This window comes from Chromohalobacter sp. HP20-39, from assembly GCF_033052815.1.
Classification (GTDB): Bacteria; Pseudomonadota; Gammaproteobacteria; order Pseudomonadales; family Halomonadaceae; genus Chromohalobacter.
In genome coordinates this window covers 114,711-157,299 of sequence record NZ_JAWHTP010000006.1, presented here as the reverse complement: position 1 = coordinate 157,299, position 42,589 = coordinate 114,711, and the positions used below count along the sequence as shown (strand labels likewise).

39 protein-coding genes (1 of these 39 running past the window's edge) are annotated in these 42,589 nt (G+C 60.4%); 12 read left to right on the top strand and 27 right to left on the bottom strand.

The genetic code is table 11. The features are described 5' to 3' along the window. Positions 1-201 precede the first annotated feature (201 nt). The 4 genes from RVY79_RS22015 to RVY79_RS13390 all read right to left on the bottom strand — a co-directional run bounded on the left by RVY79_RS22015 (position 202) and on the right by RVY79_RS13390 (position 1,314). Positions 202-489, bottom strand: a complete 288-nt coding sequence (locus RVY79_RS22015; protein WP_411161731.1) for a type II toxin-antitoxin system RelE family toxin — start codon at positions 487-489, stop codon at positions 202-204. Continuing rightward, positions 486-782 (bottom strand): hypothetical protein, encoded by a 297-nt coding sequence (locus tag RVY79_RS13400; protein WP_317464779.1) that lies wholly within the window; start codon positions 780-782, stop codon positions 486-488. The genes RVY79_RS22015 and RVY79_RS13400 overlap by 4 nt, the downstream gene beginning before the upstream one ends. Before the next feature lie 120 nt (positions 783-902). Next, a complete protein-coding gene (locus RVY79_RS13395; RefSeq protein ID WP_317464778.1) occupies positions 903-1,196 on the bottom strand; it encodes a BrnA antitoxin family protein in 294 nt (97 codons plus the stop codon). Beyond that, a complete protein-coding gene (locus RVY79_RS13390) occupies positions 1,156-1,314 on the bottom strand; it encodes a BrnT family toxin (RefSeq protein ID WP_317464777.1) in 159 nt (52 codons plus the stop codon). Before RVY79_RS13390 ends, RVY79_RS13395 begins: the two co-directional genes overlap by 41 nt. 99 nt (positions 1,315-1,413) lie before the next feature. Between RVY79_RS13390 and RVY79_RS13385 the strand changes: the two genes are divergently transcribed. From RVY79_RS13385 to RVY79_RS13375, 3 genes are all read left to right on the top strand, one after another. Next, positions 1,414-2,442, top strand: a complete 1,029-nt coding sequence (locus RVY79_RS13385; protein ID WP_317464776.1) for a CNNM domain-containing protein — start codon at positions 1,414-1,416, stop codon at positions 2,440-2,442. Positions 2,443-2,527: 85 nt separating this feature from the next. After that, complete coding sequence (locus RVY79_RS13380) at positions 2,528-2,785, top strand: type II toxin-antitoxin system RelB/DinJ family antitoxin (protein WP_280540201.1); 258 nt, start codon at positions 2,528-2,530, stop codon at positions 2,783-2,785. Then, the gene (locus RVY79_RS13375) at positions 2,785-3,057 is read left to right on the top strand and encodes a type II toxin-antitoxin system YafQ family toxin (RefSeq protein ID WP_317464775.1); all 273 of its coding nucleotides are present in this window, start codon (positions 2,785-2,787) and stop codon (positions 3,055-3,057) included. The genes RVY79_RS13380 and RVY79_RS13375 overlap by 1 nt, the downstream gene beginning before the upstream one ends. Positions 3,058-3,115: 58 nt before the next feature. On the opposite strand, the gene RVY79_RS13370 is transcribed toward RVY79_RS13375, so the two are convergent. Continuing rightward, entirely contained in the window at positions 3,116-4,240 is a 1,125-nt protein-coding gene (locus tag RVY79_RS13370) for a putative sulfate/molybdate transporter (RefSeq protein ID WP_317464774.1), read from the bottom strand. A gap of 482 nt (positions 4,241-4,722) precedes the next feature. On the opposite strand from RVY79_RS13370, the gene RVY79_RS13365 reads away from it, so the two are divergent. Further along, on the top strand, positions 4,723-5,388 hold the full coding sequence (locus RVY79_RS13365) for a hypothetical protein (RefSeq protein ID WP_317464773.1): 666 nt from the start codon (positions 4,723-4,725) through the stop codon (positions 5,386-5,388). An 82-nt stretch (positions 5,389-5,470) separates the two neighbouring features. Here RVY79_RS13365 and RVY79_RS13360 read toward each other — a convergent pair whose 3' ends face one another. The 5 genes from RVY79_RS13360 to RVY79_RS13340 all read right to left on the bottom strand — a co-directional run bounded on the left by RVY79_RS13360 (position 5,471) and on the right by RVY79_RS13340 (position 9,238). Next, on the bottom strand, positions 5,471-5,674 hold the full coding sequence (locus RVY79_RS13360; RefSeq protein ID WP_133694127.1) for a cold-shock protein: 204 nt from the start codon (positions 5,672-5,674) through the stop codon (positions 5,471-5,473). A gap of 169 nt (positions 5,675-5,843) precedes the next feature. Beyond that, positions 5,844-6,134, bottom strand: a complete 291-nt coding sequence (locus RVY79_RS13355) for a hypothetical protein (protein ID WP_317464770.1) — start codon at positions 6,132-6,134, stop codon at positions 5,844-5,846. A 669-nt stretch (positions 6,135-6,803) separates the two neighbouring features. Next, on the bottom strand, positions 6,804-7,181 hold the full coding sequence (locus RVY79_RS13350; protein WP_317464769.1) for a histone-like nucleoid-structuring protein, MvaT/MvaU family: 378 nt from the start codon (positions 7,179-7,181) through the stop codon (positions 6,804-6,806). Positions 7,182-7,272: 91 nt separating this feature from the next. Next, a complete protein-coding gene (locus RVY79_RS13345; protein WP_317464768.1) occupies positions 7,273-8,619 on the bottom strand; it encodes a Na+/H+ antiporter family protein in 1,347 nt (448 codons plus the stop codon). Positions 8,620-9,028: 409 nt separating this feature from the next. Beyond that, positions 9,029-9,238 (bottom strand): hypothetical protein, encoded by a 210-nt coding sequence (locus RVY79_RS13340; RefSeq protein WP_317464767.1) that lies wholly within the window; start codon positions 9,236-9,238, stop codon positions 9,029-9,031. 436 nt (positions 9,239-9,674) lie between these two features. Between RVY79_RS13340 and RVY79_RS13335 the strand changes: the two genes are divergently transcribed. The 5 genes from RVY79_RS13335 (at position 9,675) to RVY79_RS13315 (ending at position 14,719) form a co-directional block, all read left to right on the top strand. Then, positions 9,675-11,003 (top strand): hypothetical protein, encoded by a 1,329-nt coding sequence (locus RVY79_RS13335; RefSeq protein WP_317464766.1) that lies wholly within the window; start codon positions 9,675-9,677, stop codon positions 11,001-11,003. Between the two features lie 369 nt (positions 11,004-11,372). After that, positions 11,373-12,218 carry a GGDEF domain-containing protein gene (locus tag RVY79_RS13330; protein ID WP_317464764.1) on the top strand — a complete coding sequence of 282 codons (846 nt, stop codon included), beginning with the start codon at positions 11,373-11,375 and terminating at the stop codon, positions 12,216-12,218. Positions 12,219-12,410: 192 nt separating this feature from the next. Beyond that, positions 12,411-13,061 carry a hypothetical protein gene (locus tag RVY79_RS13325; RefSeq protein WP_317464763.1) on the top strand — a complete coding sequence of 217 codons (651 nt, stop codon included), beginning with the start codon at positions 12,411-12,413 and terminating at the stop codon, positions 13,059-13,061. Then, positions 13,058-13,798 (top strand): DUF3307 domain-containing protein, encoded by a 741-nt coding sequence (locus RVY79_RS13320; RefSeq protein ID WP_317464761.1) that lies wholly within the window; start codon positions 13,058-13,060, stop codon positions 13,796-13,798. The genes RVY79_RS13325 and RVY79_RS13320 overlap by 4 nt, the downstream gene beginning before the upstream one ends. 24 nt (positions 13,799-13,822) lie before the next feature. After that, complete coding sequence (locus tag RVY79_RS13315; RefSeq protein ID WP_317464760.1) at positions 13,823-14,719, top strand: N-acetylmuramoyl-L-alanine amidase; 897 nt, start codon at positions 13,823-13,825, stop codon at positions 14,717-14,719. Positions 14,720-14,895: 176 nt separating this feature from the next. Here RVY79_RS13315 and RVY79_RS13310 read toward each other — a convergent pair whose 3' ends face one another. Continuing rightward, positions 14,896-15,447, bottom strand: coding sequence for a helix-turn-helix domain-containing protein (locus RVY79_RS13310; protein ID WP_317464759.1), 552 nt, complete (start codon positions 15,445-15,447; stop codon positions 14,896-14,898). Positions 15,448-15,723: 276 nt separating this feature from the next. Here RVY79_RS13310 and RVY79_RS13305 point away from each other — a divergent pair, with 276 nt between their 5' ends. Next, positions 15,724-16,902, top strand: coding sequence for a benzoate/H(+) symporter BenE family transporter (locus RVY79_RS13305; protein WP_317464757.1), 1,179 nt, complete (start codon positions 15,724-15,726; stop codon positions 16,900-16,902). A 20-nt stretch (positions 16,903-16,922) separates the two neighbouring features. On the opposite strand, the gene ppc is transcribed toward RVY79_RS13305, so the two are convergent. The 5 genes from ppc to cysM all read right to left on the bottom strand — a co-directional run bounded on the left by ppc (position 16,923) and on the right by cysM (position 25,110). After that, positions 16,923-19,574 carry a phosphoenolpyruvate carboxylase gene (gene ppc / locus RVY79_RS13300; protein WP_317464756.1) on the bottom strand — a complete coding sequence of 884 codons (2,652 nt, stop codon included), beginning with the start codon at positions 19,572-19,574 and terminating at the stop codon, positions 16,923-16,925. A 135-nt stretch (positions 19,575-19,709) separates the two neighbouring features. Continuing rightward, positions 19,710-20,552 carry a nucleoside triphosphate pyrophosphohydrolase gene (gene mazG / locus RVY79_RS13295; RefSeq protein ID WP_317464755.1) on the bottom strand — a complete coding sequence of 281 codons (843 nt, stop codon included), beginning with the start codon at positions 20,550-20,552 and terminating at the stop codon, positions 19,710-19,712. Next, entirely contained in the window at positions 20,549-22,801 is a 2,253-nt protein-coding gene (gene relA / locus RVY79_RS13290) for a GTP diphosphokinase (protein WP_317464754.1), read from the bottom strand. The genes mazG and relA overlap by 4 nt, the downstream gene beginning before the upstream one ends. Further along, positions 22,785-24,212 (bottom strand): 23S rRNA (uracil(1939)-C(5))-methyltransferase RlmD, encoded by a 1,428-nt coding sequence (gene rlmD / locus RVY79_RS13285; protein ID WP_317464753.1) that lies wholly within the window; start codon positions 24,210-24,212, stop codon positions 22,785-22,787. Before rlmD ends, relA begins: the two co-directional genes overlap by 17 nt. Position 24,213: 1 nt before the next feature. Further along, the gene (gene cysM, locus RVY79_RS13280) at positions 24,214-25,110 is read right to left on the bottom strand and encodes a cysteine synthase CysM (protein ID WP_317464752.1); all 897 of its coding nucleotides are present in this window, start codon (positions 25,108-25,110) and stop codon (positions 24,214-24,216) included. A gap of 147 nt (positions 25,111-25,257) precedes the next feature. Here cysM and RVY79_RS13275 point away from each other — a divergent pair, with 147 nt between their 5' ends. Continuing rightward, positions 25,258-28,008, top strand: a complete 2,751-nt coding sequence (locus RVY79_RS13275) for an ATP-binding protein (protein WP_317464751.1) — start codon at positions 25,258-25,260, stop codon at positions 28,006-28,008. Between the two features lie 33 nt (positions 28,009-28,041). On the opposite strand, the gene pdxJ is transcribed toward RVY79_RS13275, so the two are convergent. The 9 genes from pdxJ to rpoE all read right to left on the bottom strand — a co-directional run bounded on the left by pdxJ (position 28,042) and on the right by rpoE (position 37,484). Next, on the bottom strand, positions 28,042-28,863 hold the full coding sequence (gene pdxJ / locus RVY79_RS13270; RefSeq protein WP_317464749.1) for a pyridoxine 5'-phosphate synthase: 822 nt from the start codon (positions 28,861-28,863) through the stop codon (positions 28,042-28,044). A gap of 36 nt (positions 28,864-28,899) precedes the next feature. Beyond that, positions 28,900-29,604 carry a DNA repair protein RecO gene (gene recO / locus RVY79_RS13265; protein ID WP_317464747.1) on the bottom strand — a complete coding sequence of 235 codons (705 nt, stop codon included), beginning with the start codon at positions 29,602-29,604 and terminating at the stop codon, positions 28,900-28,902. A 30-nt stretch (positions 29,605-29,634) separates the two neighbouring features. Then, positions 29,635-30,534: a GTPase Era gene (gene era / locus RVY79_RS13260; protein WP_317464746.1), complete on the bottom strand. Its 900-nt coding sequence runs from the start codon at positions 30,532-30,534 to the stop codon at positions 29,635-29,637. Beyond that, on the bottom strand, positions 30,531-31,223 hold the full coding sequence (rnc, locus tag RVY79_RS13255) for a ribonuclease III (RefSeq protein WP_317464744.1): 693 nt from the start codon (positions 31,221-31,223) through the stop codon (positions 30,531-30,533). Before rnc ends, era begins: the two co-directional genes overlap by 4 nt. Positions 31,224-31,304: 81 nt before the next feature. Then, a complete protein-coding gene (gene lepB, locus RVY79_RS13250; protein WP_317464742.1) occupies positions 31,305-32,108 on the bottom strand; it encodes a signal peptidase I in 804 nt (267 codons plus the stop codon). Between the two features lie 11 nt (positions 32,109-32,119). Next, on the bottom strand, positions 32,120-33,940 hold the full coding sequence (gene lepA / locus RVY79_RS13245) for a translation elongation factor 4 (RefSeq protein WP_317464740.1): 1,821 nt from the start codon (positions 33,938-33,940) through the stop codon (positions 32,120-32,122). 195 nt (positions 33,941-34,135) lie between these two features. Beyond that, entirely contained in the window at positions 34,136-35,572 is a 1,437-nt protein-coding gene (locus RVY79_RS13240) for a DegQ family serine endoprotease (RefSeq protein ID WP_317464738.1), read from the bottom strand. A 311-nt stretch (positions 35,573-35,883) separates the two neighbouring features. Continuing rightward, positions 35,884-36,654 (bottom strand): sigma-E factor negative regulatory protein, encoded by a 771-nt coding sequence (locus RVY79_RS13235; RefSeq protein ID WP_317464737.1) that lies wholly within the window; start codon positions 36,652-36,654, stop codon positions 35,884-35,886. Positions 36,655-36,878: 224 nt separating this feature from the next. Then, entirely contained in the window at positions 36,879-37,484 is a 606-nt protein-coding gene (gene rpoE, locus RVY79_RS13230; protein WP_317464736.1) for an RNA polymerase sigma factor RpoE, read from the bottom strand. Between the two features lie 387 nt (positions 37,485-37,871). On the opposite strand from rpoE, the gene RVY79_RS13225 reads away from it, so the two are divergent. Then, entirely contained in the window at positions 37,872-38,951 is a 1,080-nt protein-coding gene (locus tag RVY79_RS13225; RefSeq protein ID WP_317464735.1) for a 3-deoxy-7-phosphoheptulonate synthase, read from the top strand. Positions 38,952-39,038: 87 nt separating this feature from the next. Here the strand turns inward: RVY79_RS13225 and dinG are convergent, their stop codons facing one another. Next, complete coding sequence (gene dinG / locus RVY79_RS13220; protein ID WP_317464734.1) at positions 39,039-41,183, bottom strand: ATP-dependent DNA helicase DinG; 2,145 nt, start codon at positions 41,181-41,183, stop codon at positions 39,039-39,041. A 220-nt stretch (positions 41,184-41,403) separates the two neighbouring features. Continuing rightward, on the bottom strand, positions 41,404-42,589 hold the 3' portion of the coding sequence (locus tag RVY79_RS13215) for a DEAD/DEAH box helicase (protein WP_317464733.1). The gene runs 89 nt beyond the window's last position; 1,186 of the gene's 1,275 nt are visible here — the last part of the coding sequence; its start codon lies off the right edge, out of view; the stop codon is at positions 41,404-41,406.

Here is a 42,589-nt window from a genome sequence, read left to right as displayed (position 1 = left end):
ATGAACTGCTGAAGAAGCTCCTTGGCGGCCAGCAAAGGATAACTTCTATAGCTCATCTGATCATCCGGGACCCTACACGTAGTAAGAGGTAATACCTCTAAATACCATAGAGCGCTTCGGCCTGGCTGTCGATGATTCGGGTACCCGGAATATCGGGTTGAGACGATGGCAGATGGGCACGGTTGCTAGGCGGGAAGGATATCAAACCCGCCGGTCAGCGAGTTTATAAACCTCTTCATCTCGTCGCGCGCCCACCGCCACGATCAGCACTTGGATGGCTTCTCCATCCACCTTGTACACGATTCGCGTATTGCCAGTACGGATTCGCCGGCAACCGGTTAGCGTCCCTCGAAGTGGCTTCCCGAGCTTGTCAGGCTCGCCATCGCGTATCCGTGCTTCAATGACATCCAGGATACGCGTTGCAGCGGCCGAGCCGAGTCGCGTCAGGTCTTGCTGTACGTCTGGGTGGTAGATGACACGCCAAGTCACAACTCACTCGACCGATCAAAACGCGCACGCATGTCATCATGGGCGATGGCTTGGTCAGCCTGATAGCTGGCTAGCCGGTCCCGAGCGACTGCCTCGATACGCAGGTCTTCGAGTTCATCGACGAGATCCTGATAGGCCTGGACGTTCATCAACACCGCTGCGGGCTGGTTATCCTTGAAGATCACCAGTCGGTCAGTCTGTCTGGAAGAGATTTCCTTGAGCCGGGAGCTGAAGCTACGCGCCATGGCGGTTGCAGAGACCGCCTCTTCGGGTCGTTCTAGTAGCGTCGCCATAATAGGCCTCCATTAACCGCACAGCTAAACATATTATTATGTGTATAATAATCATACCCAGCCATGGCGGCAAGCTCCACTAGCGATACCCGACGCCGTCACCAAGCTGTCTTACGCCAATCACTGTCGTCTATCCAGCTCGTTGATGTCATGCTCGGCCAGAAACTGGCGAAGGGCTTCATTCATGCGAGTTTGCCAGCCAGGGCCAGATTCCCGGAAGGCGTCGATGACGTCTTGATCATACCGCACCTTCACCGGCATCTTCTTGCGCACCAAAGGCGGTCGCCCACGGCCACGCTTGACCAACTTGTCATCCTCGTATTGATAGGCTCCCTCAAACCAATCATCGTCGAGTTCGGGGGCATCATCGGGATCAATCCAAGTAGTCTTTGAATCGTCTTTTCTCGCGATCATTGGCATACCTCATCGAGATAATGCGGCGCTTATTACCGCGCCACGTCCATACTATCACCACGGCCCGTTCATTTAGCTTGCCAACCGTAAGGTAAGACAGATAGGGCAAGTATTGCATCCTTCTCCCCACCCACCGTCGCAAAACGCCGTACGCATGGATTGACAGCTTTCTTCGGGACTGGATAAATACTCGCTCCATTTTTAACCAAGAGTCTTCATGGTCCTCCTTGCGGCCTTTGCCCTGCTTTCCATCGGGTTTTCATTTCTGTGTTCCATTCTCGAGGCGGCGTTGCTGTCACTCACGCCGAGCTATATCGCGCAGTTGAAGGATGAGCGCCCCAAGCTGCATGCCTCGCTTTCCAAGCTGAAGTCCAACATCGATAGGCCGCTCGCGGCGATCCTGACGCTCAATACCATCGCGCATACCGTGGGCGCGACGGGCGTGGGCGCGCAGGTGGCGGTGGTGTTCGGCGATACCTACGTGGCGATTGCCTCGGCTGTGATGACGCTGGCGATTCTGGTCGTCTCGGAGATCATCCCCAAGACCATCGGCGCAAGCCATTGGCGAGCCATCGCCCCGCTGCTGCCGCCGATTCTGCGGGTGATGATCGTGGTGTTGACGCCGTTCATCTGGCTTTCCGAGCGGATCACCAATCGTATCGGCAGCACGCAGAACGATGTCGATATGCGCGGCGAGATCAAGGCGCTGGCGCGCATCGGCCTGGATGAGAAGGCGCTGGATAGCGACGAGACGCGCGCCATCGTCAATATTCTCAATTTGCATGAGATCAAGGTGAAGAGCGTGATGACGCCGCGCACGGTGTGCGTGGCGGTGACGCCGGATCTCAACGTGGCGGACTTCGATACGCAGTACGGCAAGATGCAGTTCACGCGCTTTCCGGTGATGGACGGCGGCGAGCAGGCGATCGGCTACATCCACAAGGCGGATACTTATCACGCCGAGGATGAGCAGACCATGAAGGTGCTGATGCACCCCATCGAGGCGCTGCACGAAACGGACAACGTGGAGCATGTCTTCACCGCGATGCTCAAGGATCACGGCCATATGCGCGTGGTGTACGACGAGCACGGCACCTGGGTGGGCTTGATCACGCTGGAAGACGTCATCGAGACGATTCTCGGTCAGGATATCGTCGATGAAACGGACAACGTCGAGAACCTGCGTCGGTACGCCAAGCAGCGCTGGGTGAAACGCCTCAAGCGTGATGGCGGCGATACGCCATGATGCAAGCATCAGGTTGATGAATAGCGGCCACCGATTATATCGGCTATACTGTGGCTACCATGTAGCTACAACAGGAGGCAATGCCATGAGCGCTGATACTGTCGTCCGTGCTCGCATCGACAGCGAAACCAAAGAGCGCGCCACTGCGGCTCTGGAAGCGATGGGACTGTCGGTTTCCGATGCCATCCGTTTGTTGATGCTGCGAGTCGCTGACGAAAAACGCCTGCCCTTCGCCGTTCAAGTGCCGAATACGACCACTACAACGGCGATGAATGAGCTAGAAGCCGGGAAGGGAAAACGCTTCGATAGTGCTGACGCTCTATTCGACGATTTGGGTGTCTGATGCTGACACCTGTTCGCTCCAGCCAATTCAAACGGGATGTGAAGCGCGCCGTTAAGCGCGGCAAGGACATAACAAAGCTGAAGAGCCTGCTCGGCCTACTCGTCGCGCAGGCTCCATTGCCTGAGGAATATCAGGATCATCCGCTGCGGGGAAACTGGAATGGCTACCGGGACGCCCACATCGAGCCGGACTGGTTATTGCTGTATTGCGTCGTGGGCGATGAGTTGCATTTGGCACGTACCGGCAGTCATTCCGACCTTTTCCAAGACTAAACCTTCCCCAACGTCGAGAACCTGTGTCGGTACGCCAAGCAGCGCTGGGTGAAACGCCTCAAGCGTGATGGCGGCGACGCCAGCTAATCCGCGCCCATTCGGCAATACCACCTGCGACTAGCCCCCAGAAGGGATCGAGCGCGAAGGTGACCACGGCGGTCGCGGCGATTACCGGCCAGCACGAAGGTTTGCTGTCGAACAGCCGCTTGGTGATAGCCAGTTGCCAAGCGGCAACGAGCAATAAGGCGCCCAGCCCGGCGCCAGGAATACTCGCAAGCAGCCCCAGCCCCCATTGCGGTGGCAAACATGCCACAGCCAGCAACAAACCTCCCAGTAGCAACGGCGCAGTGCCGGTGCGTGCGCCGAAACGGTAATGCGCGGCCAGGCCTCCGGCGCCATGACACATCGGCAAGGCGCCCATCGGGGTGAGGATGAGATTCGCCAGCCCGGAGGAAGCCGACAGACGCGCTGGTGTGACATGCGCGGCGCGTTCACCGAAGTAGTCGCCGGCAACGAGCGTGGTCAAGACGATGGCATTGGTGACGGTCAACGAGAGTTGTGGCAACACCAGCATCGACATGGCACGTTCGACGCTTTGCATATCCGGCCAGCTCGCCAGCGCGGGAAACCACGTAGCGCCGGTGTCGATGAGCGGCGCACTCGCGGCCTGGAAATGCCCCAGTCCCCAGGCCGTCACTAACGCCAGCACCACGGAAGGCCAGCGCGGAAAGCGCATCGTCACCAGCAGCACGCTGAGCGTGGCGATGCCGAGCCAGGCTTGCTCCGCCATCAGCGAGAGACTGGTCAAGGCCAGCAGCGCCCCCAGCCCCAGTTGCAGCCCGGCCAACACGGATTGCGGGATCAGGCGATTGAGCCGCGCGATCCAGCCGGTCAGTCCCAGGATCAACAGCACCACGCCGATCGTCGCCCCGGCGATGGCCAGTTCCAGCGGCGACATGCCCGCCGTCAATATGACGGCCGCCACGGCTTTCATGGGCTGCACGGGGATCGGCAGGCGATAGTAGAACGCCGTGCCCAGATAGAAGACGGCAAACCCCAGCACTACCGGCACGGGCGCTAACCCACCGATGGCGATGCTCCCCAGCATCAGCGGCAGCAAGGTGCCTAGATCGCCCAGCGCGCCGTTGAGTTCGCGCAGATTGAAGGCAAAGGCCGTTTTCATAACATTTGTTATCCCGTCTTCATTTATTACATCAATACACAATCTTCTCGCGTATTCTCACATCTCGCCAACGATACTAAAGATCGGTGTTAATACGTTACGAAATTCCTTTTGCGCTGGATGCATGAAAGCGCTTAGCCTCAACGCACGATAGGAGGAGGCACGTTAGTGGCCAGGTAGGCCTGCCCAATGGCAATGCCAGGGAATCTCCTATCCCCGATTCAAGCACCATGCAACCCGAACGCTTCGAGCCGGCAGATAAGGCGGCTAAAACGATCCCAGTCAGCATTTTTGACCAGCTATCCCGGTTTAGGCGCCCGCAAGGACGCGGTCCGTGGTCAGGATGACCAGCGCCACCTATTCAACAGGTTTAGTGACTGTTTGCTAGACTCGCTACAATCGAACGCTGCCGGCAATACTCGCTGGGTAGCGTTTTTCTTTTCCAATCAATGCCGTTTACCCCCTTATAAGGAGAGCAAGGAATGCTCGAGTGGCTCAATAATAATAGCGGTGCGCTGAGCGCGATCGCGAGTTTTTGCACCCTGGGCGTGTGGCTGTTCTATGCGCAGTTGCTGTATCTGGGGTTTGCGCGCCAGCGGCGGCCGCGCATTCTCATCAACCGCGGTCGCAGCAAGTCGCCGGACGGCATGTGCCTGATCAGCAACATGAGTTCGGAGGCGATCTTCGTCACGAATGTCTTGGGTGTATTGCATACGTCCCAGGGCGAATATACCTGCGATCTAACCGATTACACGCGGACGGACGATAGCGGAGAAGAGAGTAGCGAGGAGCACGCCACGCGCCAGGGCCCACTTGCTTCGGGCGACTATCACCAAGTGTGCTCGTTCAGGGAGATCATCGATCACATCGCGGAGGGCCACGAGCTCGATATCGACCGGAACACGCTGACGCTCGAGGATGAAACGCTGAGGATGCTGGAGATCCGACTGATCGCGATCTATGGCAGCGAGAACCGCCCGCTGGGCGCGTACCGGTGTTTCATGCTGGAGAAGGAAAACCTCGACCCCAATATCAAGCATCAGGACTGCTTGATCGTGCCGACCTCGTTCGATACCTACCGCGTGTCACGGCGCTGGCATCAGAAGCGTATTCGTAATTGGCTGGAGTCGCTGCCGAGCAGCCGTTGATTATCCGCCGCCCCAAACGCAACAGGGCCCGCCGAAGCGGGCCCTGCCAACAAAGCCTTGCGGCTTTAAGCCAGACTGGAAATCAGTCAGCTTTGATGTTGGAAGCCTGGAGGCCTTTCTTGCCCTGAGTGACGTCAAAAGAGACTTTTTGACCGTCCTGCAGAGACTTGAAACCTTCAGCCTGAATTTCAGAGAAGTGGGCAAAGAGGTCGTCACCGCCGTCGTCCGGAGAAATAAAGCCGAAACCTTTAGCGTCGTTGAACCACTTAACTGTACCAGTTGCCATTTTCGATATCCTTCTTGCGCATTGCGCTTTCAATTGCCGGGTATTTACCCGAGTTGCAGTGGGTAAAACAAATTAGCGATACACCAGGCTCTCGAAGACATCGATTACTACTGACGGTATGCCACTTGCTAACCTACTGCGCTTAGCTTGAAACATTGCCGGGGCGCTGTCAAGGCCTTTTCGCCTTGCGCTCCGGGAGCGCCAGTGGCGCGGCCCCGGCCGATTTTTCACTGCCCGTGTGTGACGAGTTCTGCAGCTCGACAATGGTGCGCAACAGCGTCGCGACGCTGTAGCTGGATTGGCTGTATTCATGCATCAGCGCCTGCAGGCGTTCTTCGAACGGCGGCTCTTGTGGCTTGGCTGCTTCATTACTTGCCCCACCGCCATCGAGCTCCTGAAGAGCCGTGGCGAAGGCGTCATCGAGTTCACGAAACTTGCGGAGTTTTTCACGCTCGTCCATTTGGTGCGACGAGGCTTGACGGTTGTTTTTCATGGAAATGTTAAAATCACCACGTGACGGTTCAAAAACGTAATAATGCGGCTCCGGCTGGATTCACGAAGGCGCGCGACGTACGGAGGGCGAGTCATGCTGACGGTAACGCTGGAAAAACGATCTCTTTGAACAGGCGATGTATGAATCGCTGAGCGTTGACTCGACCCGGCATTATAGATGATGCCAAATCCGCGAAGTTCAATCCCTGAAGTTTTAAACGTTCTCACCTAGCGGACAAACGCTAGCGTGTGTGCAGAACGCGATGGCGGCGTTTGCTTGTGCTGCGACAGCCGCCACAGGAAAGACTCGACGGGTCGGGGACGCCCCAGCAAATAGCCTTGGCCCACCGGGCACCCCAGCCCGTGCAGACATCCATCTATGCCTGAGTTTCTATCCCTTCGGCGACAACAGTCAACCCCCGATTCCTGTCATTGTGACGTAGCGAGAAACCTTGTCTTCGCATTCACGGCTCGAGACGTTTGAATTGGGCGTGCCGCTCTTGACGGTTCATTAGCCCGGCCGCGCATTAAAGGGAGATAAAAAAGGCTGATGCTTGACGCATCAGCCTTTCCCGGAGAATACGCTTTGCGTATTCAATGCACTTTCCAGTGGAAAGCGCTTATCTCCCAAGGACGCTTAGTCCTCGACGCGTACCAACCAAGACTCGACGGTATCGTTGCCGTACTGGTCTTTCCACGCCTTGAGCGTCTTTTGGTTACCACCCCGTGTTTCCACCACTTCACCGGTGTTGGGGTTCTTGTAGATCTTGAGCTTACGCTTGCGGCGCCCGCCTGTGTTTGTCTGAGAGGCCGACGCAGGGCGAGAATCCGGCTGCGGATCGAGCATTTCGATAACGGCAGCGGGCGTCTTGTCGTACTCTTTCATCAAGGCTTCGAGCTTTTCCTTGAATTCCAGCTCAGATGTCAGGCGCTGGTCCTGCTCCAACTGCTTCAACTCTTCGCCGAGTTGCTTTAGCAGCTGTTCCTTTTTCATGTACTCGCTCAACAGAGACATTCTTTACCTCTAGGCAGTTGGGATGTGCCTCATATTATCGCCACTTATTCGCTTATTGCCAAGTCCTGTGTTTATTTTTTATTTACGCCATTTAAAGCCACATTGCCGCTAACCATCCGAAGATGATGAGTGGAATGTTGTAATGGAGGAACGTCGGGACAACAGAGTCCCAAATATGATCGTGTTGGCGGTCGACATTGAGCCCCGAGGTCGGTCCCAGCGTCGAATCGGACGCCGGCGAGCCGGCATCGCCCAGTGCAGCGGCGGTGCCCACCAGGGCTACCGTCGCCATGGGCGAGAAACCGAATTGCATGGCCAGTGGGACGTAGATCGCGGCGATGATGGGAATCGTCGAAAACGATGAGCCAATTCCCAGCGTAATGAACAGGCCGACAAGGAGCATGATCAGCGCGGCGAGCCCTTGATTGTCACCGATGATGGCGAATGCGTTTTCGACCAGCGTGTCGATCTCGCCGGTGGCTTGCATGACCGAGGCAAATCCCGCCGCCGTGATCATGATGAAGCCGATCAACGCCATCATGCGCATCCCGCTGGTGAACAAGTCATCGGCTTCACGCCATTTGAAAATGCCGCCCAGTGACAACAACGCAAAGCCGATGAGTCCTCCCACGATCATCGAACCGGTATATAGCTGAATCGACAACGCCGCGATAATGGCCACGACTGCCATCACCATTCCGCGAGTGTGGAGGCTGACCTCGCCGGAGTGATGCGGAACGTTACTGGTCACGATCTCGCTAGTGGCGTAATCGCGTGGCTTGCGGTAAGAGAAGAACACCGCGACCAAGAGCCCCAGCGCCATGCCGGCAACCGGAATGCCCATCGCCAGCGGCACCATGGTGCGCGTCACTTCAAGCCCCACGGCCTCGCCCGCCGAGTTGATGTTGGCCAACAAAATATCGTTGAGGAAGATCGCCCCGAACCCGACCGGTAACAACATATAGGGCGCGGTTAAGCCGAAGGTTAAAACGCAAGCTACCATGCGTCGATCCAGACGCAGGGGATTCATGATCTTGAGCAGCGGCGGAACCAGAATGGGAATAAAGGCAATATGTACGGGAATCAGATTCTGCGAGGAAATCGCTACTAATAATAAGGCCCCGAGCAGGATGTACTTGACCGCCGATTGGCGTTTATATGACGCCTCGTGCCCGAGCAGACGAATCAAACGCTGAGCTAACAAGTCAGGAAGTCCGGAACGTGAAATAGCCACCGCGAACGCGCCCAGCGTTGCATAGGCCAACGCCACCTTGGCACCGCCTCCCACGCCATCATTGAATGCGGCCAGCGTGTCTTCGAGCCCCAGGCCACCTGCCAGACCACCGACCAGGGCCCCCACGATAAGCGCAAATACCACCGATACCCGCGCCAAGGCGAGCCCCACCATGACCAGAACGGCCAAAATAACCGCGTTCATTGCCGTGTTCCCGTTGAGTGTATTGGACGAAAAGCTGGGGATAGTACCAGAAGTGGCCATAAGAACGTCATATTGCTGACGTCTCGTTGTCACAGGAACGCGGTACAACGGGCAATGACAAGCCATAGTTCATCGACTCATCGCTCACGGGACTATCGCTTGTTAGACAAAGGACACTGTCGTTCAGCGGGTTACGGATGCATGTTGGGCGGGGATGCCCAAGGGAATCGGCAAGCGCCGATGCGTCAGGAAGACGCCAAGGGAGTGCGAAATCTTACGCCATGGTCGAGATACTCGGCCATGGCGTTTTTATGATGCCGAAACGTCCGCCACGAATCGCGAAGCGATGGTTGTACGGACGCGTCTTGAACGGCGAACTTTTCTCGCGCGACGAGCTTTCAGCCAGCGCCTAGCAGTTGCCTTTCTTGGCTTGACCCGGTGGGCAGAAATCACCGCCGTGTCCATGTTCATCCTCATAACGATCATCATGATCACGGTGATCGTCACCGACTTCGATAATGGGCTCGGGATCGATACGCGCGGGGGTGTAGCTACACGCCGTCACGCTCAATCCCAAACCGACGAGTCCTACTACCAGCAGTGGCCACGAACGTTGCATCGACTATCTCCTCACACTCTTCCATGGGCGTAACATGCGAATACCTTAGCAGGGCACGCCGTACACCACCATGCTCTGCACGACGCATCCAGCGGCCTTGAGGCGTACACCCTACCGTCTCCGGCACCATTCCATAACAACAAACCCTAGGCATCCCCCTGTTTTTCATAACACCGGTTTATGTATCCGATATCTTTCGGTATGATGCGTCTCATAACGAAAAATGAAGAAAATTCAGGGAACTTTTGAACCGCATCCCACTACATGGTTCATCTCGCATGGATACCACCCTCATTCGCAGGGTGAATGTGTCCTCGTGCACCCCATGAACAAGAGGTCATGGGATGCCCGGTCGATGTTTCCTTGACGTCAGTTCGCAAGGGCGACCCTGCCCATCCGACGACTCACGACCCTAAGCAGGAAACGGAGAAAAAAAGTGGCACAACGATCATTCAAGGCAGCCGGCCTCGCCATGGGCGTTACCGGCACACTGGCTTTTGCTGCACCGGCATTGGCACAACAAGACACCGAAGCCATGCAACGTCAGTTGGATGCCCTGCGCGCGCAAGTCGAGCGCATGGAGCAGCAACTCAACGCCCAGCAGTCGACCGCGACCGCCGACAGCGACCAGGCAAGCTCGCAGACGCGTGATCTCGCCAAGGAAAACCGTTCACTGATCGAGTCGATTCAGGACTCCCAGTTCAGCGGTACGCTCCAGTTGAAAGGCGTTTATAACGATTGGGATGAAGTCGACAAGGACACCGCCGGCGACATGGACTTCGGCAAGTTCACCCTCGGCGTCGACGGCCAGCACGACGACTTCCTATACGCGTTCGAGTATCGCTTCTATGACGGCTACCAGTTCCTCAAGAAGGGCTGGATGGGCTATCAGGCTACTGACAACGACACCGTCAAGGTAGGCCTGGTCCAAACGCCGTTCGGTAACATGGATTACGGCTACCTGGGCTGGTACGGCAACCTGCCTTACCTGGCCGGTTTCAACGACAACCAGAACGCGGGTATCAAGTGGGATCATACCCAGGGCGCCTGGGATACCTCACTGGCCTTCTTCAAGAGCGACCAGTTGGGTGATGGCGACGAGCACTACGGTGCCAATGCTGTCGCTGATCCGAGTAATCCGGTTGGTAATAGCCCCCAAGGCAATTCCGCCGAGAACCAGCTCGCCGCGCGTGTCGCTTACACCTTCGGCCAGGGCACCGACTACACCACCGAGATCAACTTCTCGGCCAAGGGTGGTCAGCTCTACAACAAGCAGACCAACGAAAGCGGCAGCAACTGGCAGGCCGCCGTGGGCTTGAACGGCAGCTACGGCAACTGGTATACGCTGTTGCAGGCCACCGCCTACGAATACGCTGCCGAGAACCCGGCTGAGTCTACTACCGGGGTTTCCGATGACGTTCTTGAGATCGGTGCATTCGGCTTCAGCTATCTGATCCCCGCCAAGGGGCAGACGTATTCCGCCAGTGTGGCGTATAGCATGGATGTCAACTGGGGCGATATCGATAACCTCTACTTCTACAACGACTTCAGCTATATCAGCCCGAACGGCGATTATTCCCCGGTCAATGGTGGCTTCGGCAATGTCGATGACCCCATGCTCAACGATCTGGGCATGAAGGTCACGGCCGGTCCGTATTACGCCTGGTTCAGCGTCATTTCAGGCAAGAACGCGCTGAATTACTTTGGACCGGTGGACGGTGATTGGCACACCAGCTTGCAGACCAACTTCGGCCTCAACTTCTAAGACCTTACTTGACTAGCTGACGTTTTTAGTGCCCCGCTCCCCAGGAGCGGGGCTTTTTTGTATGCACCGGCGATTGCCATGAGCAACTGATCTTTCCATTGAACCGGAAATTTAAAATATAAATCAATACTTCAATAGCTGGCTCAATATAGCCCCACGCCCAGGCGCTCTTTTTCACCTGATGTGAGTCAATTCACAGGAAATTAATTTTATTTTACTTATAAGGCTACTTTATTTACATTGCTTTACTACTTAGACTGAGCACTTCATAAAAAAATGGCATCGATGCTAATGTCGATAATACCGAAACAGGGAAAACATACACTTATCTTCAAAAGGCGATGGGCACGCCTGTGGGTGCCGGCCTTCATGGTCAGCGGCCTGTTCGGCTGGGGAGTCGGGGCGACGCACCTGCCCTGGAGCATACAGCTTCTCGCGCTGCTATCGCTGGTAACACTGATCGCAGGCTGGGTACTCCTGAGAATCGACCGAGACCTTTTGCAACCCATGCGGCGCCTCTCGGAGCATGCTCGTCGGCTTCATGAAGGTGATAATACCCATCTCATGATGACGACCTACCTCACCGAGCGCCACGATGAAATCGGCGAGCTGGCACGCCAATTCCAGCATTTGGTGGAGGATCTCAAGACGCACAATGCCCAGTTGCTGGAACAATCGCTGATCGATCCGCTCACGAAACTGGGCAATCGCCGTATGCTGGAAAACCGTCTGGATGCTGCCCTACCGCTGACGCGCCGCCTCGACTGTACGGTGTCGGTGCTGATGATGGATGTCGACCATTTCAAACCTTACAACGACTACTATGGTCATCCGGCCGGCGATGAATGCCTGGTGCAAATCTCCGGCGTACTACGCGATACCTTCCGCCGCGAAACGGATATCGTCATCCGCCTGGGCGGCGAGGAGTTTCTGGTCTTGCTCATCGATACGCCCAGCCAGGAGGCCTGGCGACTCGCCGATGCCATGCGCGGCATGATCCAGGCCATGAGAATCCCGCATGAGTACTCGTCCGCCGCCGATGTAGTGACCGTCAGCGTGGGCGTGGTCACCAGCCCACCCGGCATCAGCGCGGATATCGACGACATGATTGCGTGCGCCGATGAAGTTCTGTACGCCTGCAAGGCGCAAGGCCGCAACATCACCCAGGCACGCATGCTCTCGTCTACTACCGAGGTGCTTGAGGCGAATGCCTGAAAGCCCCCAGGCAGACAAGACGGCCCGATCATGCCCTGTAGGGTTGGAATGCCTCAAATACTGTATATAATTACAGTTATTGAGGCGACACGCCCCGCCTCTCTTTTCAATCGAATTATTATACGAATAGATGGAATAATAGTATTAATCTACTATTATTGCTATATATCGTAATGAAAGGCGATCGTGGACATGGATGACATACCGCTCGGCGTGCTTACCGGTGACATTGTTGGATCGCGCCGCATCAAGGATGCCGTAGGACTCGATAAGGCGCTCGAGAGCACTCTCGCACTTCTCGAAACGCAATACGCGGCACGCGTGGATCGCTACCGAGGCGACGGTTTTCAAGTCGCCTTGCACTCGCCCGCGCAAGCCATGATGGCTGCCGTGCTGACCCGTGCTGCCTTGATCCGGCACTCCCCTTCTCGCCGCGAGACATGGGACGCCCGTATCGCAGTGGCCGTCGGCGCGGGGGATTTACCCGAAACGGGGCGTTTCGCCTCGGCCAATGGCGAGGTCTATGTGCGTTCCGGCCAGGCCCTGGACGCCTTGAGCGAGGGCGATACGCGCTTTGCACTTTCATTCCCCGAGCCCGATGACACCCTGGCCCTGCTGACCCGTTTCGCCGACGCCGTCATCCAGGGCTGGACCCATAACGCCGCTGAAGTGATGTACTGGCGGCTGCAACACGCCGAAACTCAGAAGGCCTTGGCTGAACGTCTTGGGCGCGCGCAGTCGACTATTCATCAACGCTTGCACGCCGCACGTTGGCCGCTGATCAAGGAATATCTCGTGCATGTCCGCCAGCGTATCACCGCCGTCATGGAGGCCCCACGATGATCGGTTCTCCCTTTACTACGCTACTGCTGTTGCTGATTGCACACCTGGCGGGGGATTTTCTGCTCCAGAGCGCCGCCTGGGTTCGCGACAAGAACGCCCGTCGCCAGCGTTCCCGGGCCCTTTACTTGCATGCCGGCGTGCACGGGGCTTTGGCCTGGCTGGTGCTCATCCGTTCTCAATCCCTTGCCACCGCCGTGCTGGGCGCGGCTTTCATCGCCGTCACGCATCTCGTCATCGACGCCCTCAAGAGCCACGCCCCGGCCGAGCGCGTGCGTTACTTCGTCATCGACCAGGCCCTGCATGTCACCGTGCTCATCATCACCTGGGGATGGCTCGTCGGTGACGGTGCCTGGCTTGGCCATGCCGTCGCGTGGCTATTGCACCCCCGGACTCTGCTGGTGACCTTGGCGTACCTGATCGTCATGCGGCCGTTTTCGATTCTCATTGCCCTGATCATGCAGCGCTGGAGCCATGGCGTGGATAACAGCGGCACGCTCGCCGATGCTGGCGCGCGGATCGGCATGCTCGAGCGGTTTCTGGTACTGACCTTCGTGCTGGCCGATCAGCTCGTGCCTATCGGCTTTTTGCTGGCCGCCAAGTCGGTATTGCGTTTCGGCGATCTGCGTGAGGATCGCGACCGCAAGCTCACTGAGTATGTCCTGCTGGGCACCATGCTGAGCTTCTCGTTGACGCTCACGCTGGGCATACTAATCGCCCATTGGTATGCCGCCCTGTAATACGTCAACTCTGGAGACGCCGCCATGCCGACGCCACGCTTTCTCTCGTACCGAACGCGATGGCGGCTCTCCGTGCCCTACCTTCCTCCAATGACCTGTCTGATCGTCGTCTGCCTGCTCGCGCTGACGGCGTGCAGCGGTACGCCGATGTTGGAATCTCGCGACGGCTACCAGGTCGATCATCGCTACCCTTCCACCGCGCAGAGCAGCCGCGTGCGCCATCTGGTGCTGCATTACACCGACAGCAATGCACGACGCTCGCTCCGCACGCTGACCGGGCCGCACGTGAGCTCACACTACCTAGTGACGCGCGCGGCGCCGCCCACGGTCTATCAACTGGTCGATGAATCGCGACGCGCCTGGCATGCCGGTGCCAGCGCCTGGGGGTCGCGTTCGAATCTCAATGACACCTCCATCGGTATCGAGATCGTCAACCGCGGGCCGCGCGACACGCCCCATGGACGCACCTGGACACCCTATCCCGCGCAACAGATCGACACGCTCATCGCCCTGGCGCGAGACATCATCGAGCGTCACGACATCGACCCCGTGGATGTCGTGGGGCATGCTGACATCGCCCCGCAACGCAAGATCGACCCCGGCCCGCACTTTCCCTGGTATCGGCTTTATCGCGCGGGCATCGGCGCCTGGCCTGACGCCGACCGCGTCGCCGCTTATCAAGCGTATTTCAGACAGCATCCGCCCACACTCGAACAATGGCAGCGTGCGCTGGCGGCTTACGGTTATCCGGTTCGTATCACCGGAACACTCGACCGCCTTACACGCGATACCTTGAGAGCCTTTCAGATGCATTTCCGGCCCGCGCACTACGATGGCCTCCCCGATGCGCAGAGCGCGGCCATTCTCTGGGCATTGCTGGAGAAATATCGGCCCGAGGCCTTAGAGGGCATCCGTAAATAGCACGTCGGTGGTAAGGCCTTTGCGAGGGCGCTGTAAACCCTTCCATGGGCGCTACATTCGTCATCTGACCGCCATGGATGGTGGAAATGCCGAAAAAGTCGGGAACTGTTTTCGGCCTTGACGAATGGCCCTCGCACCGGCTTACCACCGCGTGATGGGGCAGCCCTGGCCTAAACCTACGGGTAATGAATCACGTCGTGAAAGCGCACCGCGCGCTCGCCCCGGTTGCGATAGCCGTGCTCGCGGTCGGCGGCGAAACGGCGCGCCTCGCCGGTGCCAAGCGCGTCCCACGCCCCATCGAGGCCTAAATCCAACGCGCCCTCGAGCACCACGACATGCTCGACCACGCCACGCTCGTGGGGCGATGACTCGCTATACGCGCCCGGTGCCAACTCGATCAGGAACATCTCGAAACGCAGGTCCGGGTCGAAGGCGAAGAGCGGCGTCACCGTCATGCCGGCGGCGGCATCTTCCAATACCGCATGAGCGGCATTGTCCGGCGGGCTGCCCTCGACCGAGGCCTGTTCGAAGAACAGCGAGAACGACACGCGAAAGCCCCCCGCGATTTTCCATAGCGTCGCCACGGTGGGGCTCGACTCACCACGCTCGATTTGCCCCAGCATCGCCTTGCTGACGCCTGTGGCGCGTGATGCCCTATCCAGGCTCCAGCCTTGCGCGGCGCGCAGCATCTTGAGTGTTGCGGCAATGTGCGGTGTCGGTTCCTGCATGCCCGTGGCCTCCGGTAAACCGTCCTTGGAATGACTAGGCACTGTCCGAAAAGTGTCTGCGCTCGACCATGCTGCGTTAAAAATTGGCTCAAAGTACTCATTTACCATTGTAAACTCCGTCTTTTCGCCGATTTTTGCCTTGCCTGATCATCGCTCGTCGACTTTTCAGACAAGGCCTGCACCGTGGATTAATTGTACGCCATCGTCAGCGCTGCTATCGTGCGTTATAACGCACAACATGCCAAAATCAGCCATCCGCCTGGGCAAGGAGCCATCATGCATCAGCCTTTTTTCCTACGCGATCTGTCCGTCTCGGCTATCGTGGCGGGGTTCGTGGCCGTGCTGGTGAGCTATGCCAGCTCGGCGGTGATCGTCTTTCAGGCCGCTGACGCCGCCGGCGCTAGCCCTGCACAAATTGGCGGCTGGCTGAGCACGTTGGGGCTGGGCATGGGCGTCACGTCGCTGGGGTTGTCGCTTTACTATCGCGTGCCGGTGCTGACCGCGTGGTCGACCCCCGGTGCGGCGCTACTGGCGACGAGCCTCGGCGACTACACACTCGCCGAGGCCACCGGGGTGTTCATGTTCTCGGGCGCCCTGGTGCTGTTGTGCGGCGTCACCGGCGTCTTCGCGAGGCTCATGTCTCGCATTCCGCACGCCATTGCTGCCGCCATGCTCGGGGGCGTCCTGCTGCGTTTCGGGCTCGATGCCTTCGCCGCCCTCGACGATGCTTTCATCCTGGTCGGCGCCATGTGTGCCGCTTATCTGGCGGGACGGCGCCATTGGCCGCGCTACGCCATCCTCGGCGTGCTCGCCACGGGCTTGGCCGTGGCAGGCTTTCAGGGCGACATCGACACGGCCCGTGCGACCTTGACACTTGCCATGCCCGAGCCGGTCATGCCGCGCTTTACGCCATCATCGCTCATTGGCGTCGGCATTCCGTTGTTCGTGGTCAGCATGGCCTCACAAAACGCACCCGGCGTGGCGACCTTGCGTGCAGCCGGCTACACACCGCCCATCTCATCACTCATCGCTTTGACCGGGCTCGCGACACTCGTGTTGGCACCGCTAGGGGGGTTCTCGATCTGCCTGGCGGCGATTACTGCCGCCATCTGCATGGGGCCCGAGGCGCATCCCGATCCCAATCGACGCTACATGGCGGCGGCCTGTGCCGGTGCTTTCTATTTGCTCGCGGGGGTCTTCGGCGGGTCCATCGGCACCTTGTTCGATGCCCTACCCTCGGCGTTGATCGTGGCCATCGCCGGCCTGGCGCTATTGACCACCATCGGCGGTAGCCTGCATAACGCCCTGCGCGACGATAGCCAACGCGACGCGGCGCTGGTCACCTTTCTGATCACCGCCTCCGGCGTCTCGTTGCTCGGCGTGGGAGCCGCTTTTTGGGGGCTCATCGGTGGCTTGCTGACGCAAGGGATGCTGGCCCCCTCGCGCCGCACCTGATTTTCCCCCATACAAGACGATTAGCCAGTGTTGCGAAGGCCTGCGGCGATCCCCGCCATGGTCACCATCAACGCCCGCGACAACTCAGGGCTGATCGCCCCGTCAGCATCGCGGTTACGCTGCAAAAGCTCGGCCTGCAAACCATGCAAGGGGTCGATATAAGGATTGCGCACCTCGATGGCCTGGCGAATCAGCGGCGTGTGCTCGAGCAGTTCATCCTGGTCGAGAATATCCAGCAGTGCGGTGTGCAGATGCGCCAGACGCTCGCGCAGCGACTTGCCCAGGGCTTGCAGCGCCGGCTCGTCGACCAGGCGACGCTCGTAATACGCGGCGATGTCCGGGTCGGCCTTGGCCAGCAGCATTTCGAGCATGTCCAGATAGGTGCCGAAGAACGGCCAGCGCGCGCGCATGTCGCGCAGGCGCTCGCGGCCGTCGGGTTCGGCGAGACGCGTGACGAAGGCTTCGCCGCTGCCTAGCCAGGCCGGCAGCATGAGGCGCGTTTGCGTCCAGGCGAAGATCCAGGGAATCGCGCGCAGCGATTCCACGCCGCCCTCCTGACGTCGCTTCGCCGGGCGCGAGCCCAGCGGCAGACGGCCCAGCGCGCTTTCCGGCGTCACCGAGCGGAAATACGGCACGAAGTCAGGGTCTTCGCGCACCACGCCGACGTAGGCGCGATGCGCGATATCGGACAACCGGTCCATTTCCTCGCGCCACACCGGTTCGGGATCGGGCGGCGGCAGCAGCGTGGCTTCGAGTACCGCGCAGGCGTAGATCTCCATGGAACGCAGGGCGATATCCGGCTGACCGAACTTGAAACGGATCATCTCGCCCTGCTCGGTGACGCGCAGGCTCCCGTTCACCGAGCCCGGCGGCTGCGAGAGAATCGCCGCATGCGCCGGGCCGCCGCCACGTCCCACCGTGCCGCCACGTCCGTGGAACAGCGTCAACGCGGCGCCGTGCTCACGGCAGATGCCGACCAGTTGCTCCTGGGCGCGATACTGAGCCCAGGCGGCGGCCAGCTGACCGGCGTCCTTGGCCGAGTCCGAATAGCCGATCATGACTTCCTGACCATCGCCGGCCATGCGCCGATATCCCGGCAATGACAGCAACCGGGCGATGACGTCGCCGGCGCGATTGAGATCGTCGAGCGTCTCGAACAGCGGCGCGATAGGCAGGTGCATGTCGCCGCCGACTTCCTTCATTAAAAGTGCCACCGCCAGCACGTCGGACGGCTGCCCCGCCATGGAGATGACGTAGGTCCCCAACGCCTCGCGGTGCTCGCGGGCGATGACGCGAAAGGTATCGATGACCTCGCGGGTTTCCGCCGAGCAATCCCAGCGCCGGGGAATCAACGGACGTGGCGACTCCAGTTCCTCGAGCAGGAACGCCTGGCGCTGTTCTTCGTCCCACTCGCGGTAGTGGCCCAATCCCAGGCAGTCGCTGAGCTCGTCGAAGACCTGGGCATGACGACTGGATTCCTGACGGATATCCAGCTTGGTGAGCGAGACACCGAACACCGCCACCCGCCGCAGGGTATCCAGCAGGCTACCATTGGCGATGGTGTCCAGACCCACGTCGCACAACGAGCGATAGCAGGACAACAACGGCGCATAGAGCTGATCGCGCGTTTCGATGATCGGCACATCACTGTCGAAGGGATGCCCGTCGAGACGCGCCTTGGCCCAGTCGCGCGTCGCCTCGACCCGTGCCAGCAAGCGCTTGAGCAAGGCCCGATACGGCTCCGGGACACTGCCGACCTCGGCACGCAACGCGCCGTTGGCCTTCCACATCGAGAGCTCCGACTTGAGACGCAACAAATCACGCGCATACAGATCGGCGGCCATCCAACGGCCCAGCAGCAGGACTTCCTCGGTGACCCTCGCGGTCACGTTGGGATTGCCGTCACGGTCACCGCCCATCCACGAGGCGAAACGCAACGGTGCGGCGTCCAGCGGCAAGCGCTCGCCGGCGGAGGCCAGCAGCAGGTCATCCAGCTCACGATGAAAATCAGGTACCGCTTGCCACAACGAATTCTCGATCACCGCGAAGCCCCACTTGGCTTCGTCCACCGGGGTCGGACGTTCGTGGCGAATCTCGTCGGTATGCCAAGCCTGGCCGATCAACTCCTCGAGGCGTCCGCGAGCGCGGTCGGCGATTTCCTCGCGTTCGGTGGCGCCTTCCATGGTGCTCAGGCACTCGTCTATGGCGTCGTACTTGCGAATCAAGGTGCGCCGAATGACCTCGGTAGGATGCGCCGTCAGCACCAGTTCTACGCGCATGGCGGCCAGCGTCTCGACCAGCTTGCGCGGCGCATGGCCGGCGCTTCGAATGCGCCCGAAGAGCTCGCCGAGATCGGGCTGGGTGCCGGGCTTGTAGTCTTCGACGCGACGAAAGCGCGCGCGGTAGTGCTGCTCGGCGATATTGGAGAAGTTGAGGAACTGGTTGAAGGCACGCGTCACCGGCAGCAAGTCCTGCTCGGGCAACGCGCGCAGGTATTCAATCAATTCACGGCGGCCTTCGCTGTCTTCCTGGCGCCCTTGCTTGGCCAGGCTGCGAATGGTCTCGATCTTATCGACGAAGCCATCGCCCAGGTCATCGGCAATGGTGCGCCCAAGGCTATCGCCGAGGATGCGGACGTTATCGCGCAGCGATTCATGCAAGTCGTGACTCATGATGCCCTCCGTGGTGGGTGTGCCGGTCATCGCAGTGACCAACATGGCAAGTTGTTGTCTTTACTATTGTTGTCTTGACTATTGTTGTCTTGACTACGTTACCCGGGCTCGGCAGTGCCCACAACGCAACCGGCCTCAGGACGCTGACTTCTCACGCTGCTTGGCGGCTTGCCAATGGCGCTCCATCTCGTCGAGGCTGGCACGCTCAAGGCCGTCTTCCTGCTCCGACAAGGCTTCTTCGACATATCGGAAGCGGCGCTCAAACTTGCCATTGGCTTCGCGAAGCGCGCGCTCGGGGTCGACGTCGAAGCGCCTGGCCAGGTTGGTCACGGCGAACAGCAAGTCGCCGATTTCCTCGCGCACATGGTCAGCGTCCTGCTGCTCTGCGGCTTCCTCGACTTCCGCCAGCTCCTCGCGAATCTTGTCGAACACGCCCTGGCCATCCGGCCAGTCGAAGCCGACCCGCGCGGCACGCTTGGAAAGCTTGGCGCCACGCGACAGGGCCGGCAGCGTGCGCGGCACGTCATCGAGTACCGAGACCGCCTGGCGCGTCTCGCGCTCTTGCGCCTTCAGGGCTTCCCAGCGCGTCTTGACGCTGGCCGTTTCGACCTCGTCGGCCGAAACGCCGGGCGGGCGGCGGGAATCAAGCGTACCGTCGGGGAAGACATGCGGATGGCGCGCCACCATCTTGGCGGTCAGCACCTCGATGACGTCGTGAAAATCGAAACGCCCTTCCTCGCTGGCGAACTGGCTGTAGTAGACGACCTGAAACAGCAAGTCGCCCAACTCGCCGGGCAGCTCGTCGAAAGCGCGGCGTTCGATGGCATCGGCCACCTCGTAGGCCTCTTCCAGGGTATGCGGGACGATACTGTCCCAGTCCTGCTTGACGTCCCAGGGGCAACCTTGATCGCTGTCCCGCAACACCGCCATCAACGTCAAAAGATCGTCGAGACCGTAACGCGCGGATGCCTCGCTCATGCCGTCTTGCCTCCTCCACTGCGCAGCCGCTTGACATCGATGACGTTGGGCAACTGCTGAATCCGCGAAAAGATGCGCTCCAGGGCCTCGAGGCCGTCGACTTCCAGGGTGATCTTCATACGCGCCAGGTTGTCGTGCTTATCGGTGAGCGTATTGACCGACAGCACGTTGATGCGATCCCCGGTGAGAATGTGTGTGACATCGCGCAATAGCCCCGAGCGGTCCCAGGCTTCGATCTCGACATCCACCGGATACTGGGCGCTGGCGTTGCCCCACTCGACATCGACGATGCGTCTCGGCTCCTCGGCACGCAACTGAAGAATGTTGGGACAGTCCTGACGGTGGATGGTCACGCCGCGCCCCTGGGTGATATAGCCGACGATCTGATCGCCGGGCACCGGGTGGCAGCAATTGGCCATCGAGGTCTTGAGGTTACCGACGCCGAGTACGGTGATGTCGTCCACCGCCGCTTTGGATGAGCGACGTGGCTTGGCCAGCAACCGATCGAGTTGTTCCTGATCGTCGGTATCACCGAAGAGTTGCTGCGCCTGATGCAATACCTGCCCGATGCGCAAATCGCCACCGCCGATGGCGGCATACATGTCGTCGACCGTCTGGTAGTTGACGGCTTGCGCCAGAGCCTCGAAATCAACGCCTTCAATGTCCAGGCGTCTAAATGCCTTCTCGAACACGGCGCGACCATCCTCGATGTTCTGGCTGCGCGCCTGGTACTTGAACCATGCCTGGATCTTGGCCCGCGCTCGCGAGGTCTTGACGAAGCCCAGGTTGGGATTGAGCCAGTCGCGGCTCGGCCCGCCCTTGGTCGCGGTGAGAATCTCGACCTGCTGTCCGGTTTCGAGCTGATAGGTCAGCGGTACGATACGGCCGTCGACCTTGGCGCCCCGACACAGATGGCCGACCTCGGTATGCACGCGGTAGGCGAAGTCGATGGGCGTGGCGACCTTGGGCATGTCGATGACATGGCCATCCGGGGTGAAGACGTAGATACGATCCGGCGCCACGTCGCTTGAGAGTCCCTCGCTCAAGTCGCCCAGCTCGCCGACTTCTTCCTGCCATTCGAGCACCTGGCGCAGCCAGGCGATCTTCTCCTCGTAGCTGCGGCTTTTAGAGTCGACATCGTGGCCCTTGTAGCGCCAGTGGGCACACACGCCAAGCTCGGCTTCCTCGTGCATGGCGAAGGTACGGATCTGAATCTCCAGCACCTTGTTCTCGGGGCCGATCACCGCCGTGTGCAGTGACTGGTAGCCATTGCGCTTGGGGTTGGCGATGTAGTCGTCGAACTCGTTCGGCACGTGATGCCAGCGCGAATGCACGATGCCCAGCACGGTGTAGCAATCGGCGACTTCCGGCACGAGGATGCGCACCGCGCGCACGTCGTAGACCTGCGAGAAGTCGATGTGCTTGCGCTGCATCTTGCGCCAGATCGAATAGATATGCTTGGCGCGGCCGTCGACATCGTATTGATGGATGCCTTGCTGATCGAGCAGGCCCTTGAGGGTCTCCACCACATCATGGATGTAGCGGTTGCGATCAAGGCGCTTCTCGGCCAGTTGCTTGGCGATGGCCTTGTAGTCGCTTTCTTGCAGATAGCGAAACGACAGATCCTCGAGTTCCCACTTGAGCTGCCCGATGCCCAGGCGATGGGCCAGCGGCGCATAGATATCGAAGACCTCGCGCGCCACCCGCAGACGCTTGTCGCGCGGGGCGTCACGCACCATGCGCAGCGCACAGGTACGCTCGGCGATCTTGATCAGGGCGACACGCACGTCGTCGACCATCGCCACCAGCATCTTGCGCAGGTTTTCCTGCTGATTGTGCTGTGACAGTCCTTGACGCGGCGCTTGTAGCTGGCTGATCGCCGCCATGTGCAACACGCCGTCGATCAACGAGGCGACTTCGCCGCCGAAGCGTTTCTCTATGGCTTCCAGCGTGATCAAGCCCTCGCGTACCACGCGGTACAACACCGCCGCTTCGAGAATCGACTGATCGAGCTTGAGTTCGCCGAGAATATCGGCCATTTCCAGGCCGGTGCGGAAGCTCGAAGCCGGTTCGGCCCAGTTGTGGTGGGGTTTCTCGGCATTACAAGCCAGATGCCGAGCCAGTTCGCAGGCCTCGCGCATCTCCTCGACATCGCGCAATGCGATATCATCCTGGAGGCGCTTCAACCATAAGGTGATATCGACCTCACCGGTCTCCGTCAGCGGTTGGTCTTCACGGACCTTGACCATGATCTTCCCTTTCTGCGGACATGGACCGACCACGCGGCGTTTCGCGGGTCAGTAATAGCATCGATTCCAAATGCGCGGTATGCGGAAACATATCGGCCAGTGCGGCACGTTCGATGCAGTAGCCACCTTGCACAAGATATGCCGTATCCCGCGCCAGCGCGGCGGGATCGCACGAGACATACAGCACTTTTTCCACGGGATGCTCGACAAGCCCCCGACACAGCGCCTCGGCGCCACCACGCGGCGGGTCGAGTACGACCCAATCGACATCGCCGACATCGGGCATGCGCGTGGCCAGATCGGCCTGATGTGCCTCGACATGGTGCAAACCATTGCGGCGCGCGTTGTCGGCAAGGCGCTCGACCATCGCCGGACTGCCTTCGATGCCGGTGATCGCCTCGACGTGGGGTGCCAAGGCAAGCGTGAAGTTGCCGATCCCGGCAAACAAATCGAGCACTCGCTCGCCTCCTCGTGGTGCCAGCCAGTGCCGTGCCGTGCGCACTAGTTGGGCGTTGACCTCGGCGTTGATCTGCAGGAAATCGCCCGGCGCGCATCCCAACTGCAAGATAGTGTCTTCCAGCGTCAGCGTGACATGCAGGGACTCGCCGTTCGGCGCGTGCAACCAGCGCAGCGCGGGCGATTCGCGCCCCACCTGCCATACCAGGGTGATATCGCGTTCGGCGGCGAAACGTTGCCAACGGGTTTCGTCACCGGGGACATCGCGCAATTGACGTATCACCACACAGGGGCCTTCGGCGGTGGCGATCAGCTCGATGTGGCCGACGCGGCGCGGCGCTTCCAGGGTGGTCAGGCATTCGCGCAGCGGCGCGATCACGTCCGCCAGCATGGGCTCGAGTACCACGCAGGTGTCGATATCGATCAGATGCTCGCTGCCCCGGGCGCGAAAGCCGAGATGCGGTGTGCCCTCGGCATCGCATTTGACACCCAGGCGTGCACGACGCCGATACCCCAGCCCCTCGTCTGCCAAGACCTGAACCTCGGGCAATGTCAGGCCCTGGCGCGTGAAAAGCTCTTCCAGCGTGCGTCGCTTGTGGGTGCGCTGCTCTTCGAGCGCCAGGTGCTGCAAATCACAACCACCGCAACGCCCGTAGTACGCACAAGGCGGCGTTACCCGCTGTGGGCCATGCTCGAGACACTCGACGACATGCGCTTCGTCGAAGCGCTTACGCTGACGATGCACGGCGATGCGCACGCGCTCGCCGGGGAGCGCCTGATCGACGAACACCGTCTTGCCATGCGGGTCGCGCGCCACGCCCCGGCCATCGTGCGCCAGGCGCTCGATGGTCAACGTATCCGCCGCCTCGTCACTAGGCGGCGTATTCGCCCCACTTTCCCGACGCACGCGACTTGTAGCGGCGCGCGGTGGGCGCCGTTTGCCCAGCATCGCCATCTCAGCGCTCCGGGGCAAACAGACCGGTGGATAGATAACGATCGCCCCGGTCGCAGACGATGAACACGATCACCGCGTTCTCCACCTGCTCGGCGATCCGCAGCGCCCCCGCCAGCGCACCACCGGAAGAGACACCCGCCAGAATACCTTCTTCGCGGGCGAGCAGACGCATATGCTCCTCGGCTTCCTGCTGACCGATATCCAGGGTGACGTCGACCCGCGAGGCATCGAAAATGCTCGGCAGGTACTCGCGCGGCCAGCGGCGAATGCCGGCGATGCTAGCGCCATCGGCGGGTTGCAGGCCGACGATCTGAATATCGGAGCGCTGTTCCTTGAGATACTGCGAGACGCCCATGATGGTGCCGGTGGTGCCCATCGAACTGACGAAATGGGTGATTTGCCCACTGGTCTGCTCCCAGAGCTCCGGGCCGGTGGTGCGATAGTGCGACAAGGGATTGTCGGTATTGGCGAACTGGTTGAGCGGTTTCCCTTCGCCACGCGCGATCATCTCGTCGGCCAGATCACGCGCACCTTCCATGCCCGCCTCCTTGCTGACTTCGATCAACTGCGCGCCATAAGCGGCCATCGCCTGCTTGCGCTCGCTGGAAGCGCTCTCGGGCATGATCAAGGCCATCCGGTATCCTTTGATCGCCGCCGCCATGGCCAGCGCGATACCGGTATTGCCCGAGGTCGCCTCGATCAGCGTATCGCCGGGACTGATCTCGCCACGCGCCTCGGCTTCTCCGAGCATCGATAGTGCCGGGCGGTCCTTGACCGAGCCTGCCGGGTTGTTGCCCTCGAGCTTGGCCAATAACGTGTTGTTTCGACCAGCGTTCAGCCGGGTCAAACGCACTAACGGCGTGTGGCCGACCACATCCGCGAGAGTGGGAAATTGCATGGTTCATCCTTTGCGATGCGCGTCGCGTCAAAACGCATTCGTCGGTTGTTCGATGCGTCCAATTATATCCGGGACGGCCCGTCGGCGACAGGCGAACCCGCTGAGTGTGGCATACTGCCGATGGGGAACACGAAGGGAGCGGTCGGAATGTCACTTAGGCTGCGCTTGCTGCTTTTATTGCTGGGATTGCCACTGGGCGTGGGGCTCGCCTATGGCGCGTATGACATCTATGCCGAGCGCCAGGAGGCGCATCAGGCGCTGGTCACACGCATTGCTGATGTCACCGCGACGCTGACGCCAGCCTTCAGGCTGGCGCTCGATGAAGCGCGTGACGAATATCTGCGCCAGTTGGCTCAGCGCCTGCTGGATATCGACGAGGTCGACGCCGTCAGCGTTCGTGACGGTGGCGGCGATGCCGTGCTCAGCCTCGGTCAAACGCAACCCGCCCCCGCTGTGGCAATGCCGGCACAGAGTACCTTGCAGGAGCACGCGCAACACTGGCGCTGGCTGCAACCCCTGGGCACGGTCGATACGGGTCAAAACGCAGCAGACGAGGCTACGACCTACTGGCTCGATGTGGATCTGGGCACCACGACCCTGACGCTGACTTTTTATCGCCAGTTGGCCGGCCACGGCATGGCCGGATTGGTGCTGGGCCTGCTGCTGTTCTTGCTCGCTTACCCGCTGAGTCGCCGCCTGACCAGGCCGCTGCAACATCAAATCGACCTGCTCGAACGCCTCAACGGTGGCGATTACAGTGCCCGCCTGGCACCCCGTGGCGCACGTGAACTGACCACGCTGGGCCACCAGCTCAACGCCCTCGGCGATCATATGATGCGCCTGCGCGAGGACACCCAGGCACAAATCGATCAGACGACCTTCGACCTGCGCGAATCGATGGAGACCATCGAGGTCAAGAACATCGAACTCGACATGGCCCATCGCCGCGCGCTGGAAGCCAATCGCATCAAGTCGCAGTTTCTGGCCAACATCAGCCATGAAATTCGCACGCCGCTCAACGGCATCATCGGGTTTTGCCAACTGCTCGGGCGCAGCGCCCTGGACAGCCGCCAGCGCGAATGGCTCGAACAGGTACAGACCGCCTCGGACAATCTGCTTTCGCTGATCAGCGATGTGCTGGATTTCTCCAAGATCGAAGCCGGCAAGCTCGAGCTGGAAACCGTGCCGGTGGACATGGTGACCCTGGTTGACGAGGTGCTCGGCCTCCAGGCCCCCAACGCGCAACGCAAGAGCCTGCACCTGCTGGGTCTGGTCTACGACGATGTGCCCGACCAACTGCTTGGCGATCCATTGCGCATCAAGCAGGTGCTGACCAATCTGGTCAACAACGCCGTCAAATTCACCGAGCGTGGCGAGATCGTCGTCCGCGTCATGCTCGATGAGCACAGTGCCACCAGCACCAAGCTACGCATCAGCGTTCGCGATACCGGGATCGGCCTCGACCTGGCGAGTCGCGAGCGACTGTTCCATGCCTTCAGCCAGGGTGATGCCAGCCGCTCGCGCAAATACGGCGGCACCGGGCTAGGGCTGATGATCAGCAAACGTTTGGTGGAACAGATGGGCGGTGAGATCGATGTCGAAAGCGAAAGCGGCCAGGGTACGACCTTTACATTTTCGCTGACGCTGATCGCGACGCAGCAGCGCGAGCGCCTTCCCGAATTGAGTCTGAGCGGCTATCGCGTCGGCTTGTTCGAAGCCCACGCCGCCAGCCGGCGCGCCTTCACACACTTGCTCGAGCGCTGGGATGCCCGCGTCGTGCCGCTACCCTCGCGGGATGCCTGCACGACGCCACCGCCAGAGATCGACCTGTTGCTGCTAGGGCTGACGCAGGACGACTTGCATCCCCGAGAGATCACGGCCTGGCGCGAGGTGCTGGATCGTTGCGACTGCCCGGGATTATTGCTGGTCAATGCCGATCCCTTCGAGCTCCCCGACCTGGCGCTTCCCCACGGCGGCGAGATCACTACCAAACCTGTCTCACGACGTGGGCTGGGCAATGCCATCAATGTTTTGCTGACGAACGAACGCGAGGCGGCGCACGCGACGGTGGAAGCGCCCTCATCACCCACGCCGACCGGCAAGGTGCTGGTCGTCGATGACACGCCCTCCAATCGCCTGCTGGTCAAGGAGCTGTTGCAGGACCGCGGCTTGGCGCCGCTACTCGCGGGAAGCGGCGAGGAAGCGCTGGCGATGGCGCATGGTGAGTCCATTGACTTGGTGTTGATGGATATCCAGATGCCCGGCATGAACGGCGTGGAGGCCATGAAAGCGCTGCGCGCGCTGGGCGGTGACTGGCAGCGGCGGCCCATCGTGGCACTGACCGCGCACGCACTCGAAGAGGAACGCCAGCACCTGCTGCGCGACGGCATGAGCGACTGCTTGATCAAACCGATCCGCGAGCCGGCACTGGACTCCCTGCTCGAGCGCCACCTGGGCGGCACCGCCACGCCCGACACACGCCCCACGGCACTGCCCTCACCACCCGACGAGGCACCGGCGCAAGCAAACCAGGACGATACCGCTGGAGATGAATTACCGGTGGTCGATATGCAGCTTGGCATGCGCATGGCCGGAGGACGCGAAGCACTCGCGCACGACATGCTCAGCCTGCTGTTCGAGCATCTGGATGAATCCGAGCAGGCAATTCACACCGCCTGGATCGCCCAGGATGCCGAGGCTTTCCATGAGCAGGTCCATCGTCTCAATGGCGCCTGTCGATACTGCGGCGTGCCGCAGCTGGCCTTGTTGGCGGAAACGCTGGAAACCCGCTTCAAGGCCCAGGGACTCGAGGCCTGCGAGGGACTCTACGCCGCACTGCAGACCGCGATCACACGGCTACGCGAGTGGCAGGCCCAGCACTGGCAGACCGAGCGCTAGGCACTGTCTGAAAAGTGCCTAAGGACCCCAGGCTCAAGCGCCGCAGCACTCGCCGGTCTCGTCATGATCGTGGTCATGATCATGGTCGTGCTCGTGGGCATCGATCTGCGCCATGACCCCGGCTTCCTGCCCGGCGATGGCGAGGCGCTTCATGTCCGCCACGGCCTCCTTGAGGCCCACGAACAGCGCCCGTGCAATGATCGCGTGTCCGATGTTGAGTTCGTGTATACCGGGAATCGCGGCAATCGCCTCGACGTTGTGATAATGCAACCCGTGACCGGCGTTAACCGTCAGCCCCAGTTCGAACGCCATCTCGGCCGCCGCCACCAGGCGCTGGTACTCGACGCGCTGTGCGTCGCCACTGGCCTCGGCATACGCCCCGGTATGCAGCTCGACGGTGGGTGCGCCCAACTCGAACGCGGCCTGGATCTGGGCGGGTTCGGGGTCGATGAACAGTGATACTTCGCTGCCCGTTGCGGCTAGCCGGCGGCAGGCCTCGCTCACCCGCTCGCAAGCGCCCACGACATCGAGCCCGCCTTCGGTGGTGAGCTCCTCACGCTGCTCGGGCACCAGGCAGACATTGGCGGGACGCAACGCCTCGGCAAAGGCGATCATCTCCTCGGTCACGGCCATTTCCAGGTTCATGCGCGTGGCCAGTGTTTCGGCAAGCACGCGTACGTCGCGCTCCTGGATATGACGGCGATCCTCGCGCAGATGCAGGGTAATGCCATCGGCGCCGGCTTCTTCGGCCAGCATGGCCGCCTGCACGGGATCGGGATAACGCGTTCCGCGGGCCTGGCGCAGCGTGGCGATATGATCGATGTTGACGCCCAATAGGATACGTGGCGGATGCATGGCAGTGTCCTTCCAGTAAGAGGATGAAATGATCGTTCAGGAGGTGCGTCGACGCTCGGCGAGTCGCTGCATCAACTCTCGCGAGCGCAAGGGGCGATCACCCAATAAGGGCGCCAATGCCGCACGCGTGACATGCTTGGCAACGCCCGCCAGACCCGGCGCTTCCCAGTCACCCCGGGCCAACCATTTGAGACTGCGCCCGTCGATGCCGCTCTGCCCGGGAGCTACGGCGCGAAAGCAATGACGCTCGGCGTGGTACCGATAATGCGTGAAGGCGTCCAGCGGGGCATCGTGCTCATCGACGAAACGCGGCGCCATGTCGAGACTTTCCAGAAGGGTGATTTCCAGGCGCCTCAACGCTCCTGCCCGCTTGGCCGGCGATGGCAAGGCCTCGAGCGTCAGCGCGTAAAGCGAAAACACCTCACCCACCGGATATTCCAGCGGCAATACGCGCGCCATGAGCTCGTTGGCGTAAAATCCGCACAGTAACCCTTCGCCGGCCAGCAAGGCCGTACTGCCCTGGCTTTCGAGCAGTCGCAAACGCTTGAGTTCGCCGTTGCCGCTCCAGGTGACATGCAGAGGAGAATACGGCTGCAGAATCCCGCGCGCCTTGCTGCCGCCGCGTTGCACGCCCTGGGCAACGGCACGCACGCGCCCCTGAGTGAGCGTCAGCAGCTCGACGATGGCACTGGTCTCGCGGTAGGCACGCTTGTGCAGCAAGAAAGCCGGTTCAGGCGTCATCGCGGCATCCCCGCGCCGTGGTGGGCGCAATCAGTCGAGATCGTAACCCAAGCTCTTCAGGGCACGGTCGTCGTCGGACCATCCCCGTTTGACCTTCACCCACAGGTTGAGCATGACCTTGGCATCGAAGGCACGCTCCATCTCCAGACGGGCTTCACGGCCGATGTTCTTGATCCGCTCACCTTGATCGCCGATCAGAATCTTCTTCTGCCCCTGGCGTTCGACCAGAATCAAGGCACTGATGTGCAGCGTCTTGCCGTCATCCTTGAATTCCTCGATCTCGACGGTCATCTGATACGGCAGTTCGTCACCGAGCTGACGCATGACCTTCTCGCGCACGAGCTCGGCGGCCAGGAAGCGCTGACTCTTGTTGGTGATCTGGTCTTCGGAAAAGTAATGCACGCTTTCCGGCAAGCGTTGGGCGATTTCGGCTTCAAGCTCAGGCACGTTGGTGCCATTCTTGGCCGAAAGGGGCACCACGGCCGCGAAATCGCGCTTCTTGCTCACGCTATCCAGCCACGGCAGCAGACTGCTCTTGTCCTCGAGCCAGTCGACCTTGTTGACGGCCAGAATCACCGGGGCCGGTACGTTGCTGAGCTTCTCGAGCACCACGTCGTCTTCCTCGGTCCACTTGGTGCGGTCGACGATGAAGATCACACAGTCGATATCGCGCAAGGCGTGCGTGGCGGCCTGATTCATGAAGCGGTTGATCGCCTTGTTGCGATCTCGCGTCTGAATGTGCATACCCGGCGTATCGACATAGATGAACTGGGTGTCTTCTTCGGTCTTGATGCCCATCACCTGATGGCGCGTCGTCTGCGGGCGCCGCGAGGTGATGGAGATCTTCTGGCCGAGAATTCGGTTCATCAGCGTCGATTTACCGACATTGGGGCGGCCAACGATGGCCACGAAACCACAGTGTTGCGTCATGCGTGCCTGCTCTGGGAAGGTTCGAGTATTTCCAGCGCCTTTTCGGCGGCTTGCTGTTCGGCGTGGCGACGGCTGGAACCGACACCCAGCGTATGATCCTCGAGCATCTGGACATGACACTCGATGGTAAAGACCTGCGCGTGCGCTTCGCCTTCGACCGAGACCACTTCATAGCGCGGCAATGCCGACTGCCGCGACTGCAGAAATTCCTGCAGGCGTGTCTTGGGGTCTTTCTGGTTATCCTGCAGGTCGAGCGCTTCCAGGCGCGTCGCGTACCACGACAACACCCGCGCCTTGGTAACATCCATGCCCGCATCGAGATAGATGGCGCCGATCAGTGCCTCCACCCCATCGGCAAGGATCGAGTCACGACGGAAACCGCCGCTTTTCATCTCGCCGGAGCCGAGTCGCAGGCATTCGCCCAGTTCGAACTCGCGCGCTAGTTCGGCCAGGGTTTGCCCTTTCACCAGACGCGCACGCAAACGTGACAGTTGTCCTTCTCGCGCCTGGGGAAAGCGTTGGAAAAGCGCTTCGCCGATGACGAAGTTGACGATGGAGTCGCCCAGAAATTCCAGGCGCTCGTTGTTCTTCCCCCCATAACTACGATGGGTCATCGCCAATTCGAGCCGGGCGACATCGCGAAACTGGTAACCGATTCTTTGACTGAGGGCGTGCAAGGGGCTACTCACGACACTGCCTTTTTCATCTGTTCTGGGTGAAGCGGCGGAGAGCATAGCTCTCCCCCAGCATGAGTCATTCGAGAGTATGGTTCATTCGATGATTCTGACACTAGAAAAACTCGGCAAGCCATCCTTCCAGTGCATCCACACCGCGAATGCCTCGCCCACGATATTCTCTTCCGGCACGAAGCCCCAGTAGCGACTGTCGTTAGAATGATCACGATTATCGCCCATCATGAAGTAATGGTCTTCAGGCACCACGACCTCACGCATCTGCGGGCCGGGAGCGCCGGGCGTGTTGAAAATAGCGTGTGAAACGTCCCCCAGGTGCTCCTCATAACGTTGCTCACCCGATGCGTTATCGGGATTTTTATCCTTCAAGATCTTCTCGACCGGCTCACCATTGACGTAAAGCTGTTTATTTTCGTAGCGAATGCGATCCCCAGGCAAGCCGATGACACGCTTGATGAAGTCGACCGAAGGATCGCCAGGGAAGCGAAACACCATGACATCGCCCCGCTCAGGCTCGCCGAAATCGACGATTTCGGTATTGAGCACCGGTAAGCGCAATCCGTAGGTGAACTTGTTGACCAGAATGAAATCCCCAACCTTGAGCGTCGGACGCATCGAGCCAGAGGGAATTTGAAACGGTTCGACCACGAAACTCCGCAGCACCAGCACGATCAGCAACACTGGAAAGAAAGAGCGTGCATAATCCACCACCCAGGGTTCCTTGGCCAACTTGCCCCGCGTGGCGGTGTCCAACTCGCCGTCGACTTGGGCCTCGGCCTTTTCCAGGCGAGCGCGGCGAGCCCGCCGCCACCATACGATATCAACCAGCCAGACAACGCCGGTGATGGCTACCGCCAACACCAGCAACAACGAAAAATCCATGGCTTAGATTCCTAATCATTCATCTTGAGGACGGCGAGGAAGGCATCCTGGGGAATTTCCACTTTACCTACCTGCTTCATGCGCTTTTTGCCTGCCTTTTGCTTTTCGAGCAATTTCCGCTTGCGGGTCACGTCGCCGCCATAACACTTGGCAGTTACGTTCTTGCGTAGCGCCTTGACGGTCGAACGTGCGACCACCTGCCCGCCCAACGTCGCTTGAATGGCGACGTCGAACATCTGGCGCGGGATCAGCTCTTTCATCTTTTCCACCAACGCACGGCCACGCGGATGGGCGTGATCACGGTGCACGATGGTGGCAAGCGCATCGACGCGGTCACCGTTGATCAGCACGTCAAGACGCACGAGATTGGCGGTCTCGAAACGCTCGAAATTGTATTCAAGCGACGCATATCCCTTGGAAATGGACTTCAGGCGATCGAAGAAATCCATCACCACTTCGCTCATCGGCAGTTCATAGGTGAGCTGAAGCTGGCTGCCCAGGAACAGCATGTCTAGCTGAGTACCGCGGCGTTGCTCGCATTCGGTGATGACGTTGCCGACGTACTCCTGCGGCACCAGGATGCTGGCACGCACGATGGGCTCGCGCATCTCTTCGATGTCGGCCATGTCCGGCAGTTTGGACGGGTTGGACACATAACGTATCTCGCCGTCTTTCATGACCAGCTCGTAGATGACCGTCGGTGCCGTGGTCAGCAAATCCAGGTCGTACTCGCGCTCGAGTCGTTCCTGGATGATCTCCATGTGCAGGGTCCCGAGAAAGCCGACACGGAAACCGAAGCCTAGTGCATCGGAATTCTCGGGCTCGTAATCCAGTGAGGCATCGTTGAGAGCCAGTTTCTCCAGCGCATCGCGGAACTCTTCGTAATCGTCGGAGCTGACCGGAAACATGCCCGCATAGACCTGGGGCTTGACCTTCTGGAATCCGGGCAGACGCGCGACATTTTCGCCCCCTTTGGAATGTACGATGGTATCACCCACCGGCGCACCGTGGATGTCCTTGATACCCGCCACCACGAAACCGACTTCACCGGCACGCAGGACACCGGTCTGTTTGCGCTTGGGCGTGAAGATACCCGCTTCGCTGACCTCCCAGGCGCGCTCGGTGGACTTCATGCGGATCTTGTCGCCCTTCTTGAGCGTGCCATCGAAAAGACGCACCAGGGAGATCACACCCACGTAATTGTCGAACCATGAATCAACGATCAACGCCTGCAAAGGTGCTTCGGGGTCACCTTTGGGGGGCGGAATGTCACGCACCAGACGCTCGAGCAAGGCTTCCATCCCCAGGCCACTCTTCGCGGAGACCTGGCACGCATCGGAGGCATCGATGCCGATGATTTCTTCCACCTCATGGGCCACGCGATCAGGATCGGCCTGGGGCAGGTCGATCTTGTTGAGTACCGGCAGAACTTCGAGCCCTTGCTCCACCGCCGTGTAGCAATTCGCCACCGACTGCGCCTCGACCCCTTGTGCCGCATCGACCACCAACAGTGCGCCCTCGCAGGCATAAAGCGAGCGCGACACTTCGTAGGAAAAGTCGACATGGCCCGGCGTATCGATGAAGTTGAGCTGATAGACCTGACCATCGTCGGCCTTATAGTCCAACGTCACGGACTGGGCCTTGATGGTGATCCCGCGTTCACGCTCGAGATCCATCGAGTCGAGCACCTGCTCCTTCGTCTCACGATCGGTCAACCCACCGCAGATCTGGATGATACGGTCGGACAGCGTCGACTTGCCGTGGTCGATATGGGCAATGATGGAGAAATTGCGAATGAGTGGAAGCGTTGCTTTATTTTCGTCGCGGCTCATCAAGTCCTACCTGAGTCAGAAACACGATCCGGCCAAGCAATACCGCTAGGCAAGCGTACGCGGACCGACGGGCATTCAATTGAAAGGCATTGTACCGGCAAGCACCCTCCATGGACAGCGAGGGCGTACGATCGACATGACGAGGCCCCGCCGAAACGGGGCCTCGATTCCTACCCTAGGTGTGTCGTCGCGGCGTCACTCATCGGCGGACTGAAGGCGCAGCGCCACGAACAACGCTTGCCCGTCGCGCACGATACGAACCGGTATGGCACGGTCGATAGGCGCCTCGTCCACGGCCTTCATCAGAGTATCGGTGCCATCGATCTTTTGACCATTGAAGCTGACAATGACATCGCCACGCGAAATCCCGGCAGCCGCCGCAGCGCCTTGCGGGTCGACCTGACGCACCACGACACCATTGTCGACGCCCAGTTGACTGCGCATCCGATCATCGAGGTCACTGACCGCGACGCCCAGGCGCGATTGGCTATCATTCTCCTGGTGCTGTGAGCCGGATACACTCTCGCCTTCTTTCGGCCAATTGCCGACAGTAACGTCGATTTTCTGCGGTTCGCCGTCGCGCAGAATATTCAGCGTCACTTCATCGCCAGGCGATACACGCCCCACCAGCCGCGGCAAGGTGCTGGAGTCCTCAACCTTCTGGCCATCGACCGCAAGCACTACATCACCGGCCTCAAGTCCGGCCTCGCTGGCGGGGCTGTCATCGGTAACCTCGGAAATCAAGGCTCCACGCGCCTCATCGAGACCGAAGGATTCCGCCAGGTCTTTCGACACGGGCTGGATGACCACCCCTAGCCAACCGCGGTTGACATGCCCTGAGGCTTTCAATTGGTCGGCGATATCCATCGCCACATTGATCGGAATGGCGAAGGAAACCCCCATGAAGCCACCGCTACGAGTGTAAATCTGAGAGTTGATGCCGACGACCTCACCCTCGAGATTGAACAGCGGCCCACCGGAATTGCCGGGATTGATCGCCACATCGGTCTGAATGAAGGGGACATAGGCGTCACTCGGCAGCGTGCGGTCGATCGCACTGACGATCCCTGCGGTCACCGAGTGATCGAAGCCGAAAGGCGAACCGATGGCCGCGACCCACTCCCCGACTTGCAAGTCGTCGGAATCGCCCATCTCAAGCACGGGAAGGTTCTTGGCATCGACCTTGAGCACGGCGACATCGGTTTTCTTATCGGCACCCACCAAGGTGGCCTCGAGTTCGCGGCGATCGTTGAGTCGCACCACGATCTCATCGGCGCCATCCACCACATGCGCATTGGTCATGATATAGCCATCGCGGCTGATGATGAAGCCAGACCCCAGCGAATGGCGCTGCTCTTCTCTACCCTGGCCGGGAACTCCAGGCATCATGGGCGGCATTCGGTCGCCGAAAAAGTGCCGAAAGATGTCGGGAACATCCTGGCCACTGAACGGCGACCCCTGCATCCCTCGTCTTTCGACGGTGCTGGTGGTGGAAATATTGACGACACCCGGCGCGGCGTCTTCAACCAGTTGGGTGAAATCCGGCAATTCGCGCGCCTGCGCGAACTGCGCGGCGCATAACGTTACCAACGCCAATAAAAAGGGAGAGATATAGCGAGATAGACGTTCCATCAAAGACTCCTGATAAAAAGCGTGAACTCGTTAACCAAAACGAGGAGCCACATTGACAAGGCCAGCGCACGATGCCGACCCACCATGGTTCGACGCCCTGAATGCTGACGCCGACAACTTCATTGATACATTAACGGCACAGGAGTTCACTGGACAACGCCGCAACTTCAATGCGCGCACGTCAAACCCGGCGCCAGACGACAAAAGGCGCGCCCCTGGTATCAGGTGGCGCGCCTCTTACATGCTAGGCACTTTTCAGACGAGGTCTAGCGTCGGTGGACGGCCGCCCCAAAGCGGCCACCGACGCGAGATCAACGCTGGCTCGCCACCTCGGTGCCCGAACCATCGATTGCGCGAGAAGACGACATCCACGCTTCGCTCGCAGCCCCCGCCTCCTGCTGCTTCAAATACGCTTGAAGAAGGCGTGACTGGTCGTAGTCGGTGCGGGCCGTCTGGCGCAGGGAATCGGAAAAGAGTGATCCGCCCATGCTGACTTCCATGACGCCACTAGGCTCAGGAGGCGCGAAATTGGGAAACACTGGGTTGTCTTGGGACGACGAGCTAAAGAATCCTGCGCTGTCTGCCCCAAAACTCGCCGGCATGGCCTCTATCCCCGAAGGAGCGCTCTGCAGCGATGCCGGCTGCACGCTGGCACCCCGCTCGGCGGAAGGCAACTCCCCCGTTGCCGCGTTATCGCTGGCAAACTCGGCACCTTCCCCGCCAACGCTCCGGGGAGAATTCGCGTTGTATACCTGAACGCCGGTGATCACCATCAACGACACCGCCGCCGCGACAGCGGTACTCCCGGCGAAGGAAAACGGCACGCTGCGGCGCGGCCCCTGTGTCGTCGCTTCCAGCGGCCCAGGCTCGTCGGCGAGGCGTGCCATGATACCGGCGGAAAGATCCGTACTGACATCCACACTTCGATCACGCTGCATCATGCTGCGCGCCAAGTGATAACGCCGCCATGTTTCGGCAGCTTCGGGCGCGTCTTGCAACGACCTCATGACACGACGCATCTCGAGGTCATCGCCCTCATTATCCATCAGCGCGGACAAGGACTCTCGCACGTTCTGTTTCATACCTACACCCTCACATTCGAGAAGACGAATGCCCATCGTCTACTGGGCGCTACACAACGGTTCACGTGTGGCGACGCCTGTTTTTTGACATCTTGCACGAGCGCCATAGTTACTTGGCAACGGCAGCGCCCACTCAATTCCACTGGTAATCGGTGAGACGTCAAAGCGGCCGGACAGTTCACTTTTGAATGCCTCTAGCGCCACTTTTTTATTATGCGGCTCGATCATTCGACCGTGACGTCGGCCTGACGCGTCGCGTCGAGCAGCGGCTCGATGGCCTTGTCCACCGCTTCCCGGGCACGAAAGATGCGCGACCGCACCGTCCCCACCGGACAGTGCATGATATTGGCGATATCTTCATAGGCGAGCCCATCCATCTCGCGCAGCGTGATAGCGGTACGTAGATCCTCGGGGAGATTCTCGATGGCCTCGAACACCGCCGACTCGAGCTGATCGCGCTGCAAGGCGGCCTCCGGCGTCTCGATATCGGACAAACGCCCGCTGTGATCAAGCACCTCGGCGTCCACGATATCCATGTCACTGCCCGGCGGCCGCCGACCGCGAGAGACAAGATGATTCTTGGCGGTGTTGATGGCAATGCGGTACATCCACGTGTAAAAAGCGCTTTCGGAACGAAACTTGCCCAAGGCGCGGTATGCCTTGATGAAGGCCTCCTGCGCGACATCCTGGACTTCGGCGGGATCATGCACATAGCGCCCGATCAAACCGAGAATCTTGTGCTGGTACTTCTTGACCAGAAGATCGAAAGCCCGGGTGTCTCCCTTCTGGGCACGCTCGACGAGCTGACGGTCGGTTTCCCTTGTGCCCATTCATTCCTCCTCCATGCTGGAGGCACCATAAAGCGAAGCGCCGTCGAAGGCGCCAGCGCAGAAAAATCGTATCTGCTGTGTGGTCATCATGTTCCAGTCGAGCCCACGGGGCGCTGAATAATCAAGGTAATAGACGAAATTGGGCGAAGACCTAGGGTCATGTGGCCGATCCACTTGCTTAACTTAAGTAATGCCTAGTGTTCCTTTTTCTGCCCGCTCCATCAAGACGATAAAGCGGCGGATGCGCTGATGGCATCCGAGCATTGACCGCCATCATGTCGAGAAGTTCGACCATGACATTGATTTTCCCAGCGCCAGCAAGCGATAGTAACGCTTCTTTGCAAGCGAAACCGATGCCCTTCGCGACACTTATCTACAGGTAGCGGAATGTCAGAACAGCAGGTCAATAACATTAACGTCCTTTCTCAGGACGTACTGGTCACCCCCGAGGCGCTCAAGCGTGAAATCCCCCTTTCCGAGGAGGCCGAGCGTACGGTACTCGAGGGGCGCCGAACCGTGCAACGGATCCTCGACGGCGACGACCCGCGTCTCGTCGTCGTCATCGGCCCCTGCTCGATCCACGATGTGGACGCGGCACGCGATTATGCCCGCCGCCTGCGCCAGTTGGCCGATGCAGTGAGCGATAGCCTGTACGTGGTCATGCGCGTGTATTTCGAGAAGCCGCGCACCACCGTCGGCTGGAAGGGCCTTATCAACGACCCGCACCTCGACGACACCTTCGACATCCAGGAGGGGCTGCGCACCGCCCGGCACCTTCTGGTGGAACTCGCCGAAATGGGACTACCGCTGGCCACCGAGGCACTCGACCCCATCTCGCCGCAGTATCTGCAGGATTGCATCAGCTGGTCAGCCATAGGTGCGCGGACCACCGAGTCTCAGACGCACCGCGAGATGGCATCCGGCCTGTCGTCGCCGGTCGGTTTCAAGAACGGCACAGACGGCAGCCTCGACGTCGCGGTCAACGCGCTCAAGTCCGTCGCCCATCCGCACAACTTCCTGGGTATCGACCAGGGTGGGCAGGTCGCCGTCATTCGCACACGCGGCAACCCCTACGGTCATGTCGTGCTGCGCGGCGGCAACGGTAAGCCCAATTACGACAGCGTCAGTGTGACGCTCGCCGAAAAGGAGCTGCGCGCGGCCGGTGTCACGCCCAACATCATGGTCGACTGCTCGCACGCCAACTCCAACAAGGATCCGTCCCTGCAGCCCTTGGTGATGGATAACATCGCCAACCAGATCCTCGAGGGCAACACCTCGATCATGGGGCTGATGGTCGAGTCGCACATCGGCTGGGGCAATCAGAAGATCCCTGAGGATCGCTCGCAGCTACAGTACGGGGTATCGATCACCGACGCCTGCATCGACTGGCCGACCACCGAAACGGCCATGCACGAGATGAACGAAAAGTTGAAGCCGGCTCTGGCCAAGCGCCAGCGCGGCGCATAACCTCGCCTCGCCGGCCCCTCGCCCGTGGGGTCGGCGCACCACCTACCGTTTGAGAGACTAGGCATGGCCCGAAAAGTGCCTAATGCCTTACTGCGCCACGCCGTCGATTTCACGCCGGAAAGGTGGCAACGAATCGAGCAGCGCCCGCCCATAACGACGCGTCAGCACACGTCGGTCGAGCAATGTGATGCGCCCCTGATCGGCCTCCTTACGGATCAACCGACCGCAGGCCTGGACCAGGCGAATCGAGGCATCCGGCACCGAGATGCGCATGAACGGATTGCCGCCACGACTCTCGATCCACTCCGCCAGGGTCGCGCCCACCGGGTCGTCGGGGACCGAGAAGGGCAACCGGGTGATCACCACGTGGGTGAGGTACTCGCCCGGCAAATCGATGCCTTCGGCGAAACTGGCCAACCCGAAGATGATGCTGCCCTCCCCGGCGTCGACTCGCGCCCGATGGCGTTGGAGCAACTCACGCTTGGGTAGGTGGTTTTGCGCCACGACCCGCTCACGCACCGCTTCCGGCAATGCATCGAGCACCGCGCGCAGCTGCTTGCGCGATGAAAACAACATGAGCACGGCCTCGCGCTCTGCCAGGGCTTGGGTAAAGTCGATCAACGCACGCTCGTGGGCCTCGCGATTGCTGGGATCGACGGCCTCCGGCGGCACGCTGAGCACGGCGCGGGAATAGTCGAAGGGACTCGGCAAGCGTTGATAGCGATAGCGATTGGCCAGTCCGGCACGTTCTTGGAGGCGCTCGAAACGATTGAGCGCGGTCAGCGTCGCCGAGGTCACTACCGCGCCATAGCATGTGCCCCACAAATGCCGAGCCAAGGTCTCGGCGGCCGAGACAGGGCTTGCCGAAAACGTCAGCTCCGCCTCGCCGGCGACGCGCTCGAAAGTCAGCCAGCGCGCCTGCGGCACGCTGTCCTCGGAGTCCGGCGTCGCCAACGCCTGCCACAAAGCATGTGCTTCCAGAGCTCGGCCATGCAGCAGGGCGATCAACGGCAGCCAGGCTTCGGCCTGTTCACGCGGCAAGCCCGTGGCCTTTTCGGGATCGAGGCTTTCACGCAGGATATCCGCCATGCTTTCGAGGGTACGCGACAGTTCGGCGAACGCCGTCACCATCGACTGGGCCTGCTCGCTCAGCGCCTCCGGCACACGGCCCATCGGAAAGCGATGATGCACGGCATCGGTGGCGTCGTCAGGCAGCCCTTCTTCGCGTTCGGCGAAGCGGTGGCCCATGGCGAACGCCTCGCCCAGGCGTGGCTCCAGGGCCGCGATCGCCTCTGGCAGGCTCGCCAACAGGCGAGCCAGGGTCGGCTGCACGGCCAGTGCGGTATTGAGTTCGGTCAGCGACTTTTTCAGCGTGCGCAACCAACGCAACGTGCCGTTGACCGGCAGCCGATGATAAAAGTGATCCAGGGCCTTGTCGGGCAGGTGGTGGCCTTCGTCAAAGACGTAGATGCATTCCTTGGGCGATGGCAATACCAGTCCACCCCCCAAGGAAAGATCCGCCAGCACCAGGTCGTGATTGGCAACGATGATATCGGCCTGATCGAGCCCACGACGTGCACGAAAGAAAGCACAGGCCCCGAAGTGACCGCAACGGCGATTGGTGCACTGACGATGATCGATGGTCAAGCGACGCCAATCGGCATCGTCGATCCCCGTCGGCCAGCTATCGCGGTCGCCTTCCCAGCGCCCCGCCGAGTAGGCCTCGGCCATCTCATGCGCCAGGGCCTGGAAATCGTCACCATCGCGGGACGTCATCGCTTCCTCGAAAAGCGACAGCGTGGGGTTTTCTTCCCCGCCTTCCAAGGCTTGATCGAGCCGCGCCACGCATAGATAGCGCCCCCGCCCCTTGGCCAGAGCATATTCGAAATCGAGGCCGCTATGCGCCTTGAGGGCCGGCAGGTCGTGATGCAGCACCTGCTCTTGCAGCGCCACCGTGGCGGTGGAGATCACCAGGCGCTTACCACGCGCCTGGGCGATGGGCAGCGCGGCAAGCAGGTAAGCCAGCGTCTTGCCAGTGCCGGTCCCCGCTTCCAGCACGCAGACATGCTCGTTGGAGAGGCGTCGCCCGGCGTCATCCGCCTCGATACCGCCCAGGGTTCGCGCGATCTCGGCGATCATCAGCCGCTGCCCGTAACGCGGGGTCAGCTCGAGCCCATCGAGCACCCGGCGATAGGCGGTCTGTATCTCGTCCTTCAGGACCTCGTCAAGCATGATGCATCCATAGAGAAGCGCGGCGACGGGGGCAGGCCGACGCGAAGGCGCTGTAAACCCTTCCCTGGGCACTACCGATTCCTTCCCTGGAGTCGGACCTCCGCTCTGGCCTGTCCTCGTCGCCGCTCACCAAGGGGCCAACGCAGCCCGGGCAGTCTGTCTTCAAGCGGCGTAGCCGCAGTCTTCCAGCTTTCAGGCGCGCAGCGCCGCTCTTCAAGCTTTAGAGCAATCCTTCGGGGGGATGCTGACAAGGCAGCTTGTCGCCGATATAGGACTCGATTCCCGGCAATGCGAAGGCATCCTCTTCACCGACGAAGCTGATCGACACGCCCTCGGCACCGGCACGGCCCGTGCGGCCAATACGGTGCACGTAGTCCTCGGGATCTTCCGGCAGGGTGTAATTCACCACATGGCTGACATCTTCGATATGAATGCCACGCCCTGCCACATCGGTGGCCACCAGGACATCCACCTCGCCGTCACGGAAACGGTCGAGTGTCTTGATGCGCGCGCTCTGCGGCACGTCGCCAGACAACATCGCCACATTGATACCCGCGTTACGCAGGGTCTCATCGAGATTGCGCACCAGATCTCGGCGATTGCCGAACACGATCACGCGCTCCATGCTTGCCTGGTTGAGCAGGTTGATCAGCAGGCGCTGTTTGTCACTGTCGCCGACCAGATAAACGCGCTGGTCGATGTTGGCGGCATTCTCGAGACTCGCTTCGATCTCCACGTGGGTGGCGTTATGCGTCCACTGGCTGGCTAGGTTGAGAATATCCGGGCTGAACGTCGCCGAGAACAGGAAGGTCTGGCGCTCCTCAGCCTTGGGCGTATGCCGAATGATGCGCTTGACATCGGGAATGAAGCCCATCGACAACATACGATCCGCTTCGTCGAGGACCAATACCTCGGTTTGCGTCAGGTCGACATCGCGCTTCTCGTGGAAGTCGAGCAGACGTCCGGGGGTCGCCACCAGCACATCGAGCTTGCGCGACAGCTGCTCACGCTGCTTCTGGTAGTCCATTCCGCCGACGACGCTGGCCACGTTGAGTGACGTGAAGCGCGCCAGTGCCTTGGCATCTTTCTCGATCTGCAGCGCCAGCTCGCGCGTCGGCGCGACGATCAATGCACGTGGCGCCCCGGACTTCTGGCCATCGGGGGCCTTTTCTTCCAGGAAATACGCCAGAATCGAGATCAAGAACGCGGCGGTCTTGCCGGTACCCGTCTGCGCCTTGCCGACCACATCACCACCGAGCAGTGTATGCGTCAGGGCTTCGGCCTGAATCGGCGTGCAGTACTCAAACCCCAGGGCATGAATCGCACGCATCAGCGGCACGGGAAGATCGAAATCGTGAAAGCGCCACTTACCCGCGACCGGTGTCACCTGGAACTGTTTGATGTCC

Excerpts from the sequence above, each read along its gene's own strand:
- lepB (WP_317464742.1), bottom strand. The coding sequence starts at position 32,108 with ATGGATTTTTCGTTGTTGCTGGTGTTGGCGGTAGCCATCACCGGCGTT.
- RVY79_RS13330 (WP_317464764.1), top strand. The coding sequence starts at position 11,373 with ATGGTCAGCGGCCTGTTCGGCTGGGGAGTCGGGGCGACGCACCTGCCC.
- RVY79_RS13240 (WP_317464738.1), bottom strand. The coding sequence starts at position 35,572 with ATGGAACGTCTATCTCGCTATATCTCTCCCTTTTTATTGGCGTTGGTA.
- era (WP_317464746.1), bottom strand. The coding sequence starts at position 30,534 with ATGACGCAACACTGTGGTTTCGTGGCCATCGTTGGCCGCCCCAATGTC.
- RVY79_RS13400 (WP_317464779.1), bottom strand. The coding sequence starts at position 782 with ATGGCGACGCTACTAGAACGACCCGAAGAGGCGGTCTCTGCAACCGCC.
- RVY79_RS13370 (WP_317464774.1), bottom strand. The coding sequence starts at position 4,240 with ATGAAAACGGCCTTTGCCTTCAATCTGCGCGAACTCAACGGCGCGCTG.
- RVY79_RS13275 (WP_317464751.1), top strand. The coding sequence starts at position 25,258 with ATGTCACTTAGGCTGCGCTTGCTGCTTTTATTGCTGGGATTGCCACTG.
- RVY79_RS13365 (WP_317464773.1), top strand. The coding sequence starts at position 4,723 with ATGCTCGAGTGGCTCAATAATAATAGCGGTGCGCTGAGCGCGATCGCG.
- RVY79_RS13375 (WP_317464775.1), top strand. The coding sequence starts at position 2,785 with ATGCTGACACCTGTTCGCTCCAGCCAATTCAAACGGGATGTGAAGCGC.
- RVY79_RS13395 (WP_317464778.1), bottom strand. The coding sequence starts at position 1,196 with ATGATCGCGAGAAAAGACGATTCAAAGACTACTTGGATTGATCCCGAT.
- RVY79_RS13315 (WP_317464760.1), top strand. The coding sequence starts at position 13,823 with ATGCCGACGCCACGCTTTCTCTCGTACCGAACGCGATGGCGGCTCTCC.
- RVY79_RS13380 (WP_280540201.1), top strand. The coding sequence starts at position 2,528 with ATGAGCGCTGATACTGTCGTCCGTGCTCGCATCGACAGCGAAACCAAA.
- RVY79_RS13225 (WP_317464735.1), top strand. The coding sequence starts at position 37,872 with ATGTCAGAACAGCAGGTCAATAACATTAACGTCCTTTCTCAGGACGTA.
- mazG (WP_317464755.1), bottom strand. The coding sequence starts at position 20,552 with ATGAGCGAGGCATCCGCGCGTTACGGTCTCGACGATCTTTTGACGTTG.
- recO (WP_317464747.1), bottom strand. The coding sequence starts at position 29,604 with ATGACGCCTGAACCGGCTTTCTTGCTGCACAAGCGTGCCTACCGCGAG.
- RVY79_RS13385 (WP_317464776.1), top strand. The coding sequence starts at position 1,414 with ATGGTCCTCCTTGCGGCCTTTGCCCTGCTTTCCATCGGGTTTTCATTT.
- RVY79_RS13235 (WP_317464737.1), bottom strand. The coding sequence starts at position 36,654 with ATGAAACAGAACGTGCGAGAGTCCTTGTCCGCGCTGATGGATAATGAG.
- RVY79_RS13340 (WP_317464767.1), bottom strand. The coding sequence starts at position 9,238 with ATGCAACGTTCGTGGCCACTGCTGGTAGTAGGACTCGTCGGTTTGGGA.
- RVY79_RS13345 (WP_317464768.1), bottom strand. The coding sequence starts at position 8,619 with ATGAACGCGGTTATTTTGGCCGTTCTGGTCATGGTGGGGCTCGCCTTG.
- relA (WP_317464754.1), bottom strand. The coding sequence starts at position 22,801 with ATGGTCAAGGTCCGTGAAGACCAACCGCTGACGGAGACCGGTGAGGTC.
- RVY79_RS13355 (WP_317464770.1), bottom strand. The coding sequence starts at position 6,134 with ATGGACGAGCGTGAAAAACTCCGCAAGTTTCGTGAACTCGATGACGCC.
- cysM (WP_317464752.1), bottom strand. The coding sequence starts at position 25,110 with ATGCAATTTCCCACTCTCGCGGATGTGGTCGGCCACACGCCGTTAGTG.
- RVY79_RS13305 (WP_317464757.1), top strand. The coding sequence starts at position 15,724 with ATGCATCAGCCTTTTTTCCTACGCGATCTGTCCGTCTCGGCTATCGTG.
- RVY79_RS13310 (WP_317464759.1), bottom strand. The coding sequence starts at position 15,447 with ATGCAGGAACCGACACCGCACATTGCCGCAACACTCAAGATGCTGCGC.
- RVY79_RS13350 (WP_317464769.1), bottom strand. The coding sequence starts at position 7,181 with ATGTCTCTGTTGAGCGAGTACATGAAAAAGGAACAGCTGCTAAAGCAA.
- dinG (WP_317464734.1), bottom strand. The coding sequence starts at position 41,183 with ATGCTTGACGAGGTCCTGAAGGACGAGATACAGACCGCCTATCGCCGG.
- RVY79_RS13320 (WP_317464761.1), top strand. The coding sequence starts at position 13,058 with ATGATCGGTTCTCCCTTTACTACGCTACTGCTGTTGCTGATTGCACAC.
- ppc (WP_317464756.1), bottom strand. The coding sequence starts at position 19,574 with ATGAGTCACGACTTGCATGAATCGCTGCGCGATAACGTCCGCATCCTC.
- pdxJ (WP_317464749.1), bottom strand. The coding sequence starts at position 28,863 with ATGCATCCGCCACGTATCCTATTGGGCGTCAACATCGATCATATCGCC.
- RVY79_RS13360 (WP_133694127.1), bottom strand. The coding sequence starts at position 5,674 with ATGGCAACTGGTACAGTTAAGTGGTTCAACGACGCTAAAGGTTTCGGC.
- rpoE (WP_317464736.1), bottom strand. The coding sequence starts at position 37,484 with ATGGGCACAAGGGAAACCGACCGTCAGCTCGTCGAGCGTGCCCAGAAG.
- RVY79_RS13325 (WP_317464763.1), top strand. The coding sequence starts at position 12,411 with ATGGATGACATACCGCTCGGCGTGCTTACCGGTGACATTGTTGGATCG.
- RVY79_RS13390 (WP_317464777.1), bottom strand. The coding sequence starts at position 1,314 with ATGCAATACTTGCCCTATCTGTCTTACCTTACGGTTGGCAAGCTAAAT.
- rlmD (WP_317464753.1), bottom strand. The coding sequence starts at position 24,212 with ATGGCGATGCTGGGCAAACGGCGCCCACCGCGCGCCGCTACAAGTCGC.
- lepA (WP_317464740.1), bottom strand. The coding sequence starts at position 33,940 with ATGAGCCGCGACGAAAATAAAGCAACGCTTCCACTCATTCGCAATTTC.